We start from the raw sequence: 57,671 nt of genomic DNA, 5'->3' as shown, positions 1-57,671 counted from the left end.
TCCGGTTCCCTGGACGCCTCCAATATGTTTAAGCCTGCACTGGCACGAGGCGAAATTCAGTGTATTGGCGCCACAACGCTGGATGAATACCGGCAGTATATCGAAAAAGACGGAGCACTTGAGCGCCGTTTCCAGAAAGTAATCGTTGAACCCACTACCGTAGAGGAAACCATTCAAATCCTCAACAACATCAAGTCCAAATACGAGGATCACCATAACGTAACGTATACAGAAGAAGCAATCAAGGCGTGTGTCAATCTGACTGCGCGCTATATTACTGACCGGCACCTTCCTGATAAAGCCATTGACGCACTGGATGAAGCTGGTTCAAGAGTGCATATCACGAATATTCAGGTACCAAAGAACATTCTTGATATTGAAAAGAAGATTGAGGATGTAAAAGAAGAAAAGAATAAAGTGGTACGCTCCCAAAAATATGAAGAAGCCGCCCGGCTGCGTGACTCTGAACGTCAGCTGGCCGAGCAGCTGGAAGCTGCCAAAAAGGCCTGGGAAGAAGAAACCAAACAACACCGCCAGACTGTTTCGGATGAAAATGTTGCTGAAGTGGTGGCTATGATGACCGGTATCCCAATGAAACGGATTGCCCAGAGCGAAAGCAATAAGCTGGTAAGCATGGCGGATGAATTAAAAGGGAAGGTCATTGGGCAGGATCAGGCGGTCGCTAAAGTCGTGAAGGCTATCCAGCGTAACCGGGCCGGACTCAAAGATCCTAATAAGCCGATCGGCTCGTTTATATTCCTCGGACCTACCGGGGTCGGAAAAACGCAGCTGGCAAAAATTCTTTCACGCTACTTGTTCGACTCCGAGGAGTCGATGATCCGCATTGATATGAGTGAGTACATGGAAAAATTTGCGGTGTCACGTCTGGTAGGTGCTCCTCCGGGATATGTTGGCTATGAGGAAGGCGGACAGTTGACTGAAAAAGTGCGCCGCAGACCTTATGCGGTGGTACTCCTCGACGAGATTGAGAAAGCACATCCGGATGTATTCAATCTGCTCCTGCAGGTTCTAGACGATGGTCAGCTGACGGATTCACTGGGTAGAAAGGTGGATTTCAAAAATACCATCATCATCATGACATCCAATATTGGTTCCCGTCAGCTGAAGGATTTCGGACAGGGAGTTGGATTTACCACAAATGCCAAACAGGACCAGTCGGAAGATCATGCCCGAAATGTAATCGAGGGTGCGCTGAAGAAAGCATTTGCGCCTGAATTTCTTAACCGGATTGACGATGTGGTTGTATTCAATCAGCTCAGCAAAGAGGATATCTACAAGATCATTGATATTGAGTTGGAGAAGCTTTACGGACGAATTGGTGGATTGGGTTACAGCATCACCATCACTAATCCGGCGAAAGAATTTATTACAGACAAGGGCTATGATCAGCAGTTTGGAGCTCGCCCACTGAAACGAGCTATTCAGAAGTACATCGAAGACCCCCTGGCAGAGGAAATAATCAAAAGCAATCTCACCGAAGGAGATGGCATTGAGGTAAGCCTGGATAAGGACAAGAATGAGCTGAAAATCAGCGTAATAAAGCCAAATTCCAAGCCAACAAAGAAGAACAAAAAGGAGGAATAGAGATTCTCCTCCCCTTTCCTTATCTTTGCAGGTAATGCGTTTTCAACGTAGTATAGGTCTTTTAGTGTGCCTTCTGCCTCTGGTTGTCACGGCTCAGTTCCGTTGGGATTTCGGAGGCGGGATCGGCTTTGCCAATATCCTTGGAGAAATGGGAGGCAAGGAAAAAACGCGCCGTGACTTTGTGTCTGATCTGAAGTTACGTGAAACACGCTGGGACATCAATGGATTCGCCCGGTACAAGTTTCATCCGCAGATCCTACTGAAAGGAATGATTACTTATGCCCGTCTGGAAGGAGCCGATTCACTTTCCACCAATCCGGGCCGGGTGGGCAGAAACCTTCATGTACGCAATGATATCTTTGAGCTGGCCATCACCGGTGAGTTCATTTTTTACGAAGTCTCGGATATTGGAAGAAGCTATCGCTTCCGCAATGATTTACGTTTTTATGCATTTGCCGGCGTGGGCGGACTTTACCACAATCCAAAAGGAAAACTTAATGGTTCATGGACACCTCTTCGTCCGATGATGAACGAAGGGGTGAAATATTCCAAAATTACCGTCGTAGTTCCTACCGGCGTTGGATTATTCTTTACCATCAAGCGGGAACATCGTATTGGATGGGAACTCGGCTGGCGAACCATGTTTACCGATTATCTTGATGATATAAGCACTACCTACAAGGATCCCTCCACCCTCTCTGCCGATGCCAATGCATGGCAGCAGCAGGTATACAATGATTACGCCTCCGGTTATGATCCGAACAATACAGAAATGGAGAATCCCAACAATTACGCATGGGATCCCATTCTAAGTTACGGTGCCAAACGGGGAGATCCCACGCACAATGACTCCTACCTCTTCACCACATTCAATTACAGCTATGTGCTGAGAGGGAAATCAAGATTCTCTAAGTCGCGTTACAGCAGCTACTTCAAGACAAGGAAGTACAAGAAGCGGAAAAGCCGAGCTAAATTCTAAAAGAACTGCCCCAGTTTTCTTAGTGGTTTTATTGTAAGCGTATACCATCGCGGCTGAATACCATTCACCTCCCAGGCTTTTCGATCTTCCTGATTGGCATTAACCCGGTTCCTGATAGAGACATTGCTCTTCCCTCCTACTCTCATCTTTACCAACACGGCTGGCAAATGAAAGCTGCTTACCTTGTTTTTATAGAGCATCCGGAGCATCAACTCGTAATCCGCTGAAATGGTAAATGCTGTATTGAAAGTCCCGAAATTTTCATAAGCAGAACGTTTCAGAAAAAATGCAGGATGCGGGGGCATCCAGCCGGATAAAAAGCGCGAGCGATTGTATGGACCACTTCTCCATTTCCGAACCACCTTCTGCATGGATCCGTCCATGTAATCCAGGTCGCCATACAAACTCTCGCAGTTGTTTTTGTTAAATGCATCCGCTACATCGCTGAGTACATGTCCATGAGCAAACCTGTCGTCGGAATGAAGGATGGAGATCACCTCTCCGGTGGCCAGGCCTATTCCCTTATTCAACGCATCATACAGGCCGTTGTCTTTTTCAGAAACAAAACGATTGATCTTAGTGCCAAAGCTCTGAATGATTTGCAGGCTTTGATCTGACGACCCGCCATCTACAACAATGTATTCCTTATTGTCGTGATCCTGCGATACAACAGACTGGAGCGTGTCTCCTAAGGTTTTAGCAGAATTATAGCAAACTGTTATAACAGAGATCTTCAAAGTGGGGAGCGAAAGCAGAAGTTCAGCATGTCAGACAATAATGCGTTCTTTTACTTTGACAGCCGGATTACCATGATAAATACCATAAGCATCGAGGTCGTTCACCGCAACAGATTTGACCGAAAGCACACTGTGGCTTTTACATGTAACGCCGGGGGCAACCAACGACTGGGCTCCTATCCATACCCCATCTTCAAGCGTGATCCCATTTACCATAAGGTCGAATGTTGGCTTCGTATAATTGTGATTTCCGGTGAGGAGCATAGCGCCCTGTGAAATGCAAACATGATCGCCGATGATCACGTTCTCCAGATTGTCGATCCATACCTCTTCTCCGATCCAGCAATAATTCCCGATCTTTAATCGCCAGGGATATTTTATCTTCACATGAGGTTTCACAACCACACCTTTTCCCACTTTTGCCCCGAAAGCACGCAGCCAGAAAACCCTGACACGACCGAAGGGGTATGCGGAGTTAAAGAATGCAGCATGGATCAGGTACCAAAGTGAACGCGTTACAATTCCAGCTCCTGGAGAGTACCAGGAATTACTGTAACTGGAGAGATCGGAACGTTGCACTGTCTGTAAAGATACTAAGATTACACCGGAAGCGTAGGCTCAGGGCTTAGGAACGCGGTAAGCTTCAAGGATTTCCTTCACCTCTTTCTCCTCAAGATCTATGTCCATCAATTTATATCTTCCTGCAGAACCGGTATGGATGCGGACGTTCCGTTTGGGCGTACCAAGTATCTGGGAAAGGTATTCAATCAACTCTTTATTTGCTTTTCCGTCTACAGGACCGGAGCGCAACCACACCCTTACAGATCCGTCTTCGAGGTATTCAACCTCATTTTTTCTTGCGCCGGGCTTGGCATGTACGGTCAGTCTCATTTTATGGTTTCCATTTGCTTCTTAAGCATCCTTTGTACATGGTCGGATATTTTGACCAGGGGCAGTCTTACATCTGATCTGCAAATGCCCAACATCTCCAATGCAGCCTTCACCCCTCCGGGCGAACCGTCTGCAAATAAAAGACCTGTAATATCTGTCAGTTTGTAATGCAGATCCCTGGCTTTGCTGTAATTATTTTTAAGCGCCTGGCGTACCATCTCTGAAAAGACGTTCGGATAGGCATTGGCTACAACGGAAATCACACCTTCTGCTCCGCAGGCAATCATAGGAAGGGTGAGATTATCGTCGCCGGATATCACTTTAAAGTTTTTAGGCTTGTGTTTTATGATACTCATGACCTGCTCCAGATTACCGGAAGCCTCTTTCGTTGCGATAATGTTCGGAAAATCATGCGCAATCTTCAGGGTGGTTTCGGCTGTGAGATTCATGGCTGTTCTACCGGGCACATTATAGAGGATCAAAGGCAACGGAGATTCTCCGGCCAGTGCTTTGTAATGCGCATAGATTCCTCTCTGATTAGGTTTATTATAGTAGGGAGAAACCGACAGTATGGCTGAAACTCCTTTAAGAGGGAGGGAAGAAAAGCCTTTGATTACTTCGGTCGTATGATTTCCTCCAATACCTGCCACAACAGGGACTCTCCCCATCGTTTTTTCCACAATAAAAGAAAGTACTTCCTTCTTTTCCTCCTTGTCCAGCGTTGCTGATTCACCGGTGGTGCCAAGCACTACCACATACTCTACTCCACCCCGGATAATATGTTCCAGCACATTTTTCAATCCCTTATAATCCACCTTTCCCTTTGCTTTAAACGGGGTTACTATGGCTACGCCGGTTCCGGTCAGGTCTGGAGCTTTTCTCATTTTTGTACGCTGTTTTCCTTTTTGTTGATCATGAGCAGGTACGTGTCTACCTGTGCGAGAAAAAATTTAAATGTTTTTGTTTTATCGTATTCAATGAGCATATCGTAATACTTTTTATTCTCATTCGAGAGTTTTCCAATTTTGAATTTAGAGTTTGCCTTCGCTGCCATGAACTTTAAAGGAACAACATCCGTCAGATTCAGGTCAATAAGAACATCTCTCTCTTCGTCCATGAAATTTTGTGTGTATACATTGGTGGGGCGTCCGTACCAATTCAGATCTTTTCTGGTAAAAAATTCAAATTCGACTTTAGAGTAGGATAGCCCGGGCGGTTCAGTGTCTGCATCTACATACCCGAAAGCTTTCACTTTTTTCTTATGATCTTTGAGATACCCAACATATTTCTTCAGCAGGTCAAATTCTTCCGGAGTTGTGAAGGAGAACAAGATTCCAATGGTTTTTGATTCATCCAGATTCAGGAATGCGCGTTGCCGGGGCAGGTTCTGGAGTTCCTGGCGAAGGATATAACGACCCACTTTGTTTTTAAAGCCTTTCAGCACATCGCGGAAGATATGCGCTAAACTAAAGAAAAAACTCCAGTAGTTTGTGATCCCGACACGATTCGAACGTGTGACCTGCTGCTTAGAAGGCAGCTGCTCTATCCAGCTGAGCTACGGGACCATGACTCGATTTCGCTCGACAAGACCATTTGCCTGAGTACACAGGCAAACGGTTGTCGGGGTGGCAGGATTCGAACCTGCGATCTCATGGTCCCAAACCATGCGCGATAACCGGGCTACGCTACACCCCGAATTTCAGTTAAACAATAAGGTCACCTTCGCTCATTGAGCTTTGGTGACCGAAGGCGGACCCGGAGGGAGTCGAACCCCCAACCTTCTGATCCGTAGTCAGATGCTCTATCCAGTTAAGCTACGGGTCCCAAAAAGGAGGGCAAAGATATAAAATAAACCTCATAAAAAAGCCCTCCCAACTTATTGGTCAGGAGGGATTTAATGAATAAACCGGATCAGTCTTTCTTGGGCTTATCCTGACCGGGTTTCGCAATGCTATCGCGCATATTAGTATCAGCCTGAATATTCTGCATCTTGTAATAATCCATGATGCCCATATTCCCGCTACGGAAAGCCTCTGCCATTGCAAGGGGGATCTGCGCTTCCGCTTCGATAACTTTCGCTTTTGCCTCCTGGGCCTTCGCACGCATCTCCTGCTCATAGGCCACCGCCATTGCGCGCCGCTCCTCAGCTTTAGCCTGCGCTACTTTCAGGTCAGCGCCGGCTTGTTCGGCCTGTAGTTTCGCCCCGATATTTTCCGAGATGTCAATATCCGCGATATCAATTGAAAGGATTTCGAACGCCGTTCCGGCATCCAGTCCTTTTGCCAATACAGTCTTGGAAATCTGATCCGGATTCTCCATCACCTTTTTGTGGTCCATACTTGAACCGATGGTAGTTACAATCCCCTCTCCCACCCTGGCAAGAATGGTTTCTTCGCCTGCACCTCCAACCAGCTGATTAATATTGGCGCGAACCGTAACCCGGGCTTTAACAATGAGCTGAATACCATCCTTTGCAACGGCACTTACCGGCGGGGTATCTATCACTCTTGGATTAACAGAAACCTGAACGGCATCGAACACATCGCGACCTGCCAGATCAATCGCGGTAGCGAGTTTGAAGTTCAGCGGAATGTTTGCTTTATCAGCGGAGATCAGTGCATTCACCACGCCCTGCACTCTGCCTCCGGCAAGAAAGTGCGCTTCCAGTTCATCACGTGTGAGCTGTATGCCTGCTTTATGCGACGTAATCATGGCATTGGTGATCGTAGAAGGCGGAACTTTCCGGATGCGCATCAGTGCCAGCTGGATCAGGGATACTTTTACACCCGATAAACGAGCTGATATCCAGAGTCCCACAGGCAGGAATCGAAAGAAAATAATCATAAAAATCAGTCCGCCAATTGCAACGGCTGCATAGAAAATAAGAGTGGATTGGTTCATGTAGAGGTCAGGTTTTAAGTTTTACGATAATTTTTGCAGGCGATACCTGGTGAACAATAATTTCTCGGTTCTCGTCAATGAATCCTTCGAAGGCCTGCACTTCCACGAGGTGACCATTGAGCAAGGCTTTTCCCATGGGGGCAAGGCGTGAAACAGATTGACCCGTGTCTCCGTCTTTGATATTCAGATGTTCTATCAGATTAGCCCTCCCATCCATATGGGTATTCACAGATACTTTGGTCCACACATCTGTCTTAAAGGCCCACCAGGTTAGTCCGCCTCCGGCAAGCGCAGTACAAGCAAACACAATATGTCCTACTTCGTCTCCATGTTCTCTATACGCAAGATATACCCCTGCGCACATCATCAGGAAGGAAATGGTTCCAAGAATCATTCCCGGCACAAACAGAATCTCTATCACCAGAAGAACCAGCGCCAGGGCAATAAGCAGTATGATTCCGGTCAGCGTCATTTTTTAAAGTAACTTTTTGCCTTTGGCATAAATTTTTTCAGATCATCAATACGTTTTTGATCGCTCGGATGCGTACTGAGCATCTGCATCCCTCCGCCTCCACCATTGGCCGACATTCGTGTCCAGAATTCTATTGATTTTTCTGGATCGTATCCCGCCATAGCCATGAACACCACTCCAAGTTTATCGGCCTCCGATTCATGTGTACGGGAATACTTCAGCAGGGTAAGCCCGGCTCCAACTCCGTAAGTGGCTCCGAAAAGATCTGCTGCACCTTGTCCGGCACCCACTCCTACGAGCGCCTGTCCGGCCTTACCGATATTCTGAGCCCGGTATTGCTGACTCATTCGTTCGTTGCCATGCTGGGCAATGGCATGCGCGATCTCGTGTCCCATCACAACAGCAAGTCCTTCCTCGTCCTGGGTTACCGGGAGCAATCCGGTATACACCATCACTTTCCCACCCGGCATACACCAGGCATTCACTTCACCTGCGTTGACAACATTAAATTCCCATTTGTAATCTTTGATCCAGTCGGCCTTCCCATCTGCTGTCATAAATTCTTCCACAGCCTTCTGTATCTTTCCTCCCACCTTACGAACCAGAACCACCTGAGGGTCATTGGCAGGTAACGCTGGGTTCTTCGAAAGGAAATCCGAATAACTTGTAAAGGAGAGCGCATTCATATCGCCCTGGGTATAAATGAGCCGTTGCTTCCTGTTTGTTATTGGAACCTTGGTTACGGGTGCGCACGCAGCAATAATGAAAAGGCCGGTCAGAAGAAGGGGAACCCATTGTTTTTTCATGTTATTCTATGGTGCTTGTAAGTCCGCGCTCGGAGAAAGCATTCTGTATTGGTAATAACTTATAATATTCCCCTTTTTTAACCGCACACTTCCCGCTATAGTGAACCAGCATGGTACATTGTTCAGCCTGGATAGGGTCGTGTTTACACAAGTCAACAAGGGTTTCGATTACAAATTCAAATGTATTAACGTCATCGTTCCAGAGAATAAGGTCTTTTACCTCATTTTCAAGCAGTAATGTTTGCTTTACTGTTTGTTTTTCTGTTTGAGTACTGTTGCGTTTCATGGCATGTAAATTTACACATTTTCAGGTGATCACCAGTTACTTGAAGAGCCGCCTCCGCCGAAGCTTCCTCCGCCGAAACCTCCGGAACTGAACCCTCCCCCTCCTCCTCCAAAACCCCCAAAGCTACTGAACCCTCCAAAGCGTCCGTGCCAGCCGCCTCTGCTAATCGTGCCGCCACCACCCCCTTTCGTGAAGAAGGCCAGGGCCAGTATTCCGATAAGGAAGGCCAGTATAATGTACCAGGTCGGAATTGACCATACACTTTGGCCCGAAAATTCAGTGTATTCTCCTTTTGCCGCATCCATCAGGAGGGTAACCCCCCGGATAATTCCTTCTTCCGAATTGCCTGTTTTAAAATAGGCGATCATTTCCTGTTCTATTTGCTTGGAGTAGATATCTGGAATGGCACCTTCCAGACCATGACCAACGGCAATGGTGATATTTTTTTCTCCTTCGCCTCCGGCAGGATCAATGAGTACAACCACACCGTTGTCTTTATCTTTTCCGCCCACGCCCCATTTGCGTCCCACTTCGGTTGCATATTCAATTCCACTAAGTCCGTTGTAATCGTCCACGATCAGAACAACGATCTGATTCGAGGTCTGAACTGCAAATTCCTCCAACGTATTATGCAGGGTTTGAGCGCCGGAGGTACTGATAAATTCTGTTTCCTGTTCCGATAAATTGACCACCCACCGGTAAGGTGAGGGTGGATCGGGAACCTTGTCGGCCCTCGCGTCTTGCCCGGACATAGAAAACGCGCAAAAAATAAGCCCCAGAATAATTGCGAATGTTTTCATGAGCTGCTCACTTCATTGGAAAGCTCATTGTCGTTGCGGGAGGCAGCAGGAAAATGCTCTTTCAGCTGTTCCCCTGCCATCCGGATTCCCTCGATGACGCCGGCTGCAAATTCGGATCTGCGAAAGTAATCAAGCATCCTGTCCCGAATACCATCCCAGTAGTTTTCAGGAACACGTGCATGTATACCTTGATCCCCGTAAATAGCAAATAACCTGTCCTTCACAGCGAGGTAGAAAAGAATACCGGTACGCTCCTTTGTATTGTGCATCTGGAGTTTTCCGAAATGAAATTCGGCACGCTTGAGTACATCTCCCTTGCAATGATCCTCCAGGTGGACACGTACTTCACCGCTGGTATATTTCTCCACCTCCGAGATAGCTACCGCAATATTTTTCTTATCCTCTTCCGAGAAAAAATGACGGAAACCGCCCATTTTACTTCATATCAAATTTAACTTCGGGCGCCTTATCGGCACCATCCGCCGATTCAAAATAACTACGCGCGTCAAAGTTGAAAATGCCAGCCCACAGATTGGTAGGGAACTTCTTGATGTACGTATTGTACCCCTGTGCTGAAAGGTTGAAATCCCTTCGCGACTCGGCGATTCTGTTTTCCGTTCCTTCCAGTTCTGTCATCAGTGCCATGAAATTCTGGTTCGCTTTCAGATCCGGATACCGCTCAAATGTAACAAGCAGTTTACTAAGCGCCCCCGTAACAGCCCCCTGAGCTTTTTCAAAGTTGGCAATAGACTGGGCATCCAGTTTAGAAGGGTCAATTTTTATTGAAGTAGCGGTAGCACGTGCATTCGTAACCTCTACCAGTGTACTCTTTTCAAAATTGGCATAGGCCTCTACCGTTTTAACGATATTTGGTATCAGATCCATTCTGCGCTGATACTGTGTCTCTACCTGCTGCCATTTTCCGGTCACATCTTCATTTTTCTCCACCATGCTGTTATAGGTACTGCATCCATTCATCAGGATGATCAGAAGGAATACGCCTATCCCTCCAGCTACGATTAATCCTTTGTTCATTTTGTTTGGTTTGTAGGTTAAATGTACGCCATAGAATCAAATGATATACCCTTCCTGAAATGGGGACATTTTGACGAAAATTATGCTGTTTTAGCAGGAAACCTGACAGATTGATAGCCAAAACGGGTATATTTGTGCCTGTAAACCAATAGGATATACAAAAGTCATGGCCATTGTTCTTCCTTTTAAGGGCATTAGACCATGTTTTGACAAAGCGCACCTGGTGGCTTCACGTCCTGTTGATTCCTATACACGCGATGATCTGAAGGAAAAACTTGCAGGAAATCCGTTTACGTTTCTGCACGTAATCCATCCCGATTATAAAGACGGAACCCGAACAACACCCGGCAGTCCGGAGCGTCTCCGGAAAACAAAGGAGCGGTTCACTGATTTCATGAATGAAGGAATTCTTCTTCAGGACAAAAAAGAAGCCTACTACCTCTATCGTCAGATCAAGGGACTTCATGAATACACGGGGCTTATTGCCCGTACATGCATTGATGATTATTTCACTGGTGTGATACGAGTCCATGAAGCGACTCTGACCGACAGGGAGCAGAAACTCATGGAATACCTTGATGTTTGTGACTTTAATGCAGAGCCGGTTTTATTCTTTTATCCGGACGACAAAGCGGTGAACCGTTTGATCGCCCGTCAGATGCGGTTCCGGGCCGAGTTCGATTTCACCACAACCGACAAAGTTCGGCACACGCTCTGGATCATACGGGACCCTGCGGTGGTAAAAAAGATCAGGGATCGTTTCGGGAAAACTAAAAAAATATACATCGCAGACGGCCATCACCGTTCTGCCTCCTCCGCACTTCTCGGAAAGCGAAAACGTGAAAGAAAAGGAACATACACCGGCAAAGAGCCCTGGAACTTTTATCTCGGTATTTTCCTCTCCGAATCGCAATTAAAGGTTTATGACTACAATCGGGTGGTCAGAGACCTGAATGAATGGAAGGAAGAAGATTTTATTCGTGCCCTGTCTCTGGATTTCGATATTGTAACCAGAAAGAGTTTTTTCTCACCAAAAGTAAAACACCAGTTAGGGATGTATTTGGCCGGGAAGTGGTACAGGCTTACATTAAAACGAGAACGGTGGTCTAAAGGTCCCGTGGAATCGCTGGATTCAGAGATACTAACCCGGCGCATACTGGAACCACTCTTGGAAATTCGTGATCTGAAGACCGATCCCCGGATTGGCTTTGTTTCCGGAGTTCGAGGTATGGAGGGGCTCGAGAAGATTGTAGATTCAGGGGAATTCACACTGGCGTTTTCTCTTTGTCCGGTGAAACTGGAGGACGTTAAGCTCATCGCAGATACTAACAATATTATGCCGCCCAAGACAACGTGGGTAGAACCTAAGATGAGGAGCGGGCTGGTAATTTATCCGATATCCGAACAGGAAAAATGAGCCCCCTTCCACTTATTATGCTCAGGTCGGGTAAGGAAGAAGGCCCTCGCCGGAGGCATCCATGGATCTTTTCCGGCGCCGTAGCGAAGAAGGATCCCGGAATCAAAGAAGGTGATGCGGTGGAGGTGCGAAGTTCAAAAAATGATTTTTTAGGGATTGGACACTTTTCCGAGTCCTCCATCATGGTCCGGCTCTTCTGTTTTAACCTTGAAGATTATGGAGACCAATTCTGGGAAAAGGCGTTGGGCGACGCCATTCGGTACAGGTATTCCATTGGTCTGGGCTCGGATGAAAAAACCAATGCGTACCGGCTGGTTTTTGGAGAAGGCGACGGTTTGCCGGGACTTATTATTGATCTCTATGCCCATACAGCCGTAATACAGTGCCATACTTTTGGCATGTGGAATGCCAGGCAACGTATTGCAGAGGCACTTCATCTGCATTTGGACGATCGCTTAAAGGCTGTTTACGATAAAAGTGCAGATACGCTTCAAAAGCGCGGCCTGAAGGTGGAAAACACCTACCTGACAGGCGCCGCAGATCACGAGTCCCTGGTCAGGGAAAACGGATATTCCTTCAGGGTAGACTGGGAACAGGGGCAGAAAACCGGCTTTTTTCTTGATCAGCGGGATAACCGTAACCTGCTTTCCCGCTATTGCAGGGGGAAACGGGTGCTGAATACCTTCTCCTACACGGGTGGGTTTTCGGTATATGCAATGATGGGTGGGGCAAGCAGGGTAGATTCAGTTGATGTTTCAGAAAGGGCCATTGTAATGGCACAGGAAAATATGCGGAGGAATGATCCCGGTTACATGGATGCCGGTTTTCACACGGCCGACACCTTTGATTATTTTGAACAGCATGAAGGCGAACATGATGTTATTGTTCTCGATCCTCCCGCCTTTGCAAAGCACCACGATGCCCGTCACCAGGCAGTCATGGGATATAAGCGGCTCAACACAGAAGCCATCCGTAAGATCAGAAAGGGGGGAATTCTATTTACTTTTTCATGTTCCGGCGTTGTTGACCGGATATTATTCGAGAGTACCGTTAGGAGTGCCGCAATCAATGCCCGGAGGAATGTGCGGATCATGCATCATCTTTCGCATCCTGCCGATCATCCAGCCAGTATTTTTCATCCGGAGGGTGAATACCTCAAAGGACTCGCACTCTTCGTTGAGTAGCAGAAACGGAAGTTCTGAATCAAACCTAATTTTATTAACAGCACCGCTGTGCAGCCTCAAAACCGGTAATTTTGGGTATGGCAAAAGGATCGGTCAGCTTTGTGGAAGAACTAAATCCAGTGCAGCAGAACGCTGTACGCTGCACCGAAGGACCGGTTATGATTGTGGCCGGTGCCGGGTCGGGAAAAACACGGGTGCTCACCTATCGTATAGCTTACCTGATGAAAAAGGGAGTGGATCCCTTTAATATCCTCGCGCTCACATTTACAAATAAGGCGGCGAGAGAAATGAAGGAGCGCATTCGCAAACTGGTGGGTGGGAATGAAGCGAAAAATCTATGGATGGGAACGTTCCATTCTGTGTTTTCCCGCATCCTGCGGGCGGAACATGAAAAACTTGGATATCCTCAGAATTTTACGATTTACGATACCGACGATTCCCGGAGCCTGATCAAGGAAATCCTGCGCGAACAGCAGCTGGACGAGAAAATCTATAAGCCAAATATGGTCCAGTCACGGATCTCAGCGGCAAAGAATAATCTCATGAGTGCATCTTCCTACAATAATAATCCCCAGATTCAGGAAGACGATAAGCTGAGCGGAAAGCCCAAGATCGGGCTGGTCTACCGGATTTATCAGGCCCGGCTTTTTAAGGCGGCGGCCATGGATTTCGATGACCTGCTCTATAACACCAATGTATTACTCCGGGATCACAATGACATACTTGTAAAATATCAGCACCGGTTTAAATACATTATGGTAGATGAGTATCAGGATACCAACTTTTCACAATATGTCATCGTTAAACAACTGGCCGCTGCCTTTCGTAATATCTGCGTGGTGGGCGACGATGCCCAGAGTATCTACGCTTTCCGTGGTGCAAATATTCAGAATATACTGAACTTCGGGAAAGACTACCCCGAACTTCAGAAATTCAAGCTGGAGCAGAATTACCGGAGCTCCAATACCATTGTAACCGCTGCGAATAGCGTAATAAAGAACAACAAAGAACAGCTGGAAAAAACCGTATGGACTAAAAATCCCCCTGGTGAAAAAATACATCTTCTGAAAGCAGTTTCGGATAACGAGGAAGGTCATCTTGTTGCGCGCCGGATCTTTGACATAAAGATGAACTTCAAGGCCTGGAACAGGGAATTTGCAGTTCTGTATCGCACTAACGCACAGAGCCGGGCAATTGAAGAGGCCTTGCGTAAGCACAGTATCCCATACAGAATTTACGGTGGGCTCTCCTTCTATCAACGCAAGGAGATTAAAGACATCCTCGCATATTTTCGCCTTGTACTCAACAATCACGACGAAGAGTCCCTCAAGCGGGTTATCAACTACCCTACCCGCGGCATAGGAGAAACATCACTTCACAAATTGATTCTTGCCGCTACGGATCACGACGTGAGCACCTTCAGCGTTATAGAGAATATTAATGATTTCTCTTTAGACATCTCCGCTGTGACCCGCAACAGGATTGCTGATTTTTCCGCACTGATCAAATCATTGTCCAACCGGCTCAAAGAAAAAAATGCTTTTGAACTTGGCATGGAAATCGCCACGGCTTCAGGGCTGCTCAAGGAAATGCATAACGATAAAACACCGGAAGGGGTGAATCGTTACGAGAACGTTCAGGAACTTCTCAACGGAATGAAGGAATTTTCTGAAGGTGACCGGCCGGCCATTGATCTTCCGGAAGATGCACTTCCGGGAGAAGAGAAGGAATTTCACGGACTGGATGAATACATGGCAGACATTGCTCTGTTAACGGATGCCGATGAAGATGAAGACGATGGCAAGGACAGGGTTTCCCTGATGACTATTCATGCGAGCAAGGGCCTGGAATTTCCGAATGTATTCATCGTAGGGCTGGAGGAGAATTTGTTTCCATCGCAGTACGCGCTCACATCCAGGAGTGAGCTGGAGGAGGAACGGCGGCTGTTCTATGTGGCCGTAACACGAGCTGAAAAACGGCTTTGCATTTCTTACGCAGAAACCCGGTACAAGTGGGGAAATCTTCAGAACTGCGAACCAAGCCGTTTTATCGAGGAGATAGATTCCGATTGTGTAGATGCCGGGAAATCTAAACCATCCAGGGAAAATCATCCTTACCAGGAAGAACGTCCCAAGGTTTTCCGGAAATTCAATGAACCGGAAACAGCCGGTTCATTTGCTAAAGTAAAAGGCGGAACTAAACCTTCACCGAAAAAGAATCTTGTGAAGGCCAGTCTGGCAAAATCAGCCCCAGCCCCGTATGATCACTCACACCTGAAGGATCTGAAGCCCGGAATGAGTGTGGAACATGAGCGCTTCGGGAGAGGAAAGGTGTTGAAACTGGAAGGGGATTTCCCAAACAGTAAAGCCACGGTACTTTTTGAGAATAACGGTGAAAAACAGCTGATTCTTAAGTTTGCCCGGCTGACAATTGTGACATAATTAATCGTCTCCGCTGTTGTCGTTCTGCTTCATTTTCTTCAGGAAAAGATCGCGTTTTGTTTTCGTTGACAGGCTGAACTGGTATGACTTCTGCCCCTTCTCCACTTCCTTTTGCCTTTTGTCCGGTTTCAGCTCCTTGATAATTGTGTTGAAATCATCTTTCCCTGAAATGGATTGCATCAGTCCATTGGTATAATTGAAATAATACCAGGTGCCGGCATCACATTCAATGTAGATTGTCAGCTCATCGCCGGAGCGTTTCCTTTTAAGTTCGATATAGCCGTAATATTGCTTGTTAACCTGATACTTTAGAATATTCCCCACACCGATTTTTCCTGAGCTGATGTATGATTTGGTACGGGGATTCCATCTCATTTTCAGGTCTGTGAAGAAAATTCCTTTCTCAAGTTCATCCGGAAATTTCTTGAACTTACCGTAAAGATTGACTTCCGATATCAACTTGTCGGCCTGATCCTTCCCAAGCATTTCGCGTAATCCCTTCTCGTAGACACTTCGGTTAAAATTCACGGGTGTAACGCCCACGCAGCCGTTAAGTCCTTCCGCCATTTTTTCCAGTGCCCCAGCGTCAAAAAAGAAGTCCATCAGAATCATCAGGTCAAAATAGGCAGAATCATTCTGGAGATTATGATTTGCAGTTCCCACCGCTGTCAGCTTCACCTGGCCCAGGTCGCTGCCGAGATTGATCTTACCCTCACCGTACACCATACAGCTATTGGCATCCAGGCTGATGAACTGTCCGGCAAGATTACGTTCTGTCAATTTTTCCTTGGAGGCGATCCGGTATTCACGCGTAACCTTGTCAAAGAAAAGGAAACCTTCGGAGGCCAGCACTTCCACATCGTTTTTCGCATATCGTTTGGATAGAAAAGCGGTGTAAATGGCGTTTGAATCCACGGTTGACATGATACCCGATCCCAGCTGACGGTCTTCCGGATCTCTCACATCGGATGCTACCGGTATAAGAATCTTTTCGGGATTGATCTGGGAGGTGAATTTAAATGCTGAATTAGGAATAGATTTACAACCGTGCGCAATACTGCAGTATCCGTCGAACAGCAGGAACTGATTGGTTGCACGAAGCTTCACTTTACCTTTGTAACCAAAATTCGGGCTGAGCATGAATTTTGAAGTGTCTTTTATTTCCGCATCAGCAAAAGTCTGAAATGTAGTGTCCACCGTGATGGAACTAAAGAAGATCGTCTGTTTCTTTTTGTTTTCATCAACGTAATCATACTTTCCCGAAGCCGAATAGCTTTTGCGCGCAAAAATATTTGCGTTCACCTCATATAACGTATGGTATTTGGTTACAGAGTTCGCAATAATCTTTGCATTGCTGAGCGTTTTCATCTCTGCATCTTTCAGGATGGTCACATTTCCTGAATCAGGATAAATACGGGCATCCGCCACGTTGATGTATTTTACCTCTTTGGCAGAAATAATAAAGTTCTTCAGATCAAAGCGTGCACGAGGTGCATAAAAGCGAAGGGAGTCCTGTTTTGGATGGACGGAAATGAATTCCGGACCTTCAAATGTTATTTCGCTTGTACCTGAGTTCTGGGGCGGGTTTTTCGTATCGGTGGAACTCAATTCAATCTCATCTTTATCCATGAACCACTTGAAACGGTCCATAAAACAGATGTACTTGTTCACGTCGAAGCGCACGACCGAACCTTTTCCGTTGGATTTAAAATCTCCTTCTCTCTTTTCCAGATCAACCAGCGCGTTTACGTTCAGGGTGGAGAAAGCGGAAACACTTTCATTCATGGACTTAAGACGAAAATCGGCCGTATCGGACTGGAATTTCTTGTTTTTAAAATTAACCTTATTGGCGGTAAGCTCCGACTTCGCAAAATCGGCCCGGCCTTTGCCTGTCAGTCCGGTTTTCTGGAGATCAAGTCTGCCGTGGAACTTTACCATACTGTCCATCATCACGAGAGGTTTATCCACTTTGTAAATCTGCATCAGTTCCCGTTTGGGTTCAAAGTGAATATAGGCTGTATCTGCAAATACGTTCGGAAATTCCACCTTTCCTCCTTTGGGAACCTGTCCCAGGGTGAATGAATTCGCATTTGCATTGGTCGAGTCAGGGAAAAACAGAATATCGCTGGAATAGGTTTGGGAAGTGAGGAATTTAATGTCTCCTGCACCCTGAAGTCCTTTATGACTCAGTTTGAGTGTGGTGTTGAACGTTCCTTTGTTTCCATAGAGTGCGAAGCCATCCGTTGGTGTTTGTTTTACGAAACCGAGCGAATAATCCGGCTGAACTTTCAGTGTTTCGCGCATTTGGGGAAAGATGCCTGCGGACACAAAATCACCGTCCAGTGCCAGAAACTCCTTTTTAAAGTTATCCAGTGAATCAATACTGAAGGGATCCAGCTTGAAATAAAACTTGTCCCTGTTATAAACGCCTTTGTGAATTGACCGCCGATCGTAGTAAACAAATGAATTCTTTTTCGAATTGAAAACAGGGTAACCTGGGTATTTTTGCGACTTTAGTCCTGATTTATTTCCCATATCATCGATCAGCAGATCTCCGGTAATATCTTCGATTACCGTTTTAACTTTCACCACCTGAACATTGTCTCCTACTTTCTCCAGCACCGACATTTTCAGCGAGTCGATATTATTCAGGTTAATCTTGAAACGGTCGTATTCAAAGGAGAAATCTTTTCCAAAGAAATCGAACAATCCCGCTTTGACATATCCCGCAAAGTTGATCCCCCGGTTTTTCTTTAAAATTACCTCGCCTTTGCTGGGATAGATTCGGACATTCTGCGAATCAGAGAGTGCGATGGATTGCACGCCATATATTTTCAGATCATAACTTAGCAGGCTGAGTACCGCGTTGGTTGTTCCGCCCTTTACCCCGGAATGGATGCTTAGCACATCGTAATCTTTCTTCTTGGCGCGGGCCCAGATGTAATTAAACAGCTTTTCGTGCACGATCACTTCGTCGTCTTCGATATCATAGGAAATGTAGCCGTCCGTAGCCAGTCGTACAAGCAGTGGCTGTATCTGGTATAAGTCGTAGGTCATGTACGAAGCGAGCGATTTACCTGAGAATTCCCTGGCTCCTCCATTTTTAACACTAAAGTCCTTAATGATGGTTAGCGGGTTCAATTGGTCCATCCCCATCAGTGCGTCAAAACGTTCCTGCCGGTAATAATTTACAGATTCAAAATCCGCGTCTCCCTGAGTTGAGCCGGTAATGGTTTTCATGTCAATCTTGGCGGAATCCACCATCCATACCAGCTCCTCCACATGCATCTCCACGCGATGGTAATCGTTGTAATAAGGACTTTTCTGAATTCCCTCCGAAGTTCGTAACAAGGTCAGTTTCCGTTTATCTGTTTGCAAAAGCAGCTGTACCCCGGGGTGGTACACGGAATCAGTATCCAGAACCATTACAATCTGGGCACTGGGAGAAATAATAGACTTTTCTTTGAAAATAAATGATTTTGAAGCGGCAATTAAAAAAGGCTTTCCGTTGCGTTTAAATATCAGCAGAGCGTCCTCCTCCTTATTACCCGCACCGATGAAACGGTTCCCGTTCATCGAAAATCCACCATCGAAATCTACGTTCGGACCGGCTACACCGCTCATCTTAAAACGCTTCGTATAGGAGTTGAATTTAGGAAAGGAGGCGTTTTCCGGTTTGGCGTCCACAACCGCCTTATCTACCAGACGACCGATCAGCGGCTTGGTGAAATATTGCTTGTGATAGAACGTTACTGAGTCCGCGTCATACGTAGGCTCCCGGAGTTTGATATCGTATTTTCTGAGCTCTGCATAGACAAGGTTTTCATCCAATCCTGTTCGTGTCCAGTTGACCTTACCCATTTTTCCAACCCATTTGTTGGCAGTCGGAAAATAGGTGCCGGAAGTGTTGAGAATGACAAGACTGTCATTTTTCACTACCCCTATCAGATCCAGTTGTGTCCAGCTGATCTTGATGGCGGTGTCTGAGGAAACTGTGTAGTTTGCATTATTCGCTACCCATTCAATCGCATTGGAACTATACAAAACATTTCCCCGGAAGAGCCCTTCAAAGGTAGCGAGAATGATGGTGATATTCTTTTTGTTTTTTTCATTCATCACTTTATCCACGGCATCGCGGAAAGCGATATAATTTTTTTCAGGCACCTTGTTGTCAAAGTAGTGCATGAATGTTTTAATAAAATTGTGGAATTCCGGATACGGCCGGAACTGTTTTTTTAAAAGTCCATCGCAGGTCCGGTAAACAAATTCCCGCATGTCGTTGTTAAACTGGTAGCGTTTAGAGAATTTGTCGTTGATCCAGTAATTCAGAAATTGACCTTCCACGAATTCTCTTCCTTCCTTCTTGTTTGCGAGATCGAAGAATTCGGCCAGTTCACCTAAAAATTTTGTAGAATCATGGGAGAAGCTCTTGAACGATTGCGCCCCCATCCCGGCGGACAACCCCATGATAACAGCAACGAGCAGTATCTTTTTCATAGATCAGCTTTCTTTCCTTAAATGCAGCATGCACCAACTGCTCTGCTCTTTCCGGGTCATTTCTTTAAGACCGAATTTCTTACCCTCGGCCACCAGTAGCTCTGCATCGGTGGAAAAGAATCCCGAGAGCAGGAGATCTCCGCCTTGAACCAGGGCTCGAGCATAACTTATCATATGGATAACCAGCACGTTGCGATTGATGTTAGCTAAAATAACATGAAAAGATTTTCCCTGTAAACGATCTTCTCCTCCTTTTTCAACAATAATGCCGAAAATGCCATTCATCGCCGCATTTTCAGATGTGTTTTCCACTGCTATGGCATCAATGTCAACAGCCAGGATTTCCCCTGCCCCCCTCTTGGCTGCCAGAATTCCCAGTATTCCCGTACCGCATCCGATATCAGCAACCGCCTTACCTTCCAAAGGAATACGGAGAATGGCCTGAAGCATCAGACAGGTAGTAGCATGGTGGCCGGTGCCAAAGGACATCTTTGGTTGTATAACGATCTCCTCACTGAATTTGTTACCGCCTGGGGGATGAAAAGGCGCCCGGACCAGTAATTCATCACCTATATGGATCGGAGGAAAGTTGTTCTCCCACTCCTGGTTCCAGTTCTGCCCCCGGATAGTAGATATATGAACCTGAAAGGTAAAAGTCGGGTGATAGTCTCCCATCATCTTGTCAAAGCGTTCTTTGCTGAACAATCCAGCTGGTATATACGCGTTTATTCCGCTTTCGGTATCCAAAAATGATTCAAATCCAATAGAAGCCAGTTCTACCGTAAGGAGATCGGCCCAGGGCTCTCTGGGTTCGAGGCTGATACAAACCTCCAGGTAATCCATTAAAATGAATTCAGGATGGCGAGAAAGGAAGATGCCTGAAGTGATGCACCACCGATAAGACCACCATCAATATCGGGCTGGCTGAACAGGCTTTTCGCGTTCTGCTCATTGCAGGATCCTCCGTAAAGAATGGGTACCGAATGTGCATGGTCTCCACGCTTCGACGCGATCACCGACCGAATAAAAGCATGCATTTCGCGAGCCTGCTCCGGGCTGGCTGTATGACCGGTACCAATGGCCCAAACCGGTTCATAGGCTACCAGGGTTTGCTGCAGTTCCCGAATTTTCAGCTTACAAACGGTTTTACGTAGCTGGGATTCCACGGTCTTGAAGTGCCTTCCCTCCTCTCTCTCCTTTTGGGTTTCTCCAACGCAGATTACAACCTGCAATCCCTGCTCGATGGCTTTACGGGCTTTGAGAAAAATCGTTTTGTCCTTTTCCTTAAAATACTTCCTTCGTTCTGAATGGCCGAGTATTACTGCCGAAACTCCTATAGACTTCAGTGAATCGGCTGACACTTCACCCGTGAATGCTCCTGAACTTTGTTCGTGGCAGTTCTGAGCCGCCACTCTCACCTTTGTTCCGGAAAGGGATTGAACAAGTGCTTGCAGGATCGGGAAAGGCGGGGCTATAAAAACTTGTACCGGCCGTATAGTTTGTGTTACTCCGTTAGCCACTTGTTCTGCGAGCGAAAGTCCGTCGTGCAGACTTTTATTCATCTTCCAGTTAGCAATCAGCACCTTTCGTTCCATGAGAATCAATTCACACGGATCCTCGGATCAAGGAATCCATAAACAATGTCCACTATAATATTGATCAGTACAAAAATCAGCCCCGATACAAGAACGCATCCCATCAGTACCGGCAGATCCTGTTTGAACAGCGCATCAACTACTTCTGATCCCAGTCCCTTCCAGTAAAAAATCATTTCAACAAATACTGCTCCTGCCATCAGGCCTGCAAACCATCCGGAGATGGCAGTTACCACAGGATTCATCGCATTTTTAAGGGCATGTTTTGCAATTACAGTATAAAATGTAAGTCCTTTTGCTTTTGCTGTACGGATAAAATCCATTGAAAGAACCTCCAGCAGGGAAGAACGCATCAGCTGAATAACAATTGCGAGCGGGCGAATCCCGAGAGTAAAGGCAGGCAGGATAATATTTTTCAGTGCCAGATGTTTGTTGCCCAGATCGTCATATTCGTAAAGATCCCCAAGATTCTTCAAGGTTGTTCCAGGCAGGTAGATGTAGGAGTTAAGCACAGGAATATCTTCTATGTCCAGTGTGGCCATAACAATATACAGCCCTGACCACGATACCACACTCCACACAGCTGATTTCCATACAGCATTGCCAAGCATCGATGAAAAGGAAACACTCTCCCATTTTGGTGACCCGGACAACTTCCCCCGGTAAGATCTGTAAAAAAACCAGGCCGTATAGGCCGCGAAGAACAAGATAAACATCACCGGAAAAGGAAACTCATTCGTCCACATAAAACCGAAAGCCATTGCCACAATGATGGCCACTACGTAGGAGGGGCCGGCCATACCTAATACAGCGAATACAAGCGCGGAACGGTCGAACAGGGAATTCTTTCTTACGGCGCAGATGATCCCGATGATAATCCCCAGGCAGGATGCCAGGCAAATGGAAGAAACGGCAAGAAGTGCCGTTGACGGGAGCTTTTTTACAATAATATCCGAGACTTTCCGCTTGGTGACGTAGGATTTGCCCATGTAAGGATACTTCAGTACCAGCGATTTGTTTTCCGTTACACTGAAAAGTGGTGTGCCGGAATATTTTGACGTATTAAAATACCAGTAGTCGTCGGGGTCTGAAAAATCATGGACCGATAAGGGCGAAAGATCATTTACAAACCGGAGATATTGCATATACAATGGCCTGTCTCTTCCCAGATCCTTATTGATCGCGTCGATCTGTTCCTGTGTGGCATTCTGACTCAGCATCAGTCGCGCAGGATCACCCGGAAGAATGGTGAAGATCAGAAAAACAGCAGTGGTCACCCCCAGCATAACGAGGAAGCCGTAAACGATCTTTTTCAGTATAAACAACCCTATCTGCACTATTTCATATATTGAGATTGCACTTCAGTAAAGGACGGGAAAGAGTGATAATGCCACATATCCACCACTACAGGACCTTTGAGCATTACCAATCCGGGATTAGCCCTGATCATGGTTTTCAGCTGGGTGGCGTCCACGAGGTAAAAATCCATATTCAGGCTGAGTTTCTGTTTGAAGCTTTCCACCTGATCGGAGGATGCAGTGAGTACCATAAACGGAATGTTGTTTTTACGGCACAGTTCTGCAAAATCATTCATCTCGCGAAAGGCACTTTCATTTGCGATATCCAGGGAATAGGATACGAGAAAGAATTTATATCCGGGGTCCTTAAGGATATCTTCGGTATACTCAAAACCATCGAGCGTGTTGATATGAAAATCGTGGATCGGTGGCACATATGCTTCCTCCAGAATAACGTCTCTGCTTTTTTCTGAATACTTCCAGGTCAGGGTATCCTGCCAGGGAAGATGGTTCATGTCAAATTCTTTTTTCTCTCCTGTTTTCAGGTTCTCGTAAATAAAATAAGACATGGTTTTACCTAAGGGAGCTCCTTCCGGGATGCTGCTGGCTTCAATAATGTTCGTTCCGATTTTGTACGGTCTGAAATCGAATACCGGCAGGTAATTGTAAGTATAAACAGGAAACGCTACAGAAGCCGCTATAACAAGAAAGAGAAATACCCCCATTAGTTTTCCACCGAAAACCGGCCGAATATGCTTTCGGAAAAAGAACAGGCAAATGAGTAAAGCCATCAGAACAATGTCTTTCCAGAACGATTCCCATGGTTTGAGATGCAGGAAATCACCAAAACATCCGCAGTCGGTCACCTTATTGAAGTAGGCAGAGTAAAAGGTCAGCGCCGTGAAGTAAAGAATCATCAGGAGCAGTGCCCACAGCGTCAGCATAACACGGTAGCCGGCCAGAAGAAAAAAGCCGAATACTATCTCATAGATGCATACAAAAACAGAAAGTGAAAGGGCAAGCGGTTTTGCCCAGTCCATACCGAAAACGGTAAAATACTCCTCCATCTTAAAGCCGAATCCCATGGGATCATTGGCCTTTATGAATCCGGAAAAAATAAAGAGAACCCCTACCAGCAAGCGTAAGATATAGGCTAAAGTTTTCATTCGCTCAGGCGTATAAGGGCAAATAAACTGTAGTTGATCATGTCCATGTAATTTGCGTCAAGGCCTTCCGAGATCATTGTCTTCCCGTCATTGTCTTCGATCTGCTTCATACGGTGGATCTTCATCAGGAGCAGATCCGTCAGGGAACTCACTCTCATTTCTCTCCAGGCTTCGCCGTAATCATGGTTTTTATTTTCCATGAGTGATTTGGCAAGGCCAATGTATTTATCAAAAAGTTTGCCTCCTTCCTCTGCACTGATCTCCATTCTGGGATCATCGGCCATGGCCAGTTGAATGAGCCCGATCACGCTGTAATTAACAATGCCGATATATTCACTCCTCACATCCTCCTCCACCCTCTGCATGCCCTTTACCTCGATGTTCTTGATCCGGTTTGCCTTAATAAATATCTGATCTGTTATCGAACCTGTTCTCAGTACTCTCCACGCACTTCCGTAGTCCTTCATCTTTTTGACAAAGATATTTTTGCAGGCCCTGACCTGTTCATCATATTGTACACCTGTCTTCACCATAGAGGGATTCGAAGATACGGACTTTTTAAATTCGATCATCGAACTGGAGATCAATGCGTTAAAGCCAATGACGAAGCATAAAAAAAGGGCCCTGAACCGGAGGCCCTTTTCTGCTAATTCCAGCCTGTTACTTTACTTTAATCACGCGCACCGGTTTGCCTATTCGGTTGCCATCCCGGTTTGCCTGAATGAAGTAGGTGCCGGCCGGCAGAACAAGATCCATCTGTACAGAACCTACGGCATCACTAACGGGGTAAATGGCCAGCACCCGTCCGCTCAGATCCATCACAGAAATAAAGGTGTTTTGCTGAGCCCCGGCAAAGGCATACATAACGGTGGTGGAACTGATAAAGGGATTGGGGGCAACTACTAATTGCTGCTCCTGATTCAGCGGCTCCTGTTCTCCAGTTAAACTGCCCTCCGATATGCGCAAATGATCAAATCCTGCCTCCATAATGTGCCCCGGTCCGGTGTCAACAGCTCTTACTCTTACCTGCATAGTGGATGTAACAGGAATAAGGCTATTCAGCAGGAAACTGCGGTTCACCCAGGTGCTTTGTCCCGGAGTGGACGGTACAACCAACTCCAGATTCACAGTGGTTGTGCCATTGAAAATCTGAATACGCAGCGAGTCATTCGGATTACCGCTTCCGCCGCCGTTATAAAACCAACGGGAATACTCAATTTTTGGATTGATATACCCAGTGGGGTCAAACACCTGACTTGTAATCATCGTCCATCCACCGTCTACATCATCATCGCCGGCAGATGTGCCCGTATTTCCTGTTACATAGGCATTGACGTAACAATCAGGTGTTACATCATATTCCGGGTTAGCCTGGCTGTTTCCGTTGGATGTGCCAAGGGGTTCTCCTCTCTGCCAGAGACCATCGGTGGCGGTACCGGTACGTGTCCAGAGGAAATCAAATGCGAAATCATCATATATCCCTGAGTCCAGAGGTATAACAAGCGAACTGGTGGAAGAACTGATCACGGTATTTGGAATACAGCGTGTCACGTAAGTCCACTTTCCGGCCATCATTTCATACGTGCCGGTATAGCCGGTAGGGAACACGAAATTCCCGTTTATGTCTGTAATGGTGTCAAACATGAAGGTTCCGTTCCATATCTTAACTCTTGCTCCGGGAATCGGAGCATTGTCCCATGACTGGATAACCTGTCCGCCGATGGAAACAGTGGCAATAGGAACCAGCTGAACGTTCTGGATCGTAACCTGTCCGTTGGCAAGTGTCACGTTAATATTTTGGGAGACGTAACCTGGCTTTGAATACGTAACCGAATAAGTGCCGGCTACTGCATATCCTGTTCCATACCACCCGGAAGGATCAGAAGCTGAAGTGATGTTCGGCGTAGTGATCACAATAGATGCTGTATTGATGGGAAGACCGGTAACAAAATCAGTTACAACTCCTTCAAGGTAGCAGGCGCGCTGGTAGGTGGGAGCCAGAACGAATAGGCCATTGTTGATGTCGGAAGCAATAAGGTGGCCGGAAGGAAGGAATGGGTTAACCCCCCAGCATCCAGAAAATCCTCCGCCCGAGCCCTGAGTATACGTATCATACCAGGCCACATTCACCATATTTTTAGGACGGCCTACATCGGTGATCACCACTCCGTCCTTATACCAGGAGGTTACCGCATAGTCGTTTCCTCCTACGTTGATGATATGCGTATTATGGACAATGGATCCACCGCCCGTATTCTGTGACTGTATACGGTCCAGCTCCTTTATATTATTCGGGTTGGAAATATCATAAGAAGTCAGGTAAGAATTATTTACCTCATCCGTAGTGTATATTGTGTCATCGTTGTTTGTTGCGAGCCAGGTATTGTGTGTAAAGTTTCCCGGAGTACTTTGCGTGGGAACGGCGGTGGGAATACTGGCAGGGTTGGATACATCCATAATCGAGAACCATCCGTCGTAGATATGTCCGGCATAGCATTTATTATTACGGACGAAACCGTCGTGGACATAATTCTGATTCCAGCGTCCGAGATAAACAGGTGCAGTTGGTGTAGTAGAGATGTCCGCAATAAGCACCCCTCCTACCCCAATATTACTTCCGTAGAGATAAACCCGTCCGGCATCTATGTGCAGTGCGTGTATGGTGGACAAAGTCTGGCTGTTGATCGTTGGCGTCCAATAATAAACATTGGATACGGTGGGCGCTGCCGGCAGGGGATTGAGATCTACGATCTGCAGGCCCACGGAGCCGTCTTCTGTTGTCACATACGCATAATTGCCCCAGGTTTTTATCTCTCTCCAGCTGGAGGACGGACCGGATAATTGCACTACCTGAACAGGAGCGGATGGGTTAGTAACATTCACGATGGAAATGCCGTTCTGGGCACCCACCAATGCGTATTCATTGCCTAATTCATCTACATAATACCAGATGTTGGATAATGACTGTCCGCTGTAGGTCATATTTGCAGCCAGCGTAATATTATAATTAGGTGCCTGCGCCCATCCGGCGAGCGATAAAAGCACCATAGCAGCGATTGTCAGAATTTTTTTCATGGGTTTGGCGTTTGTAGTCTGATGAACAGGCTTAGTTCAGTTTAATAAATTTAACGGTCTTTCCGATCGGGTGCCGGTGCTCAAATGCATGGACCAGGTAGGTGCCGGGAGAAAGATTCGCGTCAAGCACAACAGCTCCGGTAGGGTCACTTACGTTATACGTCAGGAGTGTTCTTCCCAACAGATCTTTCACCAGGATATCTCCTCCGGTAAATCCTTGATGGAAATCGTAATAAAGACTGGCATTCCCACTGAACGGATTTGGAGTCACGCTGATCTTATCTGACTCTGATGGTGTATCCGATAAACCTACGTTCAAGGGCACCAGCTGAATGTCCTGAATTGTTACAACACCATTGCTGAGTACCACATTGACCGTTTGAGGGAAGTAGCCTGTTTTTGAATACGTGGCAGTATAATTACCGGAAAGATGGTAGCCCGTAGCGTAAAAGCCGCTGGAGATAGAAGTTGTGTTCACGCTGATAGTATTAATCACCACCGATGCGCCATTGATGGGAAGCCCCGTGACAAAATCTGTTATTGTACCTTCCAGATAGCAGGCGCGCTGGTAGGTGGGTGTAAGAACGAACACACCGTTAGCCATGTCGCTCGCAACAATGGTTCCGGAAGGCAAGAAAGGACAAACGCCCCAACATCCATTGAATCCGCTACCACTGCCTTGTGTATAGGTATCGTACCAGGCCACATTGATCAGATTCCAGGGACGTCCGCAGTCGGTGATCACGATCCCATCTTTATACCACGACGTCACTGCAAAATCATTGTTGTTTTTCCGGATTATATGCGTGTTGTGCACAATGGAACCACCCCCTGCATTCTGTGACTGTACACGGTCCAGTTCTTTGATATTACCAGGGTTGGAAATATCATAAGAAGTGAGATAGGAATTATTCACCTCATCCGTTGTATACAATGTATCATCATTCTGGGTCGCAAGCCAGGTATTGTGTGTAAAAGCACCGGGAGTAGTTTGAGTAGGAACGGCAGTAGGGATGCTGGCGGGGTTAGATACATCCATGATAGAGAACTGGCCGGCATAAATGTGTCCGGCATAACATTTATTGTTGCGTACATATCCGTCGTGAACATAGTTTACATTCCACATCCCGAGATAGACTGGAACAGTGGGAGTACCGGAAACATCAGCGATGATCACTCCTTTTGCACCGATGTTACTTCCATAAAGATAGAGTCGTCCCGCTTCTGCATGCAATGCGTGAATAGTACTGAGGGTTTGACTGTTGATCGTGGGGGTCCAGTAATACACATCCGAGACAGTAGGTGCAGCAGGCAAAGGATTTAAATCCACGATCTGCAAACCTACACTTCCGCTTTCAGTGGTTACATACGCATAATTTCCTACTGTTTTTATTTCTCTCCAGGTGGAAGAAGGTCCGGAAAGCTGGCATACCGGAACCGGAGCAAGTGGATTGGTAACATTGAGGATGGCGATACCATTCTGCGCTCCCACCAGCGCGTATTCATTACCTAACTCATCCACATAGTACCAGATGTTAGACAGCGATTGCCCGGTGTAAACATAATTGTTCGCAAGGGTAACGTTGTGATTAGGTACCTGAGAGAATCCTGTAGTTCCGCAAAGAATGGCCAGAAAAACTGAGTAAAGTTTCTTCATTTAGTGAGTTTCGTTTAGAAGGGAAAGAGCTTAAGGAGTTACTAAGTAACAAATTAGCTCGTTCATTGTCAACCAGCCCGGCCCTTTATTCGACGAAACCGTAATTATCCCCCTTATGAGATTTTGTATGTTTTTTCGGTATATTTGCTTATATGATAACCACCTGCGGTTGTATAGGCAATAATTGTCTATGCGCGAGGGCTAACGGAAAAGAAGGAGAAATTATCGCAGTCTTAACAGGATGTGCTTTGCTTCTCCTTGCCCTTGTTATCGTAAACAAATCCTTGAACATCCGTTAGATGGGGTTATACGGGCTAATCCTCATGTTTACCCATAGAGGAAGCCCGTTTTTTTGTTTCCATTAACGAATATCTCATAAAGGAGATAATTACGGACGAAACCTGCTTTTGCTTCGACGAATCCGCATTTGATCACGCTGCCGTTTAAGCTTATTTAATAAACTCAGTGATGCAAAATGAGTTAGGTTTGCGTTCTAACCAATACTCTAAACGATGATACTTGCTGCAATACCGCTTACACTCATTGCGATGGTGGGAGCCCTGATGCTGCTGGCGAAAGCACAGAAAGAATCGCTTCATGACATTTTCAAATATGCCTCATATTTCATTCTAACGGTTTGCGTTTTTACTCTGTCTCTTGTGTTGATCCATGCATTTGACCACCGGAAAGAAGTGAAAATGATGCAAATGAGGGAACATTGCGGCCCCGGGATGTCTTGCGACGGACCAGGTGAAAGAATGATGATGTTTCACCCTAAAGACAAGGGTGCTGGTTGCGGACCCGAAATAAAGGGCGGCGCCTGTTGCGGGGAAGAGGATATAAAAATCGAGAAAAAGATCATCATTGTAGATTCGGTTATCCGCAAATAGGTATATGCGGAACAAAATACATCTGCTGATTATTGGGCTATTTCTGTGTACTTCCATCGGATTCGCTCAAGCACCGGCGATTTTGAAACTGGATTCACTTTTAAAGAAATTCCCTTCTCAGGACACAGTGTACGTGATTAATTTCTGGGCAACATGGTGCAAACCCTGTGTAGAAGAATTTCCGCTTTTTACTGAGTTAGACCAGAAGGCAAAGGAGCGTAACTGGAAGGTGAAGGTGCTGATGGTGAGCATGGATTTCGCAGAGGATTATAAGTCCAAGCTCCTCCCCTTTCTTGAAAAACACCCAACGGGTGCAGAAATTGTATTACTGGATGAAAACAATGCGGATTATTTTATTCCAAAAATAGATTCTGCCTGGACGGGAACACTTCCCTTTACCCTTGTGATTAACTATAAAGGGGAGAAAGGAGTAAGATTCTCTGTCGAAGGTCCTGTGACCTGGGACGAACTGCTGCAATTCACAACGAATTAATTTAACTCTTATCGAGGAATTGCTGCCATCGTAAACTGGTTAAGGAATAGATAGTTTTCCTATCCTCTTCAGCGGACCCGGACAAACATATTCATGACAGGCTACACAGGCATTAACTGCCACATTGAAATTTTCTTTGCGCGCATCGGGCGAAGCCTTGTAGAGCATCCGGAGTCCTTCAAGGTAGCTGCTCCCCATTATCCGCATGGTTTGTTCGTCTACCATGTCCGGTGTACTTTGAGCAGTATGTATTTGAATAAAATGTTCCGGGTAAGGAAGCAGAGAATCTCCCTTCTGTAAACGCTCGCGTGTATTCTCCATGAACGAGGCCATTTCCCGCATCAATTTAGCTAATTCACTGTCGCCATTGGGGTTCAGCGAAGTGCTGTCGGCCCGAGTCAGGGGTTTGGTCTCCTGCGCCTGCTCCTTACAGGAAATAAAAAACAAGGCGATGGCCAGTACGCCGGCTATACAACTCAACTGCTCCCGGCTCATTTCGGTTCATCCTTTATAATTACCCCACTGGCTTCATACGTGATTTCCACTTCAGGTTCTGTGATCTTCTCAATCTCTTCCTTGCTCTTTCCGGCATCTTCTGCATAATGTTTAAGGTCTGACACGGAAATGGTGTCAATTTTAGCATAGCCGTCAATAACCGCTGTTTTGCCCGAAGCGTCTTTGGGTACAAAAAACGCGTAATCCTTAAACGATACACGCATCGTTTTCCCGTCCCCGATTTCCATTTCCATCCAGCAACCTTTCTTCTGGCATACATCCGTGATTTTTCCGGATAGTTTAACATTCAGGGAGTCTCTCCCGTTCATTTGTGCCAGTAACCCGGCAGACGGCACTGCGTCTGTTTCAGTGATGCTATCTCCGAAGAAAAGGGTTGTTACTGTTGTTGTTTCTTGATGTGTTTCTTCCTGGGAACTGCAGGAGCAGAGGAAAAGAGCACTCAAAAGAAAAAGAATACCGGTCAGCTTCATCGTTTATGATTTTCGGCAAAAGTAATCGAATAATGCCGAGATGCAGCTGATCGGTATCCTAAAATATCTTAACGGCCTTTCTTTCCTCCCCCACCCTTACTTTTAGGCGGACCACCACCCGGAGCCTTACCGCTATTCTTTTTCACCGGTGGCTTGCTGGTTTTTGGTGATTTCGGGCTGGTCTTTTTTACCGGTTGCTTTCCGTTATTTCCTTTCTGATTCGGAGCGGTGTTTTTGGGTGCTCCGTACGTTTTCCCGGTGGGTGGTGTACGATTAACCTTCGGCGGATAGGATTTTTTTCTGGCGCCGTAGGCCGTATGATTCGCTTTGTATCGCACATTCACGCTTGGAGAATGAACTCTGTGCGGGTGATAGAAATTGTGCACGTGGTGCATGCGGTGATTGTGTACTCTCCAGTAGTGATGATGGTAATGATGGTGATGATGGCAATGGTACCAGTGATGTCGCCACGGGTGACATGCCCAGGGGCTCCACCAGCCGGGCCAGTATCCCCAATACCAGGGGGAAACCCATACTACATACGCAGGCGCATAGATATACTGAACACAAGGCCACCCCCAAACATTCACAATCACATACCGCGGAGCATATCCAAACCCGGCGGAGGGACCCTTCCCGTCCTTGGTATTGTTGGTCTTCAGCTCATCCTCCTCTACAGGTTCAACGAAAACACTATCACCGTAGAGTTCCTCATCGCCCACGATCTGCAACGAAGCGGAGGCATCCCCGTCTTTTTCAATCTCAATCACTGCAATATCCTGGTTTTCCTTTTCATTGACCGGAACCTGCAGCACAATAGCATGTATTTTATCCTGCATCTTATCTATAACTCTTACGTAATCTACCTTCCCGTCGTTGTTTAAGTCAAGATTGTTCACATTATTGGCAGGGTCATTCAGTTTTTTTTCGAAGTCCTCCAGACTACTGGCCTTCTTGAACATTTCAAGTGCACCTTCCAGGCTGAAGTGATCACCGGGCAATCCGGTGGAATCAGCCGGATCCGGAAGCACAGTGCTTTGGTCTGAGTTTTGGGAAAACCCGGCAAAGGCCAGGCTTAATCCTATAGTTGTCCAAAAAGTTCTCATGGTATTATTATTTTAATGTTCGACTACAAACATTGAACCAGGTTTAATCTCCAGGGCAGGAAAACACCAGAATCCATCATAGGTCAGGTCATCATCCATCCGGCTATCAAGCCCGGAAGGGCTCAGAATGATCCACTTAATACGGGACAAATACGCTCAGGTCCTTTTTGGGTTCCGGGATAATACTCAGTACGGGGATCTCCGAATTATTAATGATCTCCTGAGCTGAGGAACCCACAAAGAAGGGCGTCCAGTCTACTTCCTGCTGAGTCATAATGAGTATCAGGTCGCCTTCCACTTTTTTTGCATAATCAATGATACACTGCGCAAGGGTCTCCTCGCCTTTGATTCCCTTGATCAGCTCGGAAGTACATTTGACTCCGTTCTTCTCCAGGAATGCATGAACCTGCTGCATCTGACGTGTAAGGCGGTTTACCACAAATTCGTCGGTAGTGAACTGAACCGAAACGGCACGCACCGTAGCACCATAGATTTTTGCGAGGTGGATACATTGGGTTACTTTCTCCCTGGTTTCCTTGGTCAGGTCCAGAGGAAGTACAATATTCTTACAACCTTTCCGGTGTTTCTTTCCCCGGAGGGTGATTACCGGTACCTGGCTACCCCTCAGCGTACGGAGGGCGTTGCTGCCTATAAATTTCTTTTTGATCTTATCCGCCCCATGGGTTCCCATCACTATGAAAGTAGCGTTTACCAGATCCGCCACTTCAGCAATCTTTTCTGGAACCTTCCCCCGTGCCACCATGGATTCAACCGGGGATTTATAACGCGTCTCCACATCAGCGGCGACCTTGTCAAGTTCCTTCTGTATCGTTTTCTTAGCATCTTCCATCTGTTCATTGCTAAAAAAACGTATAAGCGCACCAGTTTCCTCGATCACGTGCAGAATCACCAATTCCGCATCAATTTGCTGAGCTAAGGCCCCTCCCTGTTCAATCGCGATCCGGCTTTGATCCGAGAAATCGAAAGGTATCAACACCTTCGGCTTATGTTTTTCTGTCATAATTGCTTAATTACGTGGACTCTAAGCTGCAAGGTAAAAATATTAACTTTAAGGTGCAAATCTATGATTCCTCCCTCAGAACTCATTCTTACCACTCATGGCCGGATCTATCATCTTGGGATGCATCCGCAGGAGCTGGCCGACAAAGTGATCCTTGTCGGAGATCCCGGGCGGGTGGAAATGGTTGCGGCTCATTTTTCAAAAAGGGAATGTGAGATACGTAACAGGGAGTTTCACTGCGTAACAGGGGCGTACGATTCTAAGAGAATCACTGTATTAAGTACAGGTATTGGTACGGACAACATAGATATTGTAATCAACGAACTGGATGCGCTGGCTAATATCGATTTTGCATCCCGCACTGTTAAAAAGGAATTGCGTTCCCTGGAGATTGTTCGCATCGGTACCTGCGGAGCCCTTCAGGAAGATATACCTGTAGATAGTTTTGTTGTTTCATCATTTGGGATGGGACTGGATGTACTGATGAACTACTACCGCGGTGCACAAAATCATCACGATCTCAGCCTACAGGAACAGTTTCTTTTACAAATGAAGGATTGGCCTCTCCACCTTCATAAGCCTTTATTTTTTGAGGGCGATAGCATTCTCTGCTCACGTATAGGAGAAGGAATGGTTAGCGGCATTACGGCTACAGCTCCCGGTTTTTACGGGCCACAGGGGCGTCAGCTTCGGCTTCAGGCTTTCCTTGAAAACATGGAAGAAAGACTGGGTAAACTCGCATTCTACCATATTGCCCATGATTCGCTCAGAATATGCAATTTCGAGATGGAAACTTCCGCTTTATATGGACTTTCCCTGCTGTCGGGGCACAAGGCTGCAACCGTGTGTGCGGTAGTTGCGAACAGACTACGTCGGGAATTTTCGACGGCGCATACTGAGATCATGCAAAATCTGATCCGAACAGTACTACAAAGAATTTGATCCGTTCTCTTTCAGGGATGCGAGAAGTTCCTTCATTTCCTCCACTTTGGAAGGATATCCCAGTTTTTCGTAAGAATTGATAAGGTTGTTCAACAAGCGCCGAACCATATCAACATTCGTGCAAGGAAGGTAAAATTTTCTATCAACCGGAAGCTTAAGCTGTCTAAGGAATGCTTCAATTTCTTTCCGGGTAAAGATGGCACCTTTGCTGAAGGGATTGATATAAAAAAGCACTTTGTCATCGTCGTCTCTCTCCGATGGCCAGCTTTCGTAAGTATCTACATATGCCAGCACAAAATGTTCAGGCAGATTCACCCCATAGACAGGGATTCCGAGTTCCTGAGCGATCAGCGCATAGATAATTGACAAGGAGAGCGGGTTGCCCTTTTTGGATTCCAGTACATTGTTAAGGTATGAATTCTGCGGCGCGTGATAGTTGGATGTATTGCCTGAAAATCCATGAACATCGAAAAGTATATGATTCAGCACCTTTACTTTTTCAAAGGCTGTAAGGTTATTGTTCAATTCAAGCCAGACATCCTGTTTGATCTGATCCACCTGCTTACGGATCTTATCCAGGTCAAGGTCGGGGTACTGGGTTTTTGCCACCAGTATCACTCCCTCCATCAAATCCTGTTTACCTGGCTCTGCCCATTCGGCAAAACTCTTACGGGTGCGGTCAAACTGAATGGTATGAATAATCTGCTCAATTCTCTTTTGCATCAACGGGTCAAAGGAATGCTCCCACGCGTGCTCCAGCTGCGGGATAACCTCATCTCCCATTGACATCAACCTCTCGCGAACGTTCTCAAATATCCCTGAGTCGGGATCGTCAAGCAGGCTGATAAGGGCGTTGACCTCCTTCGGTTTCATTCAAGCGAATTTACGGGTAGAATCCGGCTTGGTTTAAGTGCTGAAAAAATAATATTAACAGGGTGAGGTGGAAAGGCATGGTGCCAGCCCTCAGGATAAGATGCGGATGACGGTTTTCAGGATAATTTTCAGGTCAAGGAAAAAGCTTTGGCGACGAAGGTAATCCAGGGAAATACGGAGTTTTGCCGGCATGATTTGCTGAATATAATACGCCTCCGGATCACCGGACGCTGCCAGGAGGTCGTTCTCATTTGCATATTCAATGGATGCAAGATCCGTAATGCCCGGACGAACCGAAAGCACATGCCGTTGCTCCTCAGTATAAAGATCCGTATACTTTTTTACTTCCGGTCGGGGCCCCACGAGAGACATATCGCCGGCAAGTACATTCCATAACTGTGGAAACTCATCGAGTTTGGTTTTTCGCAAAAACCGCCCGATTCCTGTGATACGAGGGTCTGCGCTTCCAACTGTAAGAAGTCCTTGCCGGTGAGAACCCGGCCGCATGGTTCTGAATTTTACCAGCTGAAATTCTTTGCCTTCCTTCCCTACTCTTCTCTGTGTAAAAAAAACTCCGCCGGAAGAGGTCAGCAGAACAAGCAGAGAAATGATGATAAACAAAGGCAGCAGAATAATCAGTCCAATCAAAGAAAAAACAAAATCAAAACACCGCTTGATCATCCCAGGTTCTTTTCAACTGCATGTATCACTGCAGCAATCACTTTTTCCTGATCACCCGGACTGAGATCAAAATAAACAGGGAGTGTGATCACCCTGGAGTAATTGTCATACGCCGTAGGGTAATTCAAAACGGAGTAGCCCCGGTTCTTATAATAACTCATCATTGGAACCGGTACGAAGTGCACATTCACACTTACATCCTGCTCAAAAATATCTCTGATGATAGCATCTCTTATATCTTCGGTTGCACCACGCAACCGTAAAGGATACAGATGATAGCACGATCTCCGTCCTTCTTTTTGCATAACCGGCAATTCCGCCCACGCTTTTTTCGAAAACCGCTCGCTGTACAGATCACAAATAGCTTTTCGTCGCGGAAGTGTTTCCGACTCATAGCGATCCAGCTCCACAAGGCCTATAGCCGCCACAATATCCGTCATATTACATTTAAAGCCCGGCTCTACAATATCATATCGCCAGTTCCCTTTTTGCATTTTAGCCAGTGCATCTTTATTCTGGCCGTGTAATCCTTTAATGCATAGTTCCCGGTACACCGCTTCGTTATCGAATCCTTCCAGATTAAGTGCAATGGCTCCGCCTTCAGAGGTCGTCAGATTCTTCACCGTATGAAAAGAAAATACCGAAATATCCGTCAGGCTGCCGGTGCGCTGGCGACCCATCGTAGCACCGATGGAATGTGCTGCATCGGAAAGTACCAGAATACGTCCCAGTTTTTTCTGTTCCGGAGTAACCGGAGAAAACAAAGCTTTTATTTCTTTCTCATTCACCAGCGCATTGATTGCAATATAGTCGCATGGAAATCCACCAAAATCCACCGGCATTATCACCTTGGTAGAAGAATTAACTGCTTTTTTAATAGCCGGCAAAGAAATATTGAAATCATCCGGATTCACATCCACAAACACAGGTTTTGCCCCGCAATGGACCACTACATTTGCCGTTGCTGCATAGGTATACGCCGGAAGGATCACTTCATCCCCTTCCCTCACTCCAAACCAACGGAGCGCGAGCTCAAGACCAGCGGTGGCAGAATTCAGTGCTACGGTTGCTTTATTCCCGTTGTATTCCGTGAGTCTTCTTTCAAAATGCTTTGTGCGCGGACCTGTGGTGATCCAGCCCGATTTCAGCACCTCAACAACTGCATCGATTGTTTTTTGGTCTACGCGGGGTGGTGAGAATGGGATCATGGCTCAAAATTAGGTAAAATGTTTCGTCAGTCGTTTTCAATAAACCGCATAAACTCTGCGGCAATAATTTCACGGTTGAAGCGCTTTTCGGCATAAACTCTCCCGTTCTCCCCCATGGTTTCCAGTTCTTCCGGGTTAGATGCAGCGTGACGGACTGCTTTTGCGAGATCTTCATCGTTTTCGGGCTCAAAATAGTAACCGCATTTACCCTCCTCGATAAATAAGGAGCGTGCTTCACCGTCTACGCCCAGAAGCACCGGTTTTTTCATTGCTATATTTTCAAAGATTTTACTGGGAATAGCTCCCTTAAAGAGCTCCAGCCTGCGAAGCGGCACTACAGCAAGATCCGTGGCTCTCACCACTTCCCTCATTTCTTTTTTTGATACGGGATCAAGAAAAAGCACATTGGAGAGAAAGCGTTGCCTGGCCATGGTCATCAATCCTTCCTTCTCCGGACCGTCGCCCAACAGGAGAAACTGCACTTTTTCCAAATCCTGCAGACGATGTGCCGCACGCAGGATCACTTCTAGCCCTTGCGCATGTCCGATGATGCCTGCATAAGTAATCAGCAGTTTTTCGGCCGGAATGCCTGCTTTTTTCCGCCATTCACCCTGTCCGGGTTCGGGAGTATACAAGCGGAGATCTACCCCGTTGGGAAGCCAATGGATTTTCTTCCCCGGAAATCGTTCAGAAATATTTTTAACAATTCCCTGTGTTTGGCCGGTAATTTTCCAGGATTTGCGGTAAAGTTGTTCCTCCAGAACAGTTGCTGCACGCAGGAAAAGCCTGTTTTTTACTAACCCCAGCTTTTCTGCGCTTTCCGGCCACAGATCGGAAACATTAAAGATCATGTTGCTTCCTCTCCAGAAGGCAATCCATCTGCCGGAAATTCCCAGAAATAAAGGAGGAGACTCTATAAGAATAATATCATGCCGGGGTATCCGGAACAGACCGGCCCACATCGAAGTCCATACAAATGAAAAATAATTAAGCAAACGTGGAAAAATCGATCGTTTTTTAGAAACATAAATCCAGCATCTGTATACGATCATCCCCTCCATGTTTTCCTTCCTGTTTTCACCATTCCGGTATCCCTTCATAATTTCCATTCTTGGATAATTCGGAAGTGCCGTCAGCACGTTTACTTCCATCCCTGACTTTCTCAGTCTTAACGCCAATTCATAAAGTCTGTTTTGCGGCGCTCCCGTTTCCGGAGGGAAGTACTGTGTGACAATAAGGAGTGATCTTTTTGCGTTACGCCCGGAATTTCCGCTGATGCACATAAGTGGTATCCAGAATGCCACGAACAAAGTTCCTGCCTGTATTTCAAGTACAGATTCAACAAGCATGAAAGCGAACAAAACCATCAATAATACTCTGAGCTGAAAATTCGGTTTTAAAAATGTGATTATAAATGTTAATGCGAGCAGGATCAATCCGGGCAAACCCAGCGCGGCCGTACTTTGCAAGAATTGATTATGGGCATTGAGTTCCTTGTCAGCCGCTGTGATGAGACCATTTTCCCGGTACTTTTTTATAAGCAGTTGTTTCACGTCTCCTGTGCCGGAGCCTTTAAGCCGGTCCTCTTTCCCTGCTTCCCAGGCTGAATGCCAAACACCGGACCGGAGGTCTGTGCTGTCTTTCGTGTTGTTTGAAGAAAAACCCGTTATGGTTTGCTCCACACGGTAACGGATGGTTGCACTGTTAAAGTATACCAGCATACCTGTGATTCCAACGATTAGTATTACCGCCAAAGCTGAAAGTGGCTTGCCCTTTTTGAAAGCGAGAAGATAGAGTAACCGGATGGCAAGCAGGAAGATGCAGAACATCCCGATCCGGGAAACTGTCAGCAACACCGCAACACCGAAAAGGATTATTATGAATCCGGCTCCCCGTTTCTCTCTGGCGGAACAGCGGAAGTTGAACAGTACCTCTTCCATAATCAGGAACATCCCGAAAGAAAGGTACACCGCATAATATCCCGGGTGCACAAAAGGAGAAAATCTTCCTGCAAGGAAGAAATCAGTATTATAAAACTGTCCGCTGAGTTCGCCCGTGCGTACCTGCCACCACTCGTAAAAGTAGTTCCAGGAGGAAAATGTTAACCCGATAAACACGGAAAGGATCAGCCCGCAGACAAACGCCCGTTTTACGGAGCGGAGAAGTTCTGCCGGAACAGTACCCTGGGCAGCGAAAAGGACCGGAAGAATGAATAAGGATAGTTTTGTTTCCACATCGGCCCATCCTGCAGAAGCGTTTTCTGTCCAGGCCATTCCTGCCAAATGCAGAAGGAAGTACAGGGGAAATAAGATCAACCCTGCATTCGCTTTCATATTGCCTGCTTTAGCTTTCCAATTACCGGATCCTATCCATACCACCAGGGCTATACCTGCGGCTACGGGGGCCATTCTGGGATGAAGGGGCAGGCAGAAGGAAAGTAGAACCCAGCACCAGCCGGGCACGCTTTCCTTTTGAATGCCGGGGCGATTAACCATTGCCGGAGGTGCCTGGCTTTATAATTTCTCCTGTTTCTATCCTGGTCATCTCTCCCAGAAGGCACCGGCTTCCGATGACTGCTCCGGGAGAAATAAACACATGGTCGCCAATGGTAGAATCATGGTCCACTACTACTCCGGCATTGATAACAACATTTTCCCCGGAAACAACACCGCACATCAATGATGCATGCGCCAGAACGACCGTACCCATGCCGATTTTTACATCCGGAAAAACCGTTGCAGTCGGGTGAATCAGTACAGCAGCCGGCAGGAGGGCTGAAAATTCCCTGAACCACTCTTTCCTTTTGTTATTATCTCCCGAGGCGGCAAGAAAATGTGTTGCTCCGTGTATGCCTGTTACGGCAGAAACCGGTCCGAGGCACCTGATTCCCGGAATGATCTCCTTGCCTGAGGGCACTCCGTCGTCAAGGAAACCGGCCACTTCATGTCCGGCACTCAGCGCTGTATACGCGATAACTTTTCCGTGGCCACCGCCACCGATGATCAGCAGTTTCATGGTTCTTTTATTAATTCACGATACTTTTCTTCAACAATTTTCATGTTCGCATTCCAGTCCGCTTTTTCGGAAATCAGTCTTTCATTCATCCCTGCTGCGGCAACCCGTATCTTTTCTCCTCCCATCACAGCCTGGTGGAGAGCAAGGTAGAGCAATTCATGATCTCCCGGCGGGTAAAGCAGGCCGTTCTCACCGTTTCTGATCCAGACGCGGTTAGCCGGGATATCTGATGCAATACAATAGCACCCGCAATTCATAGCTTCATTCAGCGAAATATTATTACCATCGGAACGTGCCGCACTCACAAAAACATTCGAGCGCTGAAGCAAACGGGCGATTTCCGCTTGCGGTATACGTCCGTGGAATTTAACTTTATCCCTGATCCCAATATCCGTGGTCATTTGTTCCAGTTGGCTCCTGAGCGTGCCGTCTCCGACCAAATCAAGAAAGGCATTCGGATGGTTGCCAAGCAATTCACGAAAAGCTTTTAACAGGCAGGGAATATCATAGATCTCCTCCAGGTTACGTGTACTGATAATGCGCACAACGGCTTCCGGCCGGTTGCCCCCGGGATGAAACAGTTGCGTATCAATTCCAAAAACCACAGTGGTGATCTTTTCGGGTTTTGCACCCAGGGAAATCATCGTCTCTTTCATTGGATCAGACATGGCTGTAAGCCAGTCCGCTTTACGGAAAACAAATCGAAGGAGGCTTTGGTATATACGGGAATAAAACGGACTCACCAGCACATCCGATCCAAGGGCAGTTACTACCACTGGCTTCATTCCGCCGTAAACTGCCAGAGAGCCGTAAGAAGTGGCATACATTGCATGAAGAATGTCCGGACGAATCTTTTTGATAATTTTTCTTACTCCCGGAATATGTAAAAGCATTTTCCAGTTTCCACCGGCGGCGGAAATTTCTCCTGAATCAATAAAATGTACATGTACGCCGTTGATCTCCGCAGGACGAAAGGTGATAAGATGGATCTCATGTCCTAGTCCATTAAAGTGAGAACACCATCTCCTGGTATGAATACTTTGTCCGTCTGCCAGGTAACATATCTTCATTCAGAGCATTTTATTGTTTTGGTACCACTGAATTGTATTTTTAATACCGGCTTGTTCATCAAAAGTTACGGGTATTGTTTGAAGAAGTTTCTGAGAACTGTATTCCGCAAAGTTACACAAGGATCTCAGCCGCTGACCGTTTTCCCCTCCTGCAAGAGTGGCGGCAATTCTTACCGCAAATGCGGGTAAGGGTATACCGGAAGGTTTCTCGTCAAGTTCACATGCAATCTCCTGAAGAAAATCACCGGTTTCAGAAGGAGTCCCTACCTGGAATACACCTGCCATTTCAGCGTTTTGCAGAGAACAGGCAATTACGCTTACCAGATCTCCGACGTAGAGATAATTTACCATACTACCTCTGGTATACGGCAGGAAACTTCTGCTTTTCACCCTTCGGAAGAGCATGAGAAGTGCTTGACGCGGGTGGTCCTCACCATATACGTTGGTGGGTCTCAAAACGACGGTGCGCATTCCTTTATCGCCGGCACGGAGCACTTCCTGTTCTCCCAGCCATTTTGTCCGTTCGTATTCATTCTGAGGTGTGCAGGGAGTTTCTTCGGTGCAAACTGCTTTAGCGGGGTGGAAACCAAAACCGCTTACTCCAACCGAACTGAGATGTATGAAGGTGCTCACGCCCCGCTCTGAAGCATTTCTCGCTAATGCAGCTGCCGCCTTGTGGTTCACATCTTCCATCTTCTCTTCCCTTCTTAATTCCGAAGCAAGATGCACCAGTGCGTTCGTTTCTGCAAGCAGAGAACAATAGGTCTCCGGCTTGGTGATATCTCCTTTCTCCACCCTTACTCCTTCCGGCAATGCTTTCTCTGAGTCTTCCCTCGACAATACCGTTATTTTGAATCCGGCTTGCACCAGACTTTGCACTAAATGTCTGCCAATGAATCCGGAGCCTCCGGTCAGTAAAATGTTCATCGGGCGTTGTTTTTTTTAATAAAGAGGGTGGCCAAAAAGATAACCAGCGCCGGCAACAACATCCCCTCAAAGATCACCACTTTATACGATTCCGGCCCGGAGCGGATCATCGCCGGTATTTCAGAAACCAATCCGGCAAACGCAAGCATAAGAGCGATCCGCATAAATCGGAAACGCCTGCCTCCTGCCGCAAACATTCCCTGATAAAACCGTATCCACAACCAACCAAGCAAAACCGCACCCGCCACTACTCCTGCAATACCAAAATTGAGATACCATCCGGTGGCATGATGAATAGTAAATCCCTGCCCTTCCGGCAGATGAAAATGACCAGCATAATGTTCGTATATCGGCCCGGGTCGGTTGGGCCACAACATTCTTGGCACCATGGAAGCTGACAAACTGACGATGCTGCTTCCCCAGGTGTATGGAACATCATGGTGCACTGCTCCGTACATTGACATATGGGCACAAAACATTTCATTACTGAAAAGGAAGGAAAGTGCGGAGGAAGAGAGGGTAAATTTTGTATATACAATTTCCTTCTTTAAAGCAAACGTGAGGTGCTCGGTGTTAAAAATGCGGGTAAGAAATACGGGGGAATAGGCCCGAAGACCATTGTTGAATATGAACGGAATTACAAGCAGAATACAGAAGACAGAAGACTTGAGCCACTCTATCTTTTTCCCGCAATTTGAATAAAAGAATACCAGGCCGAGAATACCCCCGGTCATGAGTTCCTTTTTATTGCCAAGCAGAAGCATGTAACCTGTAATAAAAACTACTGCGGGGATGTAAAGCCAGAGCCATTTCCGCGCGGTGGATCCGGTAATAAACCGTGCCGCCGGACCTGTCAGCCAGGTTAATAATCCGAGAAAGATGCCGCTGACAGCCGCCTGATTCAGCAATTGATGAATAACAAACCATTTGCCCTGTTGTTGCCGCGTGACCACATAGATCGAATGCTTGAATTTAGCAGCCGTAAGTATTTCTGTCCATACCAGGGAGAAACTAATCAAAGCTGCAAGCACACATCCGAGAATCAGCCATCCATGATGAATTGTTACGGGGGCAGGTCCTTCTCCCATCATAAGATGTTTTCTTCTGCTTAAGAAGAACAGCATAACTCCTTCAATAATCAGCATAAAGGATCCGTAAAGCAGAATTGAATAGAGATAGTCCGTATCGGCATGAACAGGAAAAAGAAGTTCAGTATAGATATAATACGACAAACCAAACTCTATACCCTTCCCCCCCGACAGATCATCGTAAATCAGAAACCAGGCTCCAAGAAGCGTCCAGTAATACATTAGTCCTAATCCCAGCAGGAATCCAGGCTCACGAGTAATCTTCCAAATCCTCCATGCAAGGAATCCAATTCCGAGCGTTAAAACACCGAGTATCAGAAAGTGGCTCATGTTCCGGTTTCTGAGGATGTGAGACCGGATTTTTCCCTAATGAGGGACCATACCCTCCACCAGGTAAGCAGTCCGAGCAATGAAAGACTGAAAACAAAAACGAACAGTAAAGTTCTGAGACCAGCATCGGAGTACCATGACCATACGGCACCTGCCAGAAAAAAAAGAAACGCAATAAGAATGTTCGCGGAGTTCACGGCTTTAAAATAAAAAGCATCCAGAATACTACGCAATGAGATATATAAACAATACCCGATACTTGCAAACAGAACCAGTCTGCAGATTGAAACAAGCTCCGGTGCAGCCTCGCCAAGATACCACCTTAAAAGTATATCCATAAAAGGAACGGTAACGAGAATGCCGCATCCACATAGCGCGAGGGTAAGAAACGTAAGTTGCCGGAAAATTCTTTTCAACTGAGGGAAATCCGAACTGGCGAGGATCCTGCTGGTTTGCGGGAGAAGGATAAGGCAAACCGGCGCGAACGCTGCTCCGGCCATATTCAGCAAGGACATTGCAAAGGCCACCTGCCCCGCGATTTCTAGTGAATCATCGTAGCTATTTGCTGCAAGGAAGGCAGGGAACGAGAGCAGGGCCATAAGCAGCATATCACCCGGCACTCTGCGGATACCATAACTGAATAGTTCCTTTCCTGCGCCTTTGCCTGAGCCGTAGGCACCACCACCGGAAATTAAAAGCTGCGCGATGAACACCATACCACCGGTGATAAACCATGCAATTCCTGTAAAAAGTAATACGTCAGTGACAGACTGAGCAAAGTAAAATGCCGCCAGCGGGACGATGCCAAGATTAAATGCCTGTATAAGATTAGCGGCAATCATTTTAATTCTACCTCTGAAGAATGAATAAACGAGCGAATGCAGTACCAGTCCGGAAATACACACACACAAAGGAAGGATCAAGCCTGAGTAGGCTTCGTTTCCGAAGAAAAGTTGTGCGAGAAAATCCTTAAAAAGGAGAGCTATAACAACAAATAGTATCGTGGTCAGGAGAGTAATCCGAAATGATGCCTTCAGGTAATCACCGGGTGAAGCTCCGGCTTTTCCTTCCATGGCGTATGCCACATAACGGGGAAGACCTACCCCTACCCCCAGCATCACCACCGGCTGAATAAAAGAAATAGAACGGCGCACTACGGCGTATTCAGAAAATCCGGATTCTCCAAGCATTGTTGCGGCAAGGCGGTAAACCAGTACTCCGGCAGCCAGCACAAGGAATTCCGTGAAAAAGGTAATCGTGTAATCCAAAAGGGTTTTCGACCTTCTCATTTTTTTCCTGCCACTACTTCAAATAAGTCCTTTTCAAGAAGCCAGGTATTGGCGAGTTCACGAATGCGTTTCGGCGTGATTGTTCTAATTGACCGGATCAGCGAATCGTAATGATCCGTATCCAGACCGAACTGGCGCAGCATTCGGATTTTGTCGGCCACCTGAAAGGGCCCGTCAACCGAGGAAAGATACGTTCCCAGCATATAATTCTTCACCGTGTCCAGTTCTTCATTACTCACTGTTTCCTCGCGCAAGCGAGTCAGCTCGTAATAGATTTCCTTCAGCGCGGCCTTGCATACATCCGTACCAACTTCAGTAGAAATCACAAATGATCCGGAATGAAGAAGAGATGAAACACCGGATCCGATACCATATGTAAAGCCCTTATCTTCCCTGATATTCGCCATCAGTCTGGATCCGAAGTATCCACCTAAAATTGTATTCACCACCTGCATATCCATAAAATCAGGGTGACGGCGGTTGAATAAGATCCTCCCGATGCGGATCGCTGACTGCAGCGCGTCTTTTCTCGGAACGAAGTATTTCCTGGAGGCCGAAGGTTCAAATTGCCATACCAGTTCCGTTTGAACTGTCTTACGGGCCGGTGATTTCCCGAAATGTAAATCGAGCATTTCCAAAAGACCCTTGGGGCGCTTGCCCGCGACCATAATGCGGCAATTTCCCGCGTGGTAATACGCTCTGTGGAAATCCCGCAGATCCTGCGGCAAAACTGTGCCATAATCCTTTAGCTGTACATTCCGTCCATATCCATGCGACGGGCCAAATAGTGCCTCATTGAATTTCCTTCTGCATATGTAATTTACTTTTTCTTCAGCTACTTTAAATTTCTGCTTCTGGTTGGAGATAAAGGTAATCACATCCTTATCCGGATATGATGCCTGCTCAAGGCATTCCGCCACTACCGGGAGCACCGAAGAAAGATGTTTGTTTAGTGTAAATAAAAAAACTGAGGCGTGATCAAAATGAGCTTCTGTTTCAAGAAAAGCACCGTAATAATCCAACTGATCTGCAATTTCCTCTGCTCCGTGATCGGGCGTTCCCTCGTGTACGAGGTCGTTTGCGAAAGAGGCAATCAGCGGATGGGAAGAAGAAGTGGTTCCCGCATTATAAATAAATTCCACCCTGCACAGATCCTGACTTCCGCTGTCAACCACCGTAACCGGAATGCCGTTGGAAAGATATTCGTCTTTCACAACAGGCAAGCGGACTTCACCTACAGGCTTTCGTGGCGGCGCTTTTGTTCTGTCTTTTTTCATTTCCTCACGCGGTAGTACATGGTAGAACAATTAGTGACACGAAACAGTCTTTCCGCTACATTTCTGATCTGCTCTGCTGTAACGGCGCGGTACTTATCCGCTTCGGTATTCACATTTCCGGCATCACCCAGTAATTCCATTATGGCCAGGTTCATGGCTTTATTCATAACAGACATTTCGGAAAACACCAGCGTAGATTCGGCTTTGTTTCTGACCTTTTCCAATTCCCGCGCCGGAACAATATCGTCTACGAGTTTCTGTATCTCATCTTCAATTGCAGCATCTGCTTCCTCTGGTGTTTTGTCTGCATGTATTTTCCCGTTGATCACAAAAAGCCCTTCGTCAACATCTCCTGTAATGAACGCATTGATTTCTGAAAATATTTTTTTCTCCTTCACCAGCCGGTTGAATAATCTGGAACTCTGACCACGTGATAAAATATCACTCAGAAGGTCGTGTGCATGATAGTCGGGGTGCAGGCGGTCCGGCATATGCCAGACTTTATAAATGGCGTTGGCAGGAACATTACGGAAAACTTCCAGAAAACGGGCTTCTGTTTGTGCAGGTTCTTTGGGTAGTTTTCTCCTTCTTTCAGCGCCCTTCGGAAGATCCCCAAACCATTTTTCCGCCAGGCGCCGGGCCTCACCATCACTCATGTTTCCTGCCGTAACAAGAATGGCATTATTCGGACGGTAATGCCGGTCGAAAAACTGTCGTACATCTGCCATGGACGCCTCTTCGATATGGCGGATCTCCTTTCCTATGGTGTCCCATTGATAGGGATGTACTTTATAAGCGAGAGGCCTGAGAAGCAGCCAGACATCTCCGTACGGCTGATTGAGATAACGCTGCTTGAATTCTTCAATCACCACACTTCTCTGCACTTCCAGGCTTTTCTCTGAAAAAGCGAGCGATAACATCCTGTCAGATTCGAGCCAGTACCCGGTTTCGATATTATTTGCAGGTACCGTCAGGTAGTAATTCGTAAGATCGTTAGTAGTGAATGCATTATTCTCCCCCCCTACCCGCTGCAGGGGCTCGTCGTAGGAAGGAATGTGAACGCTGCCACCGAACATGAGATGTTCGAACAAGTGCGCAAAACCGGTACGAGCGGGATCTTCGTCGCGCGCACCCACATCGTACAGTATATTCAGGCATACCAGCGGTGTAGAGTGATCCTCGTGATGGATCACTTTAAGTCCGTTGGGAAGGGTGAACCTGCTGAAGCGGATCATTTCTTCTCAAGGAATAAGGTGATCTTATTGAAATCGGCGGCGGCATTGATCACCTTGCGAAAAGATTCGAACATCTCCACCGGCAGGCGAATATCACGGTAATTCTCCTCCACTTCTATCTTGATGATATTGCCGTGAATTGAATAATGGGAGATAAATTCCGCCGAGATCTTATCGTTGTATTTACATGTTACATTGAAATTCAGCGCATCCAGATTAGAAACGGTATAGCCTTCCGGTATAGTGAAGGTTATTTCCCTGAAATAACCGCGGTTATACTCGTTTTCCACAGGAAGTTTGCGTTTGTCTTCCTGATAAAGCTCCGCCTGCGGGCCAATGACGTCACCTATTTTAAAAATGTATTTCGTTCCCGCCTTCTCAATCAGATTGGATGTCACCACATCACACTCCATAATAATAGGCTCTCTTCCCGAACTCTTCTCATCCATATTCTGAATATTCACATTCGTCAGTTTAGAGTCCTCACCAAGAAGTTTCAGAAATTGGTCAGTAGTTTCTGATTTCTTATCGTCGGGTATGTACGTATAGATCGACTGAAGTCCGCCCGCCGAAAAGCCAGAAAGTGTACGTTTCAGATGCACCTTTGTGGTTGTCATGTCTTCTTCGAACAGAATACTTGCGTAAATGTTATCATAACTGAGTTTATAATCCGCACACTTAATTGATTTGATTTTACCGCTTCCAATCACTATTTCCCCGAGTTTTACTCCCTTCACGAACAGCCCGTCATTACACATCCATTCATTAGGAATATATCCAAGGCGACTGAACATTTCTCCCGGTGCGAGGTAGTTGTCTATTTCAGGGAAATACATCAGGTAATGATCCAGGTAGTTCCAGGTCTCATACTCCCCGTCGAAGAAGGCTTTGAAACGGTCGGTGGTTAGCACGATTTCAAATTTAATTTCCATCTGATTAAACGTTTCTGCCAATAGGCGCAGCATTCCCTTCTCCCCGGTGTACCGGTTCGAAAATATCTTGTCCAGCGACATAGGAGGAGCACCTTCTTTAATAATAATATACGATTTTAGGCGTGATTCCACCGTCCGGATCTTCTCTTCCACCGACGCCCCTTTCGATAATTTGAGTGTGTCCAGGAATTTTTTTACAGCCTTTCTGGAACGCTTCACATTGCTTTTTACATCCGATTCTTTTTCAGCGCTACCGGAAAGATCTACAAGGTCTTCCCATATTCGGGTCGCTGCCTCTGAAAAGGGAAATATTTCCGTATTGGTTTTGGCTGTATTACGCGACAGCTTGTACTCGAGCCGCTGCAAATGGGCTCGGTACGCTGAGTAGCGCTCTTCCTTCAGCCCGGGAACGGAATCTACTTTCACATAGATAAAATTCTTCCCGTTCTCATCATACGTTTTCGGTTCCTGATTAATGTTGTACAGCTTGGAAGTGAATTTCAGGTTATCAGGCGAAACTACCAGTATCTCCACATTTTTTCGGAGATTTTCGTTCTGAAACGTTTCGGTTCCGAAAAAACCAGGTTGCTTATGCAGCGTATAGATGTATTCCACTTCCGACCCGATCTCGATACCCTCAAAAGCAAAAATGCGGAAGGGACCCAAGTCTTCGTAATTTTCAACGTCCTTAATGTTTTCTTTCTCTACCATTTTTACCTTTCCGCTTTTGCTTACGGCTCTCGCTTTCAGACCGATTACTTCAAACACATCTCCTGTTGGAATGTATACCTTATTGTTTTCTTCGATGCTCTTGTCTGTATTCAGACGGATAATTTTGTGCCTGGTGAGGTACATAACCGGGTTCCCATTCTTGTCGTACATGTACTCAACAATAAGCTTGTCTTTAAGAACCACTGTACCTTGCTTTTCCTCTTCCGGACCCAGGGTATGAATTTTGGGCTCTTCCGCCCAATCATAATTCTTATGTTCCGGAACTATCCGGTCCTGTGCAGCACTCAAAACAGACAAAAAAGACAGAAAAATCAGAAGTATCTTACTCATATCCATAATTTTATACAAATTTACGGAATATAAATCAGACCCCCTGAAGTATATTCTGCTACATAAACCCTATGGCATGCTTTCGCAGTTTACGCCGGAAGCCGGAAACCCTTCGTTCGCTGATTTACATAGGAAATTACCTAAGGCTGTGTACCCTGTGGGTCGTCTGGATATGAACAGTGAAGGACTCTTATTGCTCACCGATGACCCTGAGTTAAATGCAACAATACTCCGGCCGGAACAAAAAATCCGGAAGACTTATCTCGTATTGCTCGATGGAAAACCGGATGAAGGAATGAAGGAAAAATTATCCGGCACTGTTACGATCCGGCTGAAGGGTTCCTCCTATCCCTGCCGTTTCGATTCCATCGAATTTCTTCAATCAACACCTTCCGTTACCTCCCTTGATCTTCCCATAAAGGCCCGAAGCCCTGGGAAACTGCAATGGATACGGGTAACACTTACAGAGGGAAAAAACCGGCAGATTCGGAAAATGACAGCTACACTGAACCTTCCCTCTCTCCGGATTATCAGAACATCTGTAGGGGGTATTACGCTCGGCAATCTGTCACCGGGGGAGTGGAAGGAAACTTCAAGAGAAGATATTATCGAGTATCTTTATAAACCTGAAATTTAACACGTTACGTTTTTTTATTAACTTGCGCCTGCGGCCGGCTTATGCGTTCAGCAGAAGACATACATCAGACGTTAAATACGCTCAACGAGATCGGGCGTAAGATTACTTCCAGCTTAAGCGTGGAGGTAATCAATGACACGGTTTATGAGAATGTGAACAGCCTCATGGACGCCGCGGGTTTCGGCATCGGCTTCGTTGATGTGGATGCCGGACAACTTGTTTTCCCCGGGTACATTGAGAAAGGTGAAAAGTTACCGGAAGCGCGCTACAACCTTAATGACAGAGGCCGGCTGGCGGTGGTATGCCTGAACGATGACAAGGATATTTTAATCAACGATTTTTACACGGAGATCAACCAGTATGTGACTTCGGCTAAAACTCCTGCAGTTGGAGAGCAGACACTCAGCATCATTTATCTTCCGCTGAAAACGAAGAATAAGACCATTGGAGTAATTACTGTCCAGAGTTTTAAAAAGAACGCCTTTACCCAATATGACCAGATGCTGTTAAAGAACATGGCTGTGTATACCGCCATTGCTCTTGAGAACGCAGGTATTTACCGTTCGATAGAAAGCGAAGTGAAAAAAAGAACTGAGGAGATCGAACAAAATTACCGGAATACCAGGCTGCTGAGCGAAATCGGACAGCAATTCACCAGCGCCCTTGACTTCAATGTGATCCTTCACAAGATCTATGAGAATGTAAATATGCTGATGCCAGCGGAATGTTTCGGAATACGCATTTACCATCCGGCGATGAATACCGTGGAATATAAATTCGAGGTGGAGAACGGTCATGAATACGAACCGGTAATGGTTCCGATGGACGATGACGACAATTATACCGTTCGATGTATCAAAGACAAGAAAGTCATCTTTATAAACGACAATCTGAACGAATACCACCATTATGTAAAACAGATCAAGGTAGTCAGTGGCGATATGCCTCACTCGCTGATCTTCTTTCCCCTGGTTCTTGAAAACCGGGTGGTTGGTGTGATTACGGTACAAAGCTTTAAAAAACACGCTTATACGCCTTACCATATCAGTATTCTGCAAACACTGGGCACCTATGCTGCCATTGCCCTGGAAAATGCGAGCCTGTACAACCACCTGGAAGAGAAAGTGAACGAGCGCACAGCGGAAGTGGTACGGCAGAAAGAAATCATTCAGGAAAAGAGTAAAGAAATCAACGACAGTATTTCTTATGCCAGGCATTTGCAGAATGCACTGCTTCCTGCCAATGAGCAAATCAATGATCCGTTTCCTGATTCTTTCATCCTTTACCGCCCGCGTAATGTAGTGAGCGGAGATTTCTACTGGTATTCTCGACGAAGTAACAAGCACCTGATTGCCGCAGCCGATTGTACCGGGCACGGTGTTCCGGGGGCGTTTATGAGCATGATGAGTATTGATCGCCTGAACCAGGCCATTCTTGATATTTCGATTTCGCGCCCTGGGGATATTCTTTCGCTTGTCAATATGGGAATCAAGGATACATTGCGGCAGGATGAGGAAGAAGCTGTTTCGAGAGACGGGATGGATATTTGCCTGGCGGCGATAGATGCCCCCGCCATGAAACTGGAATATGCGGGAGCCAACCGCCCATTGTGGATCGTCCGGGACGGACAGCTGTTAGAATTCCGCCCTACCAAACATGCGATCGGGGGAACTACTTCACTGACTCAGGAATTTGAAACACATACGATTGATCTTCAGAAGGGTGACTGCGTTTATTTACACACCGATGGTTACGCAGACCAGTTTGGCGGAGAGAAAGGGAAGAAACTGATGACACGGAATTTCAAAGACCTTGTTCTTGCAGCGGCCCATAAGCCCATGTCTGATCAGCTCACGGTACTGGAATCTTCTCTTGGCGTTTGGATGGGTGACTTTGAGCAGGTGGATGATATATTGGTGATTGGACTTCGTATCCCGTAGAAAAGTCAAGAAACAGCGACAAATGAAATATCTGCTTTCCTTCATCATTCCTGTTTTGTACTCATTCGTTTTGACAGCGCAGGTAGCAGACACACTGAAACATTATCCTATTCAGCGCACCGATAAGCCTCCCAAAATAGACGGTGACCTGAACGACGAATGCTGGAGCAAGGCGGAGGCGATCACTGATTTCATTCAAAAACTGCCTGTTGACAAAGCTGCACCAACGCAGAAAACCGATGTGCGTCTGCTTTACGATGATTACGCTATTTACATCTATGCCTATATGTACGATACGCATCCCGACAGCATTCTGCGTGAATTGGGATCACGTGACTACTGGGATTTGAATGCAGATGCATTTTCGGTAAAATTTGATACCTACAATTCCCGCCAGGACGCCTTTGTTTTCGGGGTAAGCGCTTCCGGATTGCAGAGTGATAACAAATTAAGTGATTACACCTATAATGCCGTATGGCACAGTCATGTCCGCATCACAGACAAAGGCTGGTGTGCTGAAATAAGTATTCCGTATAGCGCCATTCGCTTCCCCAATAAACCGGAGCAGGAATGGGCCTTTCAGATCAACCGCGAAATACGACGGAACAGAGAAGCCCTGCAATGGGCCTACATTCCCAACGGGGAAACTGTGTATCAAAAATTCTGGGGTACCATTACAGGGATTAAAAATATTAAGCCGCCGGTACGCCTTTCTGTGTCACCCTATCTGGCGGCGGGTTTTGAATCGAATCCGGAGTACAACAGCGATGGCAGTGTGGGATACACCAATGTGTACAGTTATAATGCGGGTGCCGACATTAAGTATGGGCTCAATGAGAGTTTCACACTGGATATGATTCTTTTTCCGGAATTTGGTCAGGTTGCCAGTGATAATAAAGTTAAAAACCTGAGTTACCGGGAGATTACCTACGGGGAGAATCGGGCATTCTTCAATGAGGGAACGGAGTTGTTTTCGAAAAACATGATGTTTTATTCCCGCCGGATTGGTAAAACGCCAACTTATTTTTATTCTGTTTCCTCGATGATTGATCCCACAGATAAGATCATTAAGAATCCCAACCGGACAAATCTGCTCAACGCTTTTAAGATATCAGGAAGAACAGAAAGCAAGCTCGGAATCGGAATTCTGAATGCAGTTACCGGCGAGATGAATGCAATTATTGAGGACAGTGCCGGTAACCGCCGGAAGCTGCTGACTGAACCTTTTGCTAATTATAACATTGTGGTATTCGATCAGCAGCTTAAAAATAACTCGAATGTGTATTTCATGAACACGAATGTGATGCGCGATGCGGCCTGGAACGACGCCAATGTAACGGCAGTAGGATTCAAACTCGAAAACAAGAAGAACACGCTGGTTTTTGAGGCCAATGGAGGAGCATCACAGATCTATACTGCGGATACGGTTAAGAACTATGCCAAGGTGAAATTCGGACCTGCCGGATACTTTAGCCTTAGGAAACAGGGCGGACACTGGGAAGCCTATCTCAATTACCTCTACATGAGCCGCGAATACGACCCCAGTGATCTCGGCTACCAGCAGTTCGGAAATTTCGGAAACTTCGAAACAGGTATCAGCCACCGGACCTTTGAACCAGGTAAGGTATTCAGGCAAAGTAATCAGGAACTGGGCTACGAGTATGCGTATAACCTGAGTACCGGAAGGATGACCAACAGCAGCATTGACTTCTTCTTTTTCGGAACATTGCTGAATTATTTTTCAGTTTATTCCGGAGGAGCAATGGCCATAGGCTCGTCCTATGATTATTACGAACCCCGTGTTGAGGGCATGTACTGGAGAAATTACGAATGGTACTTTTTAAATGCAGGATTTAGCTCTGATTATCGTAAAAAGCTGGCTGTTGATGGTGGCGGGAATTTTGGGAACTTCATGCCTGCCAACCTGTACGATTTTAAGGCTGCACCCGGCGCAGGATTTCATCTTTCTCCCCGCTTCCGCTTCAGCAACCGGTTTACGATGAACTACAGCTTCAACTGGAACAGGGATCCTTATAATCCGGGGTTCGCCAATTTCGATTCGGCCGGTAATGTGATCTTCGGGGCAAGGGATATCAAAACCATTTCAAACGGCCTGTCCCTTAAATATACCTTTAAAAACGACATGCAATTCTTCCTGTCCGGCCGGCACTACTGGACCACCGGACATTACCTGGAATACTGGATGCTGAACAACGAAGGCATGCTGGATCCTGCCCCCTGGTATACAGAGAATAATGATTACAGCTTCACGGCATTCAATATTGACGCTACGTTCTATTGGCAATTTGCACCGGGAAGTATGCTTACCGTATCCTATAAAAATTCCATCTACTCCGATGAACTGGCAGCATCTCTGCTTCCAACTTATTTTGACTACCTGGAACGTACATTCGAATCTCCCCAGACCAACACCCTGTCTGTTAAAGTATCCTATTACCTGGACTATAATCATATTCTGAGGAAAAGAATAAGCCGGAAAGCCTGATGATCCGAAAATCAACGTTATTTTTACATCCATGATCAGTGCCAGAGGCATATGCAAATCCTACGGGTCGCTTCGTGTTTTACAGGGGGTAGATCTTGATATCCATAAGGGGGAAGTGGTATCAGTGACAGGGGCTTCCGGCGCAGGAAAATCCACTCTTATCCATATCTTGGGCACACTGGACAAGGCCGATTCGGGAAGCGTTCGGTTTCAGGAGGAAGATATTTCCAAACTGCCTGAAAAAAAGCTGGCCGCATTCCGGAACCGGAATATGGGCTTTGTTTTTCAGTTTCATCATCTCCTCCCCGAATTTACCGCCCTTGAAAACATCTGCATTCCTGCCTTCATCGGAGGAAAGGATAAACACGCATCAGAAGCAAAGGCAAAGGAGCTATTGGGAATCCTCGGACTCACTGCACGTGCAGAACACAAGCCGGCCGAACTCTCCGGCGGTGAGCAGCAAAGGGTGGCTGTGGCCCGTGCGCTTATTAATGATCCATCGGTGATATTTGCTGACGAACCTTCCGGTAATCTCGATTCGGTAAACGCGCGTGAATTGCATGATCTTTTCTTCCAGCTTCGTGAAAAACTTGGTCAAACCTTCGTGATCGTTACACACAACGAAGAACTGGCGGCCAGGGCGGACCGTATACTCAAAATGAAAGACGGAAGAATCCTCTGATATGAATCACTCGCAATTTCTTGAGGTAGGCATCGGATTGGTTTTTGTTTTCCTGCTAATGGCCATCATGGTTTCCGCAGCGGGAGAATTCATCACTACTGTGATTTCAAAACGAGGTAAATTTCTGCGGGATGCCCTCCAGCGCGCTCTGAACGATCCCATGAATAAAAATTATGCGGAATTGCTTTACGATCATCCCCTCATTGATGTACTAAAGTTTTCTCAAAAGCGCCCTCCCTCCTATATCTCCTCCGGAACCTTTGCCATGGCATTGACGGATGTAATTGCCGCACAGGCAAGAACCTTCCGGACACAGGTAGAAGGCGACCGCATTTCAGTTGATACCGGATTAACCGCTGACCCCCTGAAAGAATTTGAAGCAGGGCTAAACAGCATGAATGAAAGCCAGCTTAAGGGAAAACTGATGGTCTTTTTGCGTAATTCCAACGGATCGTACGATCTGCTGAAAGCTCAGACCGAAAGCTGGTTCAACGAATACATGGACCGTGTTAGCGGATGGTACCGGAGAAAAACAAAATGGCGGATACTGATCCTGTCCGCTGCACTCACCTTATTCATGAACGTGGATACCATAGACCTGTCGGTTAACCTCTGGAATAACGCTGTTCTCAGACAGTCAGTGCTGGCGGCAGCGGAAAATTATACACAGCCCCCCGGAGCAGTAACTGACAGTTCCCTTAAACTACAAATCGAACGTATCCGGGAAACGTACCGGGCCGTAGGAATGCTCAGTTTGCCTATCGGCTGGGATAAGCAATCGCTTGAATTTCGGAACATGTACAACGAGTTTAAAAATGTAAAAGAACTTGCCGGGAAGCATTTAACCGGAGTTGATCGTTGGCTGTTCGTTCAAAAATCCAGGATAAATTTTTATGGGAATGTGCTCGTGCTTTACCTATCCACCATTACCCCGTTTCGTTTGATGGGATGGGCGTTCACCACAATTGCCGTGTCTTTCGGAGCTCCTTACTGGTTTGAATTTCTGAAACGCTTACTGGCGGTCCGCAACCTGATCAAATCCCAAACATGATCATCTACAATTGTCATACGCATATATTTAATCTTGAATGCGTTCCGGACCGCTTCCTGAATCATCCCGGGCTTTACCGATTGCTCCAGTCGAACCGCGTTACCGGAAAACTGGTTGAATTACTCATGCGAAGTGAAGTAGATTTTTTGAAAAAACAGGCGCAATTTCTGAAGTATAATTCAGAAGATTGGCAGGAACTGATCTTTACAGATCTTCAGAAACAATATCCCACAGGAACAAAATTTGTGGTACTCACTATGGACATGGATCACATGGGCGCAGGCACCGCCAAACGAAATTACCTGACCCAGATCCATGAGGTTGCAGAACTTAAAAAATTGTATCCTAATACGCTGATTCCATTTCTGGCGATTGATCCCCGGCGATCGGGCGGAAAGGAGTTGAAGGAGTTTGCACGAAAGCAAATTGAAGGAAAGGGTTTTCACGGACTGAAGCTCTACACTCCGCTTGGCTTTTTTCCATTTGATGAAAAGCTGGACGATCTTTACAGCTGGGCTTCTGAAAAGCAAATTCCGCTTCTCTTCCATTGCCACCAGGGTGGCGGTGTATATTATAAGGGTGAGATAAAAACGGAGTGGCTGAACCCGCATCCTGGTCTGGAATTTACAAAGACACCGATGAAATTATTCCGCGATAATTTCATGCACCCGGATTGTTTTGAAATTCTCTTAAAAAAGCATCCTCGTCTCAAATTCTGCCTGGCCCATTTCGGGGGAACTTATGAGATGGAAAAGCCATCAGCCGACAACTGGTATCATCGCATCAAACGAATGATCTCCCGCCCGGAGAATAATGTATTCACGGATGTTTCCTATTCGCTATGGAATACTAAACATCACGGTAAGATAAAGGAAGCGGTTGCTGATCCGGCTTGCGGTTCACGGATCATGTTCGGTACAGATTTTTATATGACAGAGCGGGAGAAACCAGAAAAGATACTTTACGGAATGTTTCGTGCGAAAATGGGCGAAGAACTTTTCGGGAAATGCTCCTACGGCAACGTCAAACAGTTTCTTCAATCAGAATATTATGCTTTCAATGGTTAAGCTTGCAGGCTAATCATTGGGGCGTAACTGAGTCCATACAATCTAAATGCCAAGTGCTATTCTAATGAAAGAACTAAGAACATTATTAGTTCTACGATAAGGATCACGGCTAGTAAAAACAATGCCACGACAAAGGCGGCTACACGATTTCCTTGTTTAGTTTTTTCTGGGTCTTTCTGGTTTTGCGGCTTTTTAGGTTTTCTCTTTCGTGTTGCCAGTCCGGCTATTGTAAAAAACAATCCCGCCGCTATCAATAAAGGCCATCCACTCAATTCCGCAATAGCCAGTATACTCCTAAGATCAAAAATACGAGGCCGCCAATAATAAAAACTTTAGGCAGGATGCGTTTTTCTCCCTCTGCTCCTGTTAGTATAATTTTATTCCTCACTAATCTAGTTTGGAATAGCTCAGGATATTTCAGATGATGTTCTTTCAACAATGAAATTCTGGAACAAGAAACGACAGATTCCGTGATTTGTTCATTTGGGACTATGGAATCGCGGCTGGTGAAGACGACTTCC

General features: G+C 46.3%; 51 protein-coding genes and 3 tRNA genes (2 of these 54 only partly in view). 14 read left to right on the top strand and 40 right to left on the bottom strand.

Features of this window, described 5'->3' with window-relative positions; genetic code table 11:
• Together IT233_11230 and IT233_11225 are read left to right on the top strand one after the other, a co-directional pair.
• Positions 1-1,605, top strand: partial view of an ATP-dependent Clp protease ATP-binding subunit gene (locus IT233_11230; protein ID MCC7303202.1) — the 3' portion only. The gene continues 945 nt to the left of window position 1, outside the view; the window shows 1,605 of its 2,550 coding nt (coding positions 946-2,550); its start codon lies beyond the left edge, outside the window; it ends in the stop codon at positions 1,603-1,605.
• 34 nt (positions 1,606-1,639) lie between these two features.
• Positions 1,640-2,584, top strand: a complete 945-nt coding sequence (locus IT233_11225) for a hypothetical protein (protein MCC7303201.1) — start codon at positions 1,640-1,642, stop codon at positions 2,582-2,584.
• On the opposite strand, the gene IT233_11220 is transcribed toward IT233_11225, so the two are convergent.
• The 15 genes from IT233_11220 to IT233_11150 all read right to left on the bottom strand — a co-directional run bounded on the left by IT233_11220 (position 2,581) and on the right by IT233_11150 (position 10,512).
• Positions 2,581-3,321, bottom strand: a complete 741-nt coding sequence (locus IT233_11220; protein ID MCC7303200.1) for a glycosyltransferase — start codon at positions 3,319-3,321, stop codon at positions 2,581-2,583. The two genes, IT233_11225 and IT233_11220, sit on opposite strands and share 4 nt — an antisense overlap.
• A 30-nt stretch (positions 3,322-3,351) precedes the next feature.
• Positions 3,352-3,900, bottom strand: a complete 549-nt coding sequence (gene wcaF / locus IT233_11215; GenBank protein ID MCC7303199.1) for a colanic acid biosynthesis acetyltransferase WcaF — start codon at positions 3,898-3,900, stop codon at positions 3,352-3,354.
• Positions 3,901-3,939: 39 nt separating this feature from the next.
• Entirely contained in the window at positions 3,940-4,212 is a 273-nt protein-coding gene (locus IT233_11210) for a DUF167 domain-containing protein (GenBank protein MCC7303198.1), read from the bottom strand.
• Positions 4,209-5,096 carry a 4-hydroxy-tetrahydrodipicolinate synthase gene (locus tag IT233_11205; protein MCC7303197.1) on the bottom strand — a complete coding sequence of 296 codons (888 nt, stop codon included), beginning with the start codon at positions 5,094-5,096 and terminating at the stop codon, positions 4,209-4,211. Before IT233_11205 ends, IT233_11210 begins: the two co-directional genes overlap by 4 nt.
• On the bottom strand, positions 5,093-5,656 hold the full coding sequence (locus tag IT233_11200; GenBank protein ID MCC7303196.1) for a hypothetical protein: 564 nt from the start codon (positions 5,654-5,656) through the stop codon (positions 5,093-5,095). Before IT233_11200 ends, IT233_11205 begins: the two co-directional genes overlap by 4 nt.
• Positions 5,657-5,703: 47 nt before the next feature.
• A tRNA-Arg gene (locus IT233_11195) sits at positions 5,704-5,777 on the bottom strand.
• Between the two features lie 55 nt (positions 5,778-5,832).
• Positions 5,833-5,907 (bottom strand) — tRNA-Pro (locus IT233_11190).
• Between the two features lie 55 nt (positions 5,908-5,962).
• A tRNA-Arg gene (locus IT233_11185) sits at positions 5,963-6,036 on the bottom strand.
• An 87-nt stretch (positions 6,037-6,123) separates the two neighbouring features.
• Positions 6,124-7,113, bottom strand: coding sequence for a flotillin-like protein FloA (gene floA / locus IT233_11180; protein ID MCC7303195.1), 990 nt, complete (start codon positions 7,111-7,113; stop codon positions 6,124-6,126).
• Between the two features lie 7 nt (positions 7,114-7,120).
• Complete coding sequence (locus IT233_11175; GenBank protein ID MCC7303194.1) at positions 7,121-7,585, bottom strand: NfeD family protein; 465 nt, start codon at positions 7,583-7,585, stop codon at positions 7,121-7,123.
• Positions 7,582-8,391 carry a M48 family metallopeptidase gene (locus IT233_11170; protein MCC7303193.1) on the bottom strand — a complete coding sequence of 270 codons (810 nt, stop codon included), beginning with the start codon at positions 8,389-8,391 and terminating at the stop codon, positions 7,582-7,584. Before IT233_11170 ends, IT233_11175 begins: the two co-directional genes overlap by 4 nt.
• Before the next feature lies 1 nt (position 8,392).
• Positions 8,393-8,677 (bottom strand): ATP-dependent Clp protease adaptor ClpS, encoded by a 285-nt coding sequence (locus tag IT233_11165; protein ID MCC7303192.1) that lies wholly within the window; start codon positions 8,675-8,677, stop codon positions 8,393-8,395.
• Between the two features lie 29 nt (positions 8,678-8,706).
• The gene (locus tag IT233_11160) at positions 8,707-9,477 is read right to left on the bottom strand and encodes a TPM domain-containing protein (GenBank protein ID MCC7303191.1); all 771 of its coding nucleotides are present in this window, start codon (positions 9,475-9,477) and stop codon (positions 8,707-8,709) included.
• Positions 9,474-9,911, bottom strand: coding sequence for a TPM domain-containing protein (locus IT233_11155; GenBank protein MCC7303190.1), 438 nt, complete (start codon positions 9,909-9,911; stop codon positions 9,474-9,476). The genes IT233_11160 and IT233_11155 overlap by 4 nt, the downstream gene beginning before the upstream one ends.
• Position 9,912: 1 nt before the next feature.
• On the bottom strand, positions 9,913-10,512 hold the full coding sequence (locus IT233_11150) for a LemA family protein (protein ID MCC7303189.1): 600 nt from the start codon (positions 10,510-10,512) through the stop codon (positions 9,913-9,915).
• Between the two features lie 166 nt (positions 10,513-10,678).
• On the opposite strand from IT233_11150, the gene IT233_11145 reads away from it, so the two are divergent.
• The 3 genes from IT233_11145 (at position 10,679) to IT233_11135 (ending at position 15,554) form a co-directional block, all read left to right on the top strand.
• Positions 10,679-11,929: a DUF1015 domain-containing protein gene (locus IT233_11145; GenBank protein MCC7303188.1), complete on the top strand. Its 1,251-nt coding sequence runs from the start codon at positions 10,679-10,681 to the stop codon at positions 11,927-11,929.
• Positions 11,926-13,113 carry a class I SAM-dependent rRNA methyltransferase gene (locus tag IT233_11140; protein ID MCC7303187.1) on the top strand — a complete coding sequence of 396 codons (1,188 nt, stop codon included), beginning with the start codon at positions 11,926-11,928 and terminating at the stop codon, positions 13,111-13,113. Before IT233_11145 ends, IT233_11140 begins: the two co-directional genes overlap by 4 nt.
• Positions 13,114-13,190: 77 nt before the next feature.
• Complete coding sequence (locus IT233_11135; GenBank protein MCC7303186.1) at positions 13,191-15,554, top strand: UvrD-helicase domain-containing protein; 2,364 nt, start codon at positions 13,191-13,193, stop codon at positions 15,552-15,554.
• On the opposite strand, the gene IT233_11130 is transcribed toward IT233_11135, so the two are convergent.
• From IT233_11130 to IT233_11095, 8 genes are all read right to left on the bottom strand, one after another.
• A complete protein-coding gene (locus IT233_11130; GenBank protein ID MCC7303185.1) occupies positions 15,555-20,051 on the bottom strand; it encodes a hypothetical protein in 4,497 nt (1,498 codons plus the stop codon).
• 3 nt (positions 20,052-20,054) lie between these two features.
• Positions 20,055-20,894: a 50S ribosomal protein L11 methyltransferase gene (gene prmA, locus IT233_11125; protein ID MCC7303184.1), complete on the bottom strand. Its 840-nt coding sequence runs from the start codon at positions 20,892-20,894 to the stop codon at positions 20,055-20,057.
• Complete coding sequence (locus IT233_11120; protein MCC7303183.1) at positions 20,894-21,646, bottom strand: triose-phosphate isomerase; 753 nt, start codon at positions 21,644-21,646, stop codon at positions 20,894-20,896. Before IT233_11120 ends, prmA begins: the two co-directional genes overlap by 1 nt.
• Before the next feature lie 5 nt (positions 21,647-21,651).
• The gene (locus IT233_11115; protein MCC7303182.1) at positions 21,652-22,635 is read right to left on the bottom strand and encodes an ABC transporter permease; all 984 of its coding nucleotides are present in this window, start codon (positions 22,633-22,635) and stop codon (positions 21,652-21,654) included.
• Between the two features lie 347 nt (positions 22,636-22,982).
• On the bottom strand, positions 22,983-24,110 hold the full coding sequence (locus IT233_11110; GenBank protein MCC7303181.1) for a DoxX family protein: 1,128 nt from the start codon (positions 24,108-24,110) through the stop codon (positions 22,983-22,985).
• Complete coding sequence (locus tag IT233_11105; protein ID MCC7303180.1) at positions 24,107-24,643, bottom strand: DUF1599 domain-containing protein; 537 nt, start codon at positions 24,641-24,643, stop codon at positions 24,107-24,109. Before IT233_11105 ends, IT233_11110 begins: the two co-directional genes overlap by 4 nt.
• Positions 24,644-24,770: 127 nt before the next feature.
• Positions 24,771-27,185, bottom strand: coding sequence for a choice-of-anchor B family protein (locus IT233_11100; protein ID MCC7303179.1), 2,415 nt, complete (start codon positions 27,183-27,185; stop codon positions 24,771-24,773).
• Positions 27,186-27,216: 31 nt separating this feature from the next.
• The gene (locus IT233_11095) at positions 27,217-28,842 is read right to left on the bottom strand and encodes a choice-of-anchor B family protein (protein MCC7303178.1); all 1,626 of its coding nucleotides are present in this window, start codon (positions 28,840-28,842) and stop codon (positions 27,217-27,219) included.
• Between the two features lie 512 nt (positions 28,843-29,354).
• Between IT233_11095 and IT233_11090 the strand changes: the two genes are divergently transcribed.
• Together IT233_11090 and IT233_11085 are read left to right on the top strand one after the other, a co-directional pair.
• Entirely contained in the window at positions 29,355-29,732 is a 378-nt protein-coding gene (locus IT233_11090) for a hypothetical protein (GenBank protein MCC7303177.1), read from the top strand.
• 4 nt (positions 29,733-29,736) lie between these two features.
• A complete protein-coding gene (locus tag IT233_11085) occupies positions 29,737-30,225 on the top strand; it encodes a TlpA family protein disulfide reductase (GenBank protein MCC7303176.1) in 489 nt (162 codons plus the stop codon).
• 39 nt (positions 30,226-30,264) lie between these two features.
• Here IT233_11085 and IT233_11080 read toward each other — a convergent pair whose 3' ends face one another.
• From IT233_11080 to IT233_11065, 4 genes are all read right to left on the bottom strand, one after another.
• Positions 30,265-30,720, bottom strand: a complete 456-nt coding sequence (locus tag IT233_11080) for a hypothetical protein (GenBank protein ID MCC7303175.1) — start codon at positions 30,718-30,720, stop codon at positions 30,265-30,267.
• Complete coding sequence (locus IT233_11075; protein MCC7303174.1) at positions 30,717-31,211, bottom strand: DUF4920 domain-containing protein; 495 nt, start codon at positions 31,209-31,211, stop codon at positions 30,717-30,719. The genes IT233_11080 and IT233_11075 overlap by 4 nt, the downstream gene beginning before the upstream one ends.
• Before the next feature lie 68 nt (positions 31,212-31,279).
• Positions 31,280-32,317, bottom strand: coding sequence for a hypothetical protein (locus IT233_11070; GenBank protein MCC7303173.1), 1,038 nt, complete (start codon positions 32,315-32,317; stop codon positions 31,280-31,282).
• 136 nt (positions 32,318-32,453) lie between these two features.
• A complete protein-coding gene (locus tag IT233_11065; GenBank protein MCC7303172.1) occupies positions 32,454-33,338 on the bottom strand; it encodes a universal stress protein in 885 nt (294 codons plus the stop codon).
• 63 nt (positions 33,339-33,401) lie between these two features.
• Between IT233_11065 and IT233_11060 the strand changes: the two genes are divergently transcribed.
• Entirely contained in the window at positions 33,402-34,280 is an 879-nt protein-coding gene (locus tag IT233_11060; GenBank protein ID MCC7303171.1) for a nucleoside phosphorylase, read from the top strand.
• Here IT233_11060 and IT233_11055 read toward each other — a convergent pair.
• From IT233_11055 to IT233_11000, 12 genes are all read right to left on the bottom strand, one after another.
• The gene (locus IT233_11055) at positions 34,266-35,153 is read right to left on the bottom strand and encodes a transglutaminase family protein (GenBank protein MCC7303170.1); all 888 of its coding nucleotides are present in this window, start codon (positions 35,151-35,153) and stop codon (positions 34,266-34,268) included. The genes IT233_11060 and IT233_11055 overlap by 15 nt on opposite strands.
• Positions 35,154-35,243: 90 nt before the next feature.
• Positions 35,244-35,834, bottom strand: coding sequence for a sugar transferase (locus IT233_11050; protein MCC7303169.1), 591 nt, complete (start codon positions 35,832-35,834; stop codon positions 35,244-35,246).
• Positions 35,831-37,042: a DegT/DnrJ/EryC1/StrS family aminotransferase gene (locus IT233_11045; GenBank protein ID MCC7303168.1), complete on the bottom strand. Its 1,212-nt coding sequence runs from the start codon at positions 37,040-37,042 to the stop codon at positions 35,831-35,833. Before IT233_11045 ends, IT233_11050 begins: the two co-directional genes overlap by 4 nt.
• 26 nt (positions 37,043-37,068) lie before the next feature.
• Positions 37,069-39,450 (bottom strand): glycosyltransferase, encoded by a 2,382-nt coding sequence (locus IT233_11040; GenBank protein MCC7303167.1) that lies wholly within the window; start codon positions 39,448-39,450, stop codon positions 37,069-37,071.
• Between the two features lie 79 nt (positions 39,451-39,529).
• On the bottom strand, positions 39,530-40,057 hold the full coding sequence (locus tag IT233_11035; protein MCC7303166.1) for a hypothetical protein: 528 nt from the start codon (positions 40,055-40,057) through the stop codon (positions 39,530-39,532).
• The gene (locus IT233_11030; GenBank protein ID MCC7303165.1) at positions 40,054-41,127 is read right to left on the bottom strand and encodes a glycosyltransferase; all 1,074 of its coding nucleotides are present in this window, start codon (positions 41,125-41,127) and stop codon (positions 40,054-40,056) included. The genes IT233_11035 and IT233_11030 overlap by 4 nt, the downstream gene beginning before the upstream one ends.
• The gene (locus tag IT233_11025) at positions 41,128-42,054 is read right to left on the bottom strand and encodes an NAD(P)-dependent oxidoreductase (GenBank protein ID MCC7303164.1); all 927 of its coding nucleotides are present in this window, start codon (positions 42,052-42,054) and stop codon (positions 41,128-41,130) included.
• Positions 42,051-43,472 carry a hypothetical protein gene (locus tag IT233_11020; GenBank protein ID MCC7303163.1) on the bottom strand — a complete coding sequence of 474 codons (1,422 nt, stop codon included), beginning with the start codon at positions 43,470-43,472 and terminating at the stop codon, positions 42,051-42,053. The genes IT233_11025 and IT233_11020 overlap by 4 nt, the downstream gene beginning before the upstream one ends.
• Positions 43,469-44,761: a hypothetical protein gene (locus IT233_11015; GenBank protein ID MCC7303162.1), complete on the bottom strand. Its 1,293-nt coding sequence runs from the start codon at positions 44,759-44,761 to the stop codon at positions 43,469-43,471. The genes IT233_11020 and IT233_11015 overlap by 4 nt, the downstream gene beginning before the upstream one ends.
• On the bottom strand, positions 44,758-46,038 hold the full coding sequence (locus tag IT233_11010; protein ID MCC7303161.1) for an insulinase family protein: 1,281 nt from the start codon (positions 46,036-46,038) through the stop codon (positions 44,758-44,760). The genes IT233_11015 and IT233_11010 overlap by 4 nt, the downstream gene beginning before the upstream one ends.
• Positions 46,035-47,273, bottom strand: a complete 1,239-nt coding sequence (locus IT233_11005) for an insulinase family protein (protein ID MCC7303160.1) — start codon at positions 47,271-47,273, stop codon at positions 46,035-46,037. Before IT233_11005 ends, IT233_11010 begins: the two co-directional genes overlap by 4 nt.
• The gene (locus tag IT233_11000; GenBank protein MCC7303159.1) at positions 47,270-49,267 is read right to left on the bottom strand and encodes a DUF3857 domain-containing protein; all 1,998 of its coding nucleotides are present in this window, start codon (positions 49,265-49,267) and stop codon (positions 47,270-47,272) included. Before IT233_11000 ends, IT233_11005 begins: the two co-directional genes overlap by 4 nt.
• A gap of 76 nt (positions 49,268-49,343) precedes the next feature.
• On the opposite strand from IT233_11000, the gene IT233_10995 reads away from it, so the two are divergent.
• The 6 genes from IT233_10995 to IT233_10970 are packed head-to-tail and all read left to right on the top strand — an operon-like array spanning position 49,344 to position 57,150.
• The gene (locus tag IT233_10995; GenBank protein MCC7303158.1) at positions 49,344-49,904 is read left to right on the top strand and encodes an rRNA pseudouridine synthase; all 561 of its coding nucleotides are present in this window, start codon (positions 49,344-49,346) and stop codon (positions 49,902-49,904) included.
• 41 nt (positions 49,905-49,945) lie between these two features.
• Complete coding sequence (locus IT233_10990; protein MCC7303157.1) at positions 49,946-51,844, top strand: GAF domain-containing protein; 1,899 nt, start codon at positions 49,946-49,948, stop codon at positions 51,842-51,844.
• Between the two features lie 22 nt (positions 51,845-51,866).
• Positions 51,867-54,350, top strand: coding sequence for a carbohydrate binding family 9 domain-containing protein (locus tag IT233_10985; protein MCC7303156.1), 2,484 nt, complete (start codon positions 51,867-51,869; stop codon positions 54,348-54,350).
• Between the two features lie 31 nt (positions 54,351-54,381).
• Entirely contained in the window at positions 54,382-55,032 is a 651-nt protein-coding gene (locus IT233_10980) for an ABC transporter ATP-binding protein (GenBank protein MCC7303155.1), read from the top strand.
• A 1-nt stretch (position 55,033) separates the two neighbouring features.
• On the top strand, positions 55,034-56,083 hold the full coding sequence (locus IT233_10975; protein MCC7303154.1) for a hypothetical protein: 1,050 nt from the start codon (positions 55,034-55,036) through the stop codon (positions 56,081-56,083).
• Positions 56,080-57,150 (top strand): amidohydrolase family protein, encoded by a 1,071-nt coding sequence (locus tag IT233_10970; GenBank protein MCC7303153.1) that lies wholly within the window; start codon positions 56,080-56,082, stop codon positions 57,148-57,150. The genes IT233_10975 and IT233_10970 overlap by 4 nt, the downstream gene beginning before the upstream one ends.
• A gap of 268 nt (positions 57,151-57,418) precedes the next feature.
• On the opposite strand, the gene IT233_10965 is transcribed toward IT233_10970, so the two are convergent.
• Positions 57,419-57,671, bottom strand: partial view of a hypothetical protein gene (locus IT233_10965; GenBank protein ID MCC7303152.1) — the 3' portion only. Its footprint extends 233 nt past the window's final position; 253 of the gene's 486 nt are visible here — the last part of the coding sequence; its start codon lies beyond the right edge, outside the window; it ends in the stop codon at positions 57,419-57,421.

It is taken from the genome of Bacteroidia bacterium (assembly GCA_020852255.1).
Taxonomy (GTDB): Bacteria; Bacteroidota; Bacteroidia; order JADZBD01; family JADZBD01; genus JADZBD01.
Note: the sequence above shows the minus strand (reverse complement) of the source record. Positions and strands in the feature narration are given on the sequence as shown.

What these genes read in the sequence shown, in the direction of transcription:
- IT233_11025 (MCC7303164.1), bottom strand. Translation starts at nt 42,054, where the DNA reads ATGAACATTTTACTGACCGGAGGCTCCGGATTCATTGGCAGACATTTA.
- IT233_10975 (MCC7303154.1), top strand. Translation starts at nt 55,034, where the DNA reads ATGAATCACTCGCAATTTCTTGAGGTAGGCATCGGATTGGTTTTTGTT.
- prmA (MCC7303184.1), bottom strand. Translation starts at nt 20,894, where the DNA reads ATGGATTACCTGGAGGTTTGTATCAGCCTCGAACCCAGAGAGCCCTGG.
- IT233_11055 (MCC7303170.1), bottom strand. Translation starts at nt 35,153, where the DNA reads ATGAAACCGAAGGAGGTCAACGCCCTTATCAGCCTGCTTGACGATCCC.
- floA (MCC7303195.1), bottom strand. Translation starts at nt 7,113, where the DNA reads ATGAACCAATCCACTCTTATTTTCTATGCAGCCGTTGCAATTGGCGGA.
- IT233_11030 (MCC7303165.1), bottom strand. Translation starts at nt 41,127, where the DNA reads ATGAAGATATGTTACCTGGCAGACGGACAAAGTATTCATACCAGGAGA.
- IT233_11160 (MCC7303191.1), bottom strand. Translation starts at nt 9,477, where the DNA reads ATGAAAACATTCGCAATTATTCTGGGGCTTATTTTTTGCGCGTTTTCT.
- IT233_11065 (MCC7303172.1), bottom strand. Translation starts at nt 33,338, where the DNA reads ATGACAGAAAAACATAAGCCGAAGGTGTTGATACCTTTCGATTTCTCG.
- IT233_11015 (MCC7303162.1), bottom strand. Translation starts at nt 44,761, where the DNA reads ATGAGAAGGTCGAAAACCCTTTTGGATTACACGATTACCTTTTTCACG.
- IT233_11165 (MCC7303192.1), bottom strand. Translation starts at nt 8,677, where the DNA reads ATGAAACGCAACAGTACTCAAACAGAAAAACAAACAGTAAAGCAAACA.
- IT233_11155 (MCC7303190.1), bottom strand. Translation starts at nt 9,911, where the DNA reads ATGGGCGGTTTCCGTCATTTTTTCTCGGAAGAGGATAAGAAAAATATT.
- IT233_11095 (MCC7303178.1), bottom strand. Translation starts at nt 28,842, where the DNA reads ATGAAGAAACTTTACTCAGTTTTTCTGGCCATTCTTTGCGGAACTACA.
- IT233_11075 (MCC7303174.1), bottom strand. Translation starts at nt 31,211, where the DNA reads ATGAAGCTGACCGGTATTCTTTTTCTTTTGAGTGCTCTTTTCCTCTGC.
- IT233_11205 (MCC7303197.1), bottom strand. Translation starts at nt 5,096, where the DNA reads ATGAGAAAAGCTCCAGACCTGACCGGAACCGGCGTAGCCATAGTAACC.
- IT233_11135 (MCC7303186.1), top strand. Translation starts at nt 13,191, where the DNA reads ATGGCAAAAGGATCGGTCAGCTTTGTGGAAGAACTAAATCCAGTGCAG.
- IT233_11040 (MCC7303167.1), bottom strand. Translation starts at nt 39,450, where the DNA reads ATGGCCCCCGTAGCCGCAGGTATAGCCCTGGTGGTATGGATAGGATCC.
- IT233_11150 (MCC7303189.1), bottom strand. Translation starts at nt 10,512, where the DNA reads ATGAACAAAGGATTAATCGTAGCTGGAGGGATAGGCGTATTCCTTCTG.
- IT233_11145 (MCC7303188.1), top strand. Translation starts at nt 10,679, where the DNA reads ATGGCCATTGTTCTTCCTTTTAAGGGCATTAGACCATGTTTTGACAAA.
- IT233_11035 (MCC7303166.1), bottom strand. Translation starts at nt 40,057, where the DNA reads ATGAAACTGCTGATCATCGGTGGCGGTGGCCACGGAAAAGTTATCGCG.
- IT233_11140 (MCC7303187.1), top strand. Translation starts at nt 11,926, where the DNA reads ATGAGCCCCCTTCCACTTATTATGCTCAGGTCGGGTAAGGAAGAAGGC.
- IT233_11020 (MCC7303163.1), bottom strand. Translation starts at nt 43,472, where the DNA reads ATGAGCCACTTTCTGATACTCGGTGTTTTAACGCTCGGAATTGGATTC.
- IT233_11070 (MCC7303173.1), bottom strand. Translation starts at nt 32,317, where the DNA reads ATGAGAACTTTTTGGACAACTATAGGATTAAGCCTGGCCTTTGCCGGG.
- IT233_11060 (MCC7303171.1), top strand. Translation starts at nt 33,402, where the DNA reads ATGATTCCTCCCTCAGAACTCATTCTTACCACTCATGGCCGGATCTAT.
- IT233_10990 (MCC7303157.1), top strand. Translation starts at nt 49,946, where the DNA reads ATGCGTTCAGCAGAAGACATACATCAGACGTTAAATACGCTCAACGAG.
- IT233_11085 (MCC7303176.1), top strand. Translation starts at nt 29,737, where the DNA reads ATGCGGAACAAAATACATCTGCTGATTATTGGGCTATTTCTGTGTACT.
- IT233_11080 (MCC7303175.1), bottom strand. Translation starts at nt 30,720, where the DNA reads ATGAGCCGGGAGCAGTTGAGTTGTATAGCCGGCGTACTGGCCATCGCC.
- IT233_11175 (MCC7303194.1), bottom strand. Translation starts at nt 7,585, where the DNA reads ATGACGCTGACCGGAATCATACTGCTTATTGCCCTGGCGCTGGTTCTT.
- IT233_11000 (MCC7303159.1), bottom strand. Translation starts at nt 49,267, where the DNA reads ATGAGTAAGATACTTCTGATTTTTCTGTCTTTTTTGTCTGTTTTGAGT.
- IT233_11100 (MCC7303179.1), bottom strand. Translation starts at nt 27,185, where the DNA reads ATGAAAAAAATTCTGACAATCGCTGCTATGGTGCTTTTATCGCTCGCC.
- IT233_11120 (MCC7303183.1), bottom strand. Translation starts at nt 21,646, where the DNA reads ATGGAACGAAAGGTGCTGATTGCTAACTGGAAGATGAATAAAAGTCTG.
- IT233_11005 (MCC7303160.1), bottom strand. Translation starts at nt 47,273, where the DNA reads ATGATCCGCTTCAGCAGGTTCACCCTTCCCAACGGACTTAAAGTGATC.
- IT233_11045 (MCC7303168.1), bottom strand. Translation starts at nt 37,042, where the DNA reads ATGATCCCATTCTCACCACCCCGCGTAGACCAAAAAACAATCGATGCA.
- IT233_11110 (MCC7303181.1), bottom strand. Translation starts at nt 24,110, where the DNA reads ATGAAAACTTTAGCCTATATCTTACGCTTGCTGGTAGGGGTTCTCTTT.
- IT233_10995 (MCC7303158.1), top strand. Translation starts at nt 49,344, where the DNA reads ATGCTTTCGCAGTTTACGCCGGAAGCCGGAAACCCTTCGTTCGCTGAT.
- IT233_11225 (MCC7303201.1), top strand. Translation starts at nt 1,640, where the DNA reads ATGCGTTTTCAACGTAGTATAGGTCTTTTAGTGTGCCTTCTGCCTCTG.
- IT233_11130 (MCC7303185.1), bottom strand. Translation starts at nt 20,051, where the DNA reads ATGAAAAAGATACTGCTCGTTGCTGTTATCATGGGGTTGTCCGCCGGG.
- IT233_11010 (MCC7303161.1), bottom strand. Translation starts at nt 46,038, where the DNA reads ATGAAAAAAGACAGAACAAAAGCGCCGCCACGAAAGCCTGTAGGTGAA.
- IT233_10985 (MCC7303156.1), top strand. Translation starts at nt 51,867, where the DNA reads ATGAAATATCTGCTTTCCTTCATCATTCCTGTTTTGTACTCATTCGTT.
- IT233_10970 (MCC7303153.1), top strand. Translation starts at nt 56,080, where the DNA reads ATGATCATCTACAATTGTCATACGCATATATTTAATCTTGAATGCGTT.
- IT233_11115 (MCC7303182.1), bottom strand. Translation starts at nt 22,635, where the DNA reads ATGGGCAAATCCTACGTCACCAAGCGGAAAGTCTCGGATATTATTGTA.
- IT233_10980 (MCC7303155.1), top strand. Translation starts at nt 54,382, where the DNA reads ATGATCAGTGCCAGAGGCATATGCAAATCCTACGGGTCGCTTCGTGTT.
- IT233_11050 (MCC7303169.1), bottom strand. Translation starts at nt 35,834, where the DNA reads ATGATCAAGCGGTGTTTTGATTTTGTTTTTTCTTTGATTGGACTGATT.
- IT233_11210 (MCC7303198.1), bottom strand. Translation starts at nt 4,212, where the DNA reads ATGAGACTGACCGTACATGCCAAGCCCGGCGCAAGAAAAAATGAGGTT.
- IT233_11105 (MCC7303180.1), bottom strand. Translation starts at nt 24,643, where the DNA reads ATGGTGAAGACAGGTGTACAATATGATGAACAGGTCAGGGCCTGCAAA.
- IT233_11090 (MCC7303177.1), top strand. Translation starts at nt 29,355, where the DNA reads ATGATACTTGCTGCAATACCGCTTACACTCATTGCGATGGTGGGAGCC.
- IT233_11170 (MCC7303193.1), bottom strand. Translation starts at nt 8,391, where the DNA reads ATGAAAAAACAATGGGTTCCCCTTCTTCTGACCGGCCTTTTCATTATT.